The sequence below is a fragment of the Citrobacter sp. Cpo074 genome, assembly GCF_030332745.1.
Classification (GTDB): Bacteria; Pseudomonadota; Gammaproteobacteria; order Enterobacterales; family Enterobacteriaceae; genus Citrobacter; species Citrobacter portucalensis.
On sequence record NZ_JAOWHG010000033.1, the window covers coordinates 513,130 to 569,937 of the forward strand.

Annotated in this window: 57 protein-coding genes, 1 tRNA gene and 2 pseudogenes (2 of these 60 cut by a window edge); 16 read left to right on the top strand and 44 right to left on the bottom strand. The window is 51.9% G+C overall.

The features are described 5' to 3' along the window. Positions 1-902: the 3' portion of a putative basic amino acid antiporter YfcC gene (gene yfcC / locus OGX83_RS16680; RefSeq protein ID WP_071445225.1), read on the top strand. Its footprint begins 619 nt before the window's first position; only the last 902 of its 1,521 coding nucleotides appear in the window; its start codon lies beyond the left edge, outside the window; its stop codon occupies positions 900-902. Between the two features lie 56 nt (positions 903-958). On the opposite strand, the gene yfcD is transcribed toward yfcC, so the two are convergent. Genes yfcD through yfcF form a run of 3 tightly spaced genes read right to left on the bottom strand, consistent with a single transcriptional unit; the run spans position 959 to position 2,821 of the window. Then, on the bottom strand, positions 959-1,513 hold the full coding sequence (yfcD, locus tag OGX83_RS16685; RefSeq protein ID WP_003834775.1) for an NUDIX hydrolase YfcD: 555 nt from the start codon (positions 1,511-1,513) through the stop codon (positions 959-961). 56 nt (positions 1,514-1,569) lie between these two features. After that, complete coding sequence (yfcE, locus tag OGX83_RS16690) at positions 1,570-2,121, bottom strand: phosphodiesterase (protein ID WP_008785353.1); 552 nt, start codon at positions 2,119-2,121, stop codon at positions 1,570-1,572. 55 nt (positions 2,122-2,176) lie between these two features. Further along, positions 2,177-2,821: a glutathione transferase gene (gene yfcF, locus OGX83_RS16695; RefSeq protein ID WP_003834778.1), complete on the bottom strand. Its 645-nt coding sequence runs from the start codon at positions 2,819-2,821 to the stop codon at positions 2,177-2,179. A 134-nt stretch (positions 2,822-2,955) separates the two neighbouring features. Between yfcF and yfcG the strand changes: the two genes are divergently transcribed. The 4 genes from yfcG (at position 2,956) to OGX83_RS16715 (ending at position 5,509) form a co-directional block, all read left to right on the top strand. Beyond that, positions 2,956-3,591: a GSH-dependent disulfide bond oxidoreductase gene (gene yfcG / locus OGX83_RS16700; RefSeq protein ID WP_020996685.1), complete on the top strand. Its 636-nt coding sequence runs from the start codon at positions 2,956-2,958 to the stop codon at positions 3,589-3,591. A gap of 54 nt (positions 3,592-3,645) precedes the next feature. Next, positions 3,646-4,008, top strand: a complete 363-nt coding sequence (folX, locus tag OGX83_RS16705; protein ID WP_003028107.1) for a dihydroneopterin triphosphate 2'-epimerase — start codon at positions 3,646-3,648, stop codon at positions 4,006-4,008. Between the two features lie 20 nt (positions 4,009-4,028). Continuing rightward, positions 4,029-4,922, top strand: a complete 894-nt coding sequence (locus OGX83_RS16710; protein WP_003834782.1) for a TIGR01777 family oxidoreductase — start codon at positions 4,029-4,031, stop codon at positions 4,920-4,922. Between the two features lie 71 nt (positions 4,923-4,993). Continuing rightward, on the top strand, positions 4,994-5,509 hold the full coding sequence (locus OGX83_RS16715) for a GNAT family N-acetyltransferase (protein ID WP_071845290.1): 516 nt from the start codon (positions 4,994-4,996) through the stop codon (positions 5,507-5,509). Between the two features lie 33 nt (positions 5,510-5,542). Here the strand turns inward: OGX83_RS16715 and hisP are convergent, their stop codons facing one another. The 15 genes from hisP to pdxB all read right to left on the bottom strand — a co-directional run bounded on the left by hisP (position 5,543) and on the right by pdxB (position 19,823). Further along, positions 5,543-6,316 (bottom strand): histidine ABC transporter ATP-binding protein HisP, encoded by a 774-nt coding sequence (gene hisP / locus OGX83_RS16720; RefSeq protein ID WP_003028114.1) that lies wholly within the window; start codon positions 6,314-6,316, stop codon positions 5,543-5,545. A 13-nt stretch (positions 6,317-6,329) separates the two neighbouring features. Continuing rightward, entirely contained in the window at positions 6,330-7,037 is a 708-nt protein-coding gene (gene hisM, locus OGX83_RS16725; protein WP_003028116.1) for a histidine ABC transporter permease HisM, read from the bottom strand. Further along, positions 7,034-7,720 carry a histidine ABC transporter permease HisQ gene (locus tag OGX83_RS16730; protein WP_003028118.1) on the bottom strand — a complete coding sequence of 229 codons (687 nt, stop codon included), beginning with the start codon at positions 7,718-7,720 and terminating at the stop codon, positions 7,034-7,036. The genes hisM and OGX83_RS16730 overlap by 4 nt, the downstream gene beginning before the upstream one ends. Positions 7,721-7,906: 186 nt before the next feature. Further along, positions 7,907-8,689 (bottom strand): histidine ABC transporter substrate-binding protein HisJ, encoded by a 783-nt coding sequence (gene hisJ / locus OGX83_RS16735; RefSeq protein ID WP_003028120.1) that lies wholly within the window; start codon positions 8,687-8,689, stop codon positions 7,907-7,909. Positions 8,690-8,936: 247 nt separating this feature from the next. Beyond that, positions 8,937-9,719: a lysine/arginine/ornithine ABC transporter substrate-binding protein ArgT gene (argT, locus tag OGX83_RS16740; RefSeq protein ID WP_006683634.1), complete on the bottom strand. Its 783-nt coding sequence runs from the start codon at positions 9,717-9,719 to the stop codon at positions 8,937-8,939. A gap of 287 nt (positions 9,720-10,006) precedes the next feature. Further along, positions 10,007-10,576: a UbiX family flavin prenyltransferase gene (locus tag OGX83_RS16745; protein WP_048234819.1), complete on the bottom strand. Its 570-nt coding sequence runs from the start codon at positions 10,574-10,576 to the stop codon at positions 10,007-10,009. Between the two features lie 96 nt (positions 10,577-10,672). Continuing rightward, positions 10,673-12,190 (bottom strand): amidophosphoribosyltransferase, encoded by a 1,518-nt coding sequence (gene purF / locus OGX83_RS16750; protein WP_003028127.1) that lies wholly within the window; start codon positions 12,188-12,190, stop codon positions 10,673-10,675. A 33-nt stretch (positions 12,191-12,223) separates the two neighbouring features. Further along, entirely contained in the window at positions 12,224-12,712 is a 489-nt protein-coding gene (cvpA, locus tag OGX83_RS16755) for a colicin V production protein (protein ID WP_003028129.1), read from the bottom strand. 213 nt (positions 12,713-12,925) lie between these two features. Next, positions 12,926-13,594, bottom strand: coding sequence for a cell division protein DedD (gene dedD, locus OGX83_RS16760; protein WP_003834793.1), 669 nt, complete (start codon positions 13,592-13,594; stop codon positions 12,926-12,928). Next, on the bottom strand, positions 13,584-14,852 hold the full coding sequence (folC, locus tag OGX83_RS16765) for a bifunctional tetrahydrofolate synthase/dihydrofolate synthase (protein ID WP_125363384.1): 1,269 nt from the start codon (positions 14,850-14,852) through the stop codon (positions 13,584-13,586). Before folC ends, dedD begins: the two co-directional genes overlap by 11 nt. 192 nt (positions 14,853-15,044) lie before the next feature. Continuing rightward, a complete protein-coding gene (accD, locus tag OGX83_RS16770) occupies positions 15,045-15,959 on the bottom strand; it encodes an acetyl-CoA carboxylase, carboxyltransferase subunit beta (RefSeq protein ID WP_003834797.1) in 915 nt (304 codons plus the stop codon). A gap of 149 nt (positions 15,960-16,108) precedes the next feature. After that, positions 16,109-16,768 (bottom strand): DedA family protein, encoded by a 660-nt coding sequence (locus OGX83_RS16775; protein ID WP_286588610.1) that lies wholly within the window; start codon positions 16,766-16,768, stop codon positions 16,109-16,111. A gap of 24 nt (positions 16,769-16,792) precedes the next feature. Next, complete coding sequence (gene truA, locus OGX83_RS16780) at positions 16,793-17,605, bottom strand: tRNA pseudouridine(38-40) synthase TruA (RefSeq protein ID WP_003028142.1); 813 nt, start codon at positions 17,603-17,605, stop codon at positions 16,793-16,795. Then, positions 17,605-18,618, bottom strand: a complete 1,014-nt coding sequence (locus OGX83_RS16785; protein WP_008785360.1) for an aspartate-semialdehyde dehydrogenase — start codon at positions 18,616-18,618, stop codon at positions 17,605-17,607. Before OGX83_RS16785 ends, truA begins: the two co-directional genes overlap by 1 nt. Positions 18,619-18,686: 68 nt before the next feature. Continuing rightward, complete coding sequence (gene pdxB / locus OGX83_RS16790; RefSeq protein WP_048234815.1) at positions 18,687-19,823, bottom strand: 4-phosphoerythronate dehydrogenase PdxB; 1,137 nt, start codon at positions 19,821-19,823, stop codon at positions 18,687-18,689. A 108-nt stretch (positions 19,824-19,931) separates the two neighbouring features. On the opposite strand from pdxB, the gene flk reads away from it, so the two are divergent. Continuing rightward, entirely contained in the window at positions 19,932-20,933 is a 1,002-nt protein-coding gene (flk, locus tag OGX83_RS16795) for a flagella biosynthesis regulator Flk (RefSeq protein ID WP_286588807.1), read from the top strand. On the opposite strand, the gene OGX83_RS16800 is transcribed toward flk, so the two are convergent. Beyond that, entirely contained in the window at positions 20,930-22,108 is a 1,179-nt protein-coding gene (locus OGX83_RS16800) for an MFS transporter (protein WP_003834805.1), read from the bottom strand. The genes flk and OGX83_RS16800 overlap by 4 nt on opposite strands. A gap of 179 nt (positions 22,109-22,287) precedes the next feature. Continuing rightward, positions 22,288-22,662 (bottom strand): MerR family transcriptional regulator, encoded by a 375-nt coding sequence (locus OGX83_RS16805; RefSeq protein ID WP_286588809.1) that lies wholly within the window; start codon positions 22,660-22,662, stop codon positions 22,288-22,290. 168 nt (positions 22,663-22,830) lie between these two features. Between OGX83_RS16805 and OGX83_RS16810 the strand changes: the two genes are divergently transcribed. From OGX83_RS16810 to OGX83_RS16820, 3 genes and pseudogenes are all read left to right on the top strand, one after another. Then, complete coding sequence (locus OGX83_RS16810; RefSeq protein WP_060683488.1) at positions 22,831-23,088, top strand: helix-turn-helix domain-containing protein; 258 nt, start codon at positions 22,831-22,833, stop codon at positions 23,086-23,088. 150 nt (positions 23,089-23,238) lie between these two features. Then, positions 23,239-23,604 (top strand): annotated as a pseudogene (locus OGX83_RS16815) (CHAP domain-containing protein). Positions 23,605-23,606: 2 nt separating this feature from the next. Beyond that, complete coding sequence (locus OGX83_RS16820; protein ID WP_286588613.1) at positions 23,607-24,125, top strand: YqhG/Tai3 family protein; 519 nt, start codon at positions 23,607-23,609, stop codon at positions 24,123-24,125. 52 nt (positions 24,126-24,177) lie between these two features. Here the strand turns inward: OGX83_RS16820 and fabB are convergent, their stop codons facing one another. Continuing rightward, positions 24,178-25,398, bottom strand: a complete 1,221-nt coding sequence (fabB, locus tag OGX83_RS16825) for a beta-ketoacyl-ACP synthase I (RefSeq protein WP_038642358.1) — start codon at positions 25,396-25,398, stop codon at positions 24,178-24,180. Between the two features lie 159 nt (positions 25,399-25,557). On the opposite strand from fabB, the gene mnmC reads away from it, so the two are divergent. Then, positions 25,558-27,558 (top strand): bifunctional tRNA (5-methylaminomethyl-2-thiouridine)(34)-methyltransferase MnmC2/FAD-dependent 5-carboxymethylaminomethyl-2-thiouridine(34) oxidoreductase MnmC1, encoded by a 2,001-nt coding sequence (mnmC, locus tag OGX83_RS16830; protein WP_286588615.1) that lies wholly within the window; start codon positions 25,558-25,560, stop codon positions 27,556-27,558. Between the two features lie 114 nt (positions 27,559-27,672). Here the strand turns inward: mnmC and OGX83_RS16835 are convergent, their stop codons facing one another. From OGX83_RS16835 to prmB, 6 genes are read right to left on the bottom strand one after another with little or no spacing between them, the layout of a single operon-like run. Then, entirely contained in the window at positions 27,673-27,948 is a 276-nt protein-coding gene (locus OGX83_RS16835; protein ID WP_003028163.1) for a YfcL family protein, read from the bottom strand. 32 nt (positions 27,949-27,980) lie between these two features. Then, entirely contained in the window at positions 27,981-28,529 is a 549-nt protein-coding gene (locus tag OGX83_RS16840; protein WP_079934585.1) for an elongation factor P hydroxylase, read from the bottom strand. Continuing rightward, positions 28,529-29,338 (bottom strand): sulfite exporter TauE/SafE family protein, encoded by an 810-nt coding sequence (locus OGX83_RS16845; RefSeq protein WP_286588630.1) that lies wholly within the window; start codon positions 29,336-29,338, stop codon positions 28,529-28,531. Before OGX83_RS16845 ends, OGX83_RS16840 begins: the two co-directional genes overlap by 1 nt. After that, positions 29,338-30,162: a penicillin-insensitive murein endopeptidase gene (gene mepA / locus OGX83_RS16850; protein ID WP_032944099.1), complete on the bottom strand. Its 825-nt coding sequence runs from the start codon at positions 30,160-30,162 to the stop codon at positions 29,338-29,340. Before mepA ends, OGX83_RS16845 begins: the two co-directional genes overlap by 1 nt. A gap of 3 nt (positions 30,163-30,165) precedes the next feature. After that, on the bottom strand, positions 30,166-31,251 hold the full coding sequence (aroC, locus tag OGX83_RS16855) for a chorismate synthase (protein ID WP_003834825.1): 1,086 nt from the start codon (positions 31,249-31,251) through the stop codon (positions 30,166-30,168). 39 nt (positions 31,252-31,290) lie between these two features. Beyond that, positions 31,291-32,223, bottom strand: coding sequence for a 50S ribosomal protein L3 N(5)-glutamine methyltransferase (gene prmB / locus OGX83_RS16860; RefSeq protein ID WP_003028173.1), 933 nt, complete (start codon positions 32,221-32,223; stop codon positions 31,291-31,293). Positions 32,224-32,389: 166 nt separating this feature from the next. On the opposite strand from prmB, the gene smrB reads away from it, so the two are divergent. Then, positions 32,390-32,941: an endonuclease SmrB gene (gene smrB, locus OGX83_RS16865; protein ID WP_003839296.1), complete on the top strand. Its 552-nt coding sequence runs from the start codon at positions 32,390-32,392 to the stop codon at positions 32,939-32,941. Positions 32,942-33,021: 80 nt separating this feature from the next. Here smrB and sixA read toward each other — a convergent pair whose 3' ends face one another. From sixA to OGX83_RS16885, 4 genes are all read right to left on the bottom strand, one after another. Further along, entirely contained in the window at positions 33,022-33,507 is a 486-nt protein-coding gene (gene sixA / locus OGX83_RS16870) for a phosphohistidine phosphatase SixA (RefSeq protein ID WP_003028179.1), read from the bottom strand. 208 nt (positions 33,508-33,715) lie between these two features. Continuing rightward, positions 33,716-35,863, bottom strand: coding sequence for a fatty acid oxidation complex subunit alpha FadJ (fadJ, locus tag OGX83_RS16875; RefSeq protein ID WP_103285593.1), 2,148 nt, complete (start codon positions 35,861-35,863; stop codon positions 33,716-33,718). Beyond that, positions 35,863-37,173 (bottom strand): acetyl-CoA C-acyltransferase FadI, encoded by a 1,311-nt coding sequence (gene fadI / locus OGX83_RS16880; RefSeq protein WP_060683483.1) that lies wholly within the window; start codon positions 37,171-37,173, stop codon positions 35,863-35,865. The genes fadJ and fadI overlap by 1 nt, the downstream gene beginning before the upstream one ends. A gap of 177 nt (positions 37,174-37,350) precedes the next feature. Then, entirely contained in the window at positions 37,351-37,635 is a 285-nt protein-coding gene (locus OGX83_RS16885; protein WP_003834838.1) for a YfcZ/YiiS family protein, read from the bottom strand. Positions 37,636-38,006: 371 nt separating this feature from the next. Between OGX83_RS16885 and fadL the strand changes: the two genes are divergently transcribed. Then, entirely contained in the window at positions 38,007-39,338 is a 1,332-nt protein-coding gene (fadL, locus tag OGX83_RS16890) for a long-chain fatty acid transporter FadL (protein WP_020996688.1), read from the top strand. A 59-nt stretch (positions 39,339-39,397) separates the two neighbouring features. Here the strand turns inward: fadL and mlaA are convergent, their stop codons facing one another. After that, positions 39,398-40,153 carry a phospholipid-binding lipoprotein MlaA gene (mlaA, locus tag OGX83_RS16895; protein ID WP_003028190.1) on the bottom strand — a complete coding sequence of 252 codons (756 nt, stop codon included), beginning with the start codon at positions 40,151-40,153 and terminating at the stop codon, positions 39,398-39,400. A 288-nt stretch (positions 40,154-40,441) separates the two neighbouring features. On the opposite strand from mlaA, the gene OGX83_RS16900 reads away from it, so the two are divergent. From OGX83_RS16900 to OGX83_RS16910, 3 genes are all read left to right on the top strand, one after another. Further along, on the top strand, positions 40,442-41,383 hold the full coding sequence (locus tag OGX83_RS16900; protein ID WP_191215521.1) for a formate/nitrite transporter family protein: 942 nt from the start codon (positions 40,442-40,444) through the stop codon (positions 41,381-41,383). A gap of 75 nt (positions 41,384-41,458) precedes the next feature. Then, positions 41,459-41,533: transfer RNA gene (locus OGX83_RS16905), tRNA-Arg, on the top strand. A 160-nt stretch (positions 41,534-41,693) separates the two neighbouring features. Continuing rightward, positions 41,694-42,851, top strand: coding sequence for a tyrosine-type recombinase/integrase (locus OGX83_RS16910; RefSeq protein ID WP_286588634.1), 1,158 nt, complete (start codon positions 41,694-41,696; stop codon positions 42,849-42,851). Between the two features lie 112 nt (positions 42,852-42,963). Here OGX83_RS16910 and OGX83_RS16915 read toward each other — a convergent pair whose 3' ends face one another. Next, positions 42,964-44,769 (bottom strand): phage tailspike protein, encoded by a 1,806-nt coding sequence (locus OGX83_RS16915; RefSeq protein ID WP_286588636.1) that lies wholly within the window; start codon positions 44,767-44,769, stop codon positions 42,964-42,966. 148 nt (positions 44,770-44,917) lie between these two features. On the opposite strand from OGX83_RS16915, the gene OGX83_RS16920 reads away from it, so the two are divergent. Beyond that, entirely contained in the window at positions 44,918-45,166 is a 249-nt protein-coding gene (locus OGX83_RS16920) for an Arc family DNA-binding protein (RefSeq protein WP_286588638.1), read from the top strand. Between the two features lie 452 nt (positions 45,167-45,618). Here OGX83_RS16920 and OGX83_RS16925 read toward each other — a convergent pair whose 3' ends face one another. From OGX83_RS16925 to OGX83_RS16975, 11 genes and pseudogenes are all read right to left on the bottom strand, one after another. Continuing rightward, complete coding sequence (locus OGX83_RS16925) at positions 45,619-47,595, bottom strand: P22-gp16 family phage DNA ejection protein (protein ID WP_286588641.1); 1,977 nt, start codon at positions 47,593-47,595, stop codon at positions 45,619-45,621. Then, positions 47,595-48,935 carry a phage DNA ejection protein gene (locus tag OGX83_RS16930; protein WP_286588643.1) on the bottom strand — a complete coding sequence of 447 codons (1,341 nt, stop codon included), beginning with the start codon at positions 48,933-48,935 and terminating at the stop codon, positions 47,595-47,597. Before OGX83_RS16930 ends, OGX83_RS16925 begins: the two co-directional genes overlap by 1 nt. A 9-nt stretch (positions 48,936-48,944) precedes the next feature. Then, positions 48,945-49,634, bottom strand: a complete 690-nt coding sequence (locus OGX83_RS16935) for a P22-gp17 family phage DNA ejection protein (protein WP_286588646.1) — start codon at positions 49,632-49,634, stop codon at positions 48,945-48,947. A 2-nt stretch (positions 49,635-49,636) separates the two neighbouring features. Next, the gene (locus OGX83_RS16940; RefSeq protein ID WP_286588810.1) at positions 49,637-50,098 is read right to left on the bottom strand and encodes a DUF2824 family protein; all 462 of its coding nucleotides are present in this window, start codon (positions 50,096-50,098) and stop codon (positions 49,637-49,639) included. Then, positions 50,098-50,964, bottom strand: coding sequence for a tail needle knob protein (locus OGX83_RS16945; RefSeq protein ID WP_286588648.1), 867 nt, complete (start codon positions 50,962-50,964; stop codon positions 50,098-50,100). Before OGX83_RS16945 ends, OGX83_RS16940 begins: the two co-directional genes overlap by 1 nt. Next, positions 50,964-52,382 (bottom strand): packaged DNA stabilization protein, encoded by a 1,419-nt coding sequence (locus tag OGX83_RS16950; protein ID WP_286588650.1) that lies wholly within the window; start codon positions 52,380-52,382, stop codon positions 50,964-50,966. Before OGX83_RS16950 ends, OGX83_RS16945 begins: the two co-directional genes overlap by 1 nt. Then, the gene (locus OGX83_RS16955; protein ID WP_286588651.1) at positions 52,382-52,882 is read right to left on the bottom strand and encodes a packaged DNA stabilization gp4 family protein; all 501 of its coding nucleotides are present in this window, start codon (positions 52,880-52,882) and stop codon (positions 52,382-52,384) included. The genes OGX83_RS16950 and OGX83_RS16955 overlap by 1 nt, the downstream gene beginning before the upstream one ends. Then, positions 52,866-53,107 (bottom strand): annotated as a pseudogene (locus tag OGX83_RS16960) (hypothetical protein). The gene OGX83_RS16955 and the pseudogene OGX83_RS16960 overlap by 17 nt, the downstream one beginning before the upstream one ends. Before the next feature lie 41 nt (positions 53,108-53,148). Further along, positions 53,149-54,447, bottom strand: a complete 1,299-nt coding sequence (locus tag OGX83_RS16965) for a P22 phage major capsid protein family protein (RefSeq protein ID WP_286588655.1) — start codon at positions 54,445-54,447, stop codon at positions 53,149-53,151. Then, complete coding sequence (locus tag OGX83_RS16970) at positions 54,444-55,358, bottom strand: scaffolding protein (protein ID WP_286588656.1); 915 nt, start codon at positions 55,356-55,358, stop codon at positions 54,444-54,446. Before OGX83_RS16970 ends, OGX83_RS16965 begins: the two co-directional genes overlap by 4 nt. 13 nt (positions 55,359-55,371) lie before the next feature. Further along, positions 55,372-56,808, bottom strand: the 3' portion of a protein-coding gene (locus OGX83_RS16975) for a portal protein (RefSeq protein ID WP_286588658.1). 729 nt of this gene lie beyond the right edge of the window; only the last 1,437 of its 2,166 coding nucleotides appear in the window; the start codon falls outside the window, past its right edge — the gene reads right to left on this strand; the stop codon is at positions 55,372-55,374.

Consider the following 56,808-nt stretch of genomic DNA (forward strand, 5'->3'; position numbering starts at 1 on the left):
CATGGATGAACCCATTTTGCGTGGTGGTCGCGCAAGGTATTGCGGGGGTACCGGTGCTCTCTGGTTCCGGGCTACGCATCGTGGTCTGGGTGATCGCTACACTAATCGGGCTGACCTTCACGCTGGCCTATGCGGCGCGTATCAAAAAGAATCCGCTTTTGTCCCGGGTACATGAATCCGACCGCTTCTTTCGCGAGCAGCAGGACGAAGTCGTGGAACGACGCTTCACGCTGGGCGACTGGTTAGTGCTAGTGGTGCTGACCGCGGTGATGATTTGGGTTGTCTGGGGCGTTATCGCCAACGCGTGGTTTATTCCTGAGATCGCCAGTCAGTTCTTCACGATGGGTCTGGTGATTGGCATTATCGGCGTCGTGTTTCGGCTCAACGGCATGACGGTCAACATCATGGCCTCCTCATTCACTGAGGGCGCACGAATGATGATTGCACCTGCCCTGCTGGTTGGTTTTGCCAAAGGCATTTTACTGCTGGTCGGTAATGGAGAGGCGGGTGAAGCCAGCGTGTTAAACACTCTGCTGCACAGCATTGCCAATGGCATCAGCGGGCTGGATAACGCCATCGCGGCGTGGTTTATGCTGTTGTTCCAGGCAGTTTTTAATTTCTTCGTCACTTCCGGCTCTGGTCAGGCTGCGTTAACCATGCCGCTACTGGCACCGCTGGGCGATCTGGTGGGCGTAAACCGTCAGGTCACAGTCCTGGCCTTCCAGTTTGGCGACGGATTCAGTCATATTATCTATCCGACGTCAGCATCTCTGATGGCTACGTTAGGCGTTTGTCGGGTGGATTTTCGTAACTGGCTGAAGGTAGGTGCTACGCTGTTGGGACTGCTGTTTATTATGTCCAGCGTGGTGGTGATTGGCGCGCAGATGATGGGTTACCATTAAAAAGTGTGCGTCCGGCCTACTCGATTTCTCGACGCAGTAGGCCGGATGAACAGAGTTTACTCAGCTTCTTCCTGCTTTTCGGCTTTCGCCCCTTCATTCTTGGCGTTGCGGGTCATCCACAGCGCCAGGGCTTTCAGGGAGTCCGGCGTAAATTCGTCGCAGCGCGCGGTAATTTCTTCCGGCGTCAACCAGCAAACTTCACTGACCTCATCTTCCTGAAGCGCAAACGGTCCGTGGGAAACGCAGCTAAACAACCCGCCCCATACGCGACAGTTCTGATCTTCAAAGTAAAACTGACCATGCTCGGCAAACGGCACGCCCGCAATCCCCAGTTCCTCTTCTGCTTCACGACGCGCTGATTCCAGCATCTGCTCGTCAGCCTGAACCACACCGCCTGCGGTGGCATCCAGCATGCCGGGCAAAAAATCTTTTGTCTCAGTGCGACGTTGAACCAGAATTTTGCCCATACCATCATGCACAACGATATACGTTGCACGATGGCGTAAGCGTTGCGCCCGCATTTGTTCCCGGCTGGACTGTGCAATGACTTCGTTGTCTTCATTCACAATATCCACCCATTCAGTACTTGCCAAACGACGCTGTTCCACCATCAGGAAACCTTCTTTTTTCTGGCGCTCTTACGGCGCGTTTATGTTTGTGGGGTAAATTACGGATTAATCTCGACCTGTGCAATAACACTTTGATCATTGAGTGCCATTACGCTGAGAACATTATCATCCAGAATCCCGTAACTTGCCGCAAAGCCCCCTTTCGGGATGCTTACCGAGCCGGGATTGAAATGATAGATACCCTCGCGCCGCTCAGCAACCGGCAGATGAGTATGCCCATAAACCAGAACATCGCCCGCATTGAGCACCGGCATATTTTGCGGGCCAAAAAGGTGTCCGTGCGTCAAAAAGAGTCGCTGGTTTTCTGTCAGAATTTGCTGCCACGGCGCAGTCATCGGAAAATGCAGGAGCATCTGATCCACTTCGCTGTCGCAATTACCACGCACCGCAATAATTCGCGATGCCAGCTCATTCAGCCGTTCAGCAACCTGCGCAGGTGCATAGCCTTCTGGAAGCGCATTACGCGGCCCGTGGTTTAAAACATCACCCAATATCACCAGCCATTGCGCGCCGCTTGCAGCAAACCGTTCGAGTACGCGTTCCGTGGCTGGCAACGAACCATGAATGTCCGATGCGAACATCAGTTTCATCACTCACTCCTCGCTGAAAATCACCTTGTAATGATACTGGATTACGGCCCGTTTTTCAGCAGGAACGCTTCGCTGAAAGCGCGATAAAACGCTGTACTGAAGCGCGCTGCCACTGGAAGGTGGCGTATTCCGCAAGCGCTTCTGGAACCTCATCACCATTCAGGACCAGGCGATTAAGCATTAGCGCTAAATCACAGTCAGCGATACACCATTCGCCAAATAAATTCTGCTTACCGTGGCTCAGTAAACTGCTCGCAGTAGCGAACAGTTTTTCCGCACTGGCTTTTCCCGCTTCGCTTAACGGTCCTTTCTTCACGCCAGCAAAAACGACATCTGTTGATCGTTCCTCACGGATAGGCATTAAATCGCTGCGGATCCACGCCTGAACCTGGCGCGCCCGAGCGCGCTTTTGTACATCGTGTGGGTAGATACGCTCCCACTGTGGCGGTGCAAAGCTCTCTTCCAGGAATTCCGTAATCGCTGATGATTCGCTCAGTTCAAAACCATCGATCTCAAGAACCGGTACGCGGCGCGTCAAGGCGTAACCTTGCCATGAAGGATGCAAGTGTTCACCACTATTGAGATCAACGGTTTTCAGCGTGAAAGGTAGCCCCTTCTCTTGCAGAGCGACATAAACAGACAGCACGTAGGGGGAGAAAAAATTGGCATCTGACCACAGCGTAATTGCAGATTTGCTCATAATGTCCTCTGAAGTGTATTGGCTTGCCTTCAAAATATAGAGTCTTTCTCTCGCTGTCACTTGATGAAAACTCACGCACGCCAACAGGCTCTATACTTGTAATGACCCGGTTCATGACAAAACGGATGCTGAAAATGATCGATCTCTATTACACGCCATCGCCAAACGGTCACAAAATCACGCTGTTTCTTGAAGAGGCACAGCTGCAATACCGTCTGATTCATGTCGATATCAGCAAAGGCAGCCAGTTTCGCCCCGATTTTCTGCTGATCTCGCCGAACAATAAAATCCCGGCCATTATCGATCATGCGCCGGAAGATGGCGGAAGGCCCATCAGCTTGTTTGAGTCCGGAGAAATTTTACTCTATCTGGCGGAGAAGAGCGGTAAGCTGCTCAGCGGTGAATTACGCGAACGCCACACCACACTGCAGTGGCTGTTCTGGCAGGTCAGCGGTCTGGGTCCCATGCTGGGGCAGAATCATCATTTCAGTCATTACGCTCCGCAAACGATCCCTTACGCTATTGAAAGATACCAGGTTGAAACCCAGCGCCTGTACAACGTGATGAATAAACGTCTGGAAACGTCACCCTGGCTGGGAGGCGATCACTACAGCATTGCTGACATTGCCTGCTGGCCGTGGATCCACGCCCATCAGCGTCAGCGCATCGACCTCGACAATTACCCGGCGGTCAATAACTGGCACGAACGCATCCGTACGCGTCCTGCCACGGAACGCGCCATGCAGCAAGCACTGAGTGAGAAGCGGTGACGCAATTCGGTTCTCGTGTATCATGCAGAGGTTCATACATGGAGGAAACCTGCAATGTCACAACCTGACGCCATTATTCGTATAAAAAACCTTCGTCTGCGCACCTTTATCGGCATCAAAGAAGAGGAGATCCTTAATCGCCAGGATATCGTCATCAACATTGCCATCCACTATCCGGCAGACAAAGCCCGTACCAGCGAAGATATCAACGACGCGCTGAATTATCGCACTATCACCAAGAGCATCATTGCCCACGTGGAGGGTAACCGCTTCTCATTGTTAGAAAAATTAACTCAAGATGTGCTCGATATCGCACGCGAACATCACTGGGTCACTTATGCTGAAGTCGAGATAGATAAACTTCACGCATTGCGTTACGCCGACTCAGTATCAATGACGCTGAGCTGGCAGCGCTAAAACGTAACCCGGGAGGCGACATGCAGATTCTGATTACCGGCGGTACTGGCCTGATTGGACGTCATCTGATCCCCTGCCTGCTGGAACTGGGGCATCAGATAATCGTAGTGACACGTACCCCTGATAAGGCTCGTCAGATTCTCGACTCTCGGGTCACGTTATGGAAAGGACTGGAAGAGCGGCAACATCTCAATAATATTGATGCCGTGATTAACCTTGCCGGAGAGCCTATTGCAGATAAGCGCTGGAGCGCACAGCAAAAGGAACGCTTGTGCCAGAGCCGTTGGGGCATTACGCAGAAACTGGTCGATTTAATCAATGCGAGCGAGACGCCGCCCTCAGTGTTAATCTCCGGTTCCGCTACCGGTTACTACGGCGATTTGGGCGAAGTTGTGGTTACGGAAGAAGAGCCACCGCATAACGAATTTACCCACAAGCTGTGCGCCCGCTGGGAGCAAATTGCCAGCACTGCGCAAAGCGACAAAACCCGCGTATGTATGCTGCGTACCGGCGTGGTACTGGCCTCAGCAGGCGGCATTCTGGCAAAAATGGTCCCGCCGTTTCGTCTTGGCTTAGGCGGCCCGATCGGTAACGGACGCCAGTATATGGCCTGGATCCATGTTGATGATATGGTCAACGGAATTATCTGGCTGCTGAATAACGATCTACGTGGTCCCTTCAATATGGTTTCGCCATACCCGGTGCACAATGAGCAGTTTGCCCACGCGCTGGGTCACGCTCTGAACCGCCCTGCCATTCTGCGCGTTCCCGCCACCGCTATGCGACTGCTGATGGGGGAATCGTCAGTACTGGTCCTTGGTGGACAACGCGCATTGCCCAAACGCCTGGAAGCTTCCGGTTTCACGTTTCGCTGGTACGATTTAGAAGAAGCGCTGGCGGATGTCATCCGATAACCCCTAAGCGCTATTCACAGTCGCCGTTGTGGTGGTAAGGTTATAGACCAGATTTCCGCAATGGCGACGTTATGGCGATAATATCGACTCCCCGACTTACCCTCTCTTTGTTTCAATTTTCTGACTGGTCATTTTTCCAGAAACTCCGTGAATGTCCTGAAGTCATGCGCTATATGGGCAACATCGCCCCGGCGAAAGATACGCGGCTGTTATTCGCCAGACGTCTGGCCGCACAGCACACTTTCGTCATCCGCGAACATAACAGCCCGACGCCACTTGGCGATATTGGTCTGCAAATCAGCCATCTTTACCCGCAGGAAGCCGACCTCGGCTACGCCATCATGCCACAGGCTCAGGGGAAAGGTATTGCCAGCGAAGCCGTGCGCGCGGTGTGCCAGTATGCCTTCGAGCATGCAGGTGTGACGGCGATAAACGCATACGCGCTGGCGGATAACAAGGGTTCAATCCGTATTCTGGAAAAGACAGGCTTTGTACGTACGCAGGTACTGGAAAAGGCGTATGAGATTGACGGCATCGCCTACGACGACTGGGTGTTTCGGCTGGAGCGCGACGCGCTAAAATTGTAAGCCCGGAAAGCGTAGCGCCTCCGGGCTGTTGACTTACTTCAGCGATCCTTTAAGGAACTGCTGCAAACGCGGGCTTTGCGGATTACCGAATACCTGCTCCGGGTCGCCCTCTTCCTCAATTTTCCCCTGATGCAGGAAAATCACGTGCGTGGAAACATGACGAGCAAACCCCATTTCGTGGGTCACCACCACCATGGTTTTCCCCTCTTCAGCCAGCTGTTGCATAATGCGCAGCACTTCACCCACCAGCTCAGGATCAAGCGCCGACGTAGGTTCATCAAACAGCAACACTTCCGGTTCCATCGCCAGCGCACGGGCAATGGAAACACGCTGCTGCTGACCACCGGACAGGTGCACCGGATATTTGCCCTGTGCGCGCTCATCAATGCCCACTTTAGCCAGATACTTCACCGCACGGTCGCGAGCTTCCTGCTTGCTCAGCCCCAACACCTGAATCGGCGCTTCCATGACGTTTTCCAGCACTGTCATGTGACTCCACAGATTAAAGTGCTGAAAGACCATCGTCAGACGCGTACGCAGCAGGCGTAGCTGATTTTTGTCCGCAACCTTCAACTGGCCGTCTTTGTCGCGCACCAGACCAATGTTCTGACCGCTGACGACAATCGACCCGGCACTCGGTTTCTCGAGAAAGTTAATGCAGCGCAGGAAGGTACTTTTACCGGAACCTGACGAGCCAATAATGCTGATAACATCACCCGCGTTGGCCTGCAGCGATACCCCTTTCAGCACTTCATGTTCGCCGTAGTGCTTATGTAAATCGATAACGTTTAATTTATTTTCAGACATCGTGTTACTCGAATCATTTAGAGGATACATGCTGCAACCAGCGTTTTTCCGCTTTACGGAACAGACTGATCAGGACATACGAAATAATCAAATACAGCACAGCGGCAATACCGAAGGCGGTAAACGGCTGATATGTTGCCGAGTTGATATCGCGAGCGATTTTCAACAAATCAGGTACCGTTGCAGTAAATGCCAGCGCCGTGGAGTGCAGCATTAAAATGACTTCATTGCTGTATGCCGGCAGCGCAATACGCAGCGCGGAAGGTAAAATAATGCATCGATACAGTTTGAATGACGAGAAACCGTATGCGCGCGCAGCCTCAATCTCACCGTGAGGCACGGAACGAATAGCCCCGGCGAAAATCTCCGTGGTATAGGCGCAGGTATTCAGCGTCAGCGCCAGCACGGTGCAATTCAGCCCGCTGCGGAAAAACGCGTTGAGGAAGTCCGTGCCTTTAACTATTTCCAGCGTATACATCCCGGAATAAAACACCAGTAGCTGAACGTACAGCGGCGTCCCACGAAAAATATAGGTGAACAGCCAGATGGGAAACTGGATAAATTTATTACTGGAAACGCGACCAATCGCCAAAAAGAGTGCCAGTATTCCGCCCATCACTACTGACGAAATCAAAAGCCACAGGGTGATAGCGACGCCAGTATAGCGATATCCGTCGGTCCACAGCAGGGACTTCCAGTATTCCTGAATAATCTCGATCACAGGTCAGCCCTCTTCACACCCACGGAATAGCGGCGCTCAAGGTACAGCAGCACACCATTAGAAACAGTGGTAAACACCAGATAGATGACCCCGCACACGACGGCAAAATAGAACGGCTCCCAGGTACTCTTCCCGGCAAGCTGAGTCGCTTTCACCACGTCTTCAAGTCCAAGCAACGATACCAGCGCCGTAGCCTTAAGAATAACCTGCCAGTTATTGCCGATTCCCGGTAAGGCATAACGCATCATCGCCGGGAACATAATGCGACGAAATATTTGTGAGCTGGTAAAGCCAAACGCCGTCGCGGCTTCAATATGGCCTTTTGGTACAGCCATAAACGCACCGCGAAAAGTTTCGGTAAAATAGGCGCCGTAGATGAATCCAAGGGTGATAATGCCCGCAACCATCGGATCAATATCAATCTGGCCGATACCGATGGCATCGGTAATGGTGTTCAGCGCGATTTGTAATCCGTAGAAGATGAGCAGCATTAAGACCAGATCGGGTACGCCGCGGATTAGCGTTGTGTACCCTTCGAAAATAAGTCCCATTGCCCGGCTTTGCGACAGCTTTGCTGCTGCGCCGACAAGACCTATCAGAACCGCCAGTACCACCGAGCTGAGTGCCAGCTCCAGCGTAACAATTGCGCCCTGTAAAATAACACCTGAAAAGCCATACAACATGCTGCCTGTCCTGTCGTGTGTGGTGGAGTAGTAAGCCTCTTTTGATTTCAGACTAACCGTTAAATGCCGGATGGCGGCCTTGCCTTATCCGGCCTACAAAATCACCGTAGGCCGGATAAGCGCGGTGCCATCGGGCATAAATTCAACGCGTCAAAAATCTACGGGCTTTATCAGCACCTGCGGTAATTAACCGCCGTAAACATCAAAATCGAAGTACTTTTTCGCCAGCTTCTCGTAAGTACCGTCAGCTCGCATTTCGGCAAAGGCTTTATTCAGCGCTTCGCGCAGTTCATTATCGTCTTTGCGCAGCCCCATACCGGTACCCACGCCGAACAACTTCTCGTCTTTCACAGACGGGCCGCCGAATTTGTAATCTTTACCGACTGGCTGTTTCAGGAAGCCTTCGCTGGCCGCAACTTCATCCTGGAACGCGGCGTCAATACGCCCGGCAGTCAGGTCAGAATAGATATTGTCCTGCCCCTGATAAGAGACAATCTCAATACCTTTTGGCGCCCAGTGTTCGTTGCCGAACGTTTCCTGGGTAGTGCCCTGCAGCACACCAACACGTTTGCCTTTCAGCGACTCAATGGTCGGCTGAATAGCAGAATCTTTAGCGACAACCAGACGCGAATCGGCTGCATAAAGCTTGTCGGTAAATGCGATTTCCTGCTGACGTTTTTCAGTAATGGAAAGCGAGGACATGATGGCATCGATTTTCTTCGCTTTTAGCGAAGGGATCAGCGCGTCCAGCGGGTTTTCCACGAAGGTACATTGCGTATTGATACGTTTGCACAGCTCTTTAGCCAGATCGATATCAAAACCGACTAATTCACCCTGCGCATTCTTCGATTCGAACGGCGCATAAGTGGGATCGGTACCGATACGAATTTTTTGCGGAATGGCTGCAAATGCTGCGGTAGCACTGGAGAAAGCCAGAACCAGAGAAAGAGACAACACCAGTTTTTTCATAACTATCCTCAACAGACTGTCTTTTATAGGGGATCTTTACAGGACCAGGTGCAGTTATCGTGCCATTAATCAGGCCGACAAGGCAAAGCATTCTACCCTGTCGGCGGTATTTATTTGCATGAAAAGCGCTTAAGTATGCACTCATGCTTATTAAGTCAGCGATAAAAGCACCAAAACAGTGCACTGAAATTATTATGCACCGAAATGGTTACCCGCAATGGTGCAGTCAATTCCCCACGCCGCTGTATTAATCGCCGTAGACATTAAAATTAAAATATTTGCTCGCCATTTTGTCGTAGGTGCCGTCTTTACGCAGTTCGCCCAGCGCTTTGTCGAAAGCGGCTTTCAGCTCTGCATCATCTTTGCGCAAGCCAATCCCGGTTCCGTCACCAAAGTATTTTTTATCTTTCACCGACGGACCGGCAAAAGCGTAATCCTTACCAGCAGGCTGCTTCAGGAAGCCTTCGCTGGCCGCGACTTCATCTTGCAATGCCGCGTCCAGACGGCCTGCCGTCAGGTCAGAATAGATGAGGTCCTGGTTCGCATAGGCCACCACGTCCACGCCTTTGCTGCGCCAGTTGTCATTGGCATAGGCTTCCTGAGTAGAGCCTTGCAGGACGCCAACGTGTTTACCCTTGAGGGAATCCAGAGTCGGCTGAATTGGGGAACCTTTCGCGGCGATCAGACGTGAGTCTGCAGCGTAAAGTTTGTCTGAGAACGCAATCTCTTGCTGACGCTTTTCGGTGATAGAAAGCGAGGAGATGATGGCATCAATTTTTTTCGCTTTCAGCGATGGGATCAGCGCATCAAAGTCACTGGCAACCCAGGTGCATTTGATCTGCATGCGCTTACACATCTCATTTCCCAGATCGATATCGAAGCCGACAAAGTCGCCTTTGGCATCTTTAGAGGAAAAAGGAGCGTACGTTGTATCTGTACCAATACGAACCGTCTGCGGAAGTGCTGCGTAGCTGGCCGCGGTGGCGGAGAGTCCTACCAGCAAAGACAAAGCAAGAACCGTCTTCTTCATACATAACCCTCAAGTGGCGTAATTTTATTATGTTTTACGTTGTGTTGTGTGTTTGCAGACTTTTTCATGCATGTCTTATGCCATTTTCACGTCGATGAGGATATTCGACGTTAAATATGTTAATAAAACGTTGCAATAATGTCCTGATTTTGAAGATAGCAGGTCTGGCGGTTGAACCGCAGCGTTTCGTTGAGTTTTAACGAATTAAATGTTGAGGATATGATCGCGGTTACAAAATTGCCCTGAAACAGGGCAACGGATGATTCTTTGCACGCTGATGGAACGGCTTACGCCCCTTGCCAGCGGGTGAACAGGTCCTGCGGGAGGGTAATATCAAACTGGTCAAGCACGCGATTAACCGTTTGATTAATCACATCATCGAGCGTTTGCGGACGATGATAAAACGCCGGGACAGGTGGCATAATTACCGCCCCAATTTCTGCCGCCTGCGTCATCAATCGCAAATGCCCCAGATGCAGCGGCGTTTCGCGTACACACAGCAGCAGCGGACGACGTTCTTTCAACACCACATCTGCCGCACGGGTAAGCAACCCATCGGTGTAACTGTGGACGATGCCAGAAAGCGTTTTGATTGAACAAGGCAGAATAACCATTCCGGCAGTCTGAAAAGAGCCGGAGGAGATACTGGCGGCGATATCACGGGTATCATGATTCACATTTGCCAGCGCCTGCACGTCGCGCACAGAGAGGTCCGTTTCCAGCGCCAGCGTCTGTCGGGCAGCGGCACTCATCACCAGGTGGGTTTCCACATCAGTGACGTCACGCAATACCTGCAACAGGCGCACGCCGTAAATTGCCCCGCTTGCACCAGAAATACCAATGATGAGTCGTTTCATGTGTAATCGCCCTTACTTGCTCAGGGCCGACTTTGCAGGAAATTACGGTGAGTTGCAAGCAAGGGCGCAGGTTGCGCCCTTGCTTGCGAGCAAACATTAACCTTCGTTGTGCATCTCAAGGTTTTCCGCTTCGTTCTGACGCAACACCGCTTTGGCATCGTCATTACGCAGGGAGTCGAGGAAATCGAGATATTGCTGGTCGACGTCTTTGGTAACGTACACACCGTTAAACACTGAACATTCAAACTGCTGAATATCCGGGTTCTCAGCACGGACAGCTTCAATCAGATCGTTCAGATCCTGGAAGATCAGACCATCTGCGCCGATTATCTGGCGAATCTCGTCCACTTCACGACCATGCGCAATCAGCTCCGTCGCCGTAGGCATATCGATGCCATAAACGTTCGGGAAGCGAATTTCCGGGGCGGCAGAGGCCAGATACACCTTTTTCGCGCCAGCTTCACGCGCCATCTCGATAATCTGTTCTGAGGTGGTGCCACGCACGATGGAGTCATCCACCAGCAGCACGTTTTTATCACGGAATTCCGCACGGTTAGCGTTCAGCTTACGGCGCACAGATTTACGACGCAACTGCTGGCCCGGCATGATAAAGGTACGGCCCACATAGCGGTTTTTCACAAACCCCTGGCGGTACGGCTTACCGAGAATACGGGCAATTTCCAGCGCGATATCACAGGAGGTTTCCGGGATTGGGATTACTACGTCGATGTCCAGATCTTCCCACTCACGGGCAATTTTTTCGCCAAGCTTAGTTCCCATATTCACACGGGCGCTGTAGACGGAAATCTTGTCGATAAAGGAGTCAGGACGTGCGAAGTAAACGTATTCAAACAGACATGGATTGCTCACCGGGTTATCGGCACACTGACGGGTAAACAGCTGGCCTTTTTCGGTGATGTACACCGCTTCGCCAGGTGCTACGTCGCGCAGGAATTCAAAGCCCAGCGTATCCAGCGCTACGCTCTCAGACGCCACCATGTACTCGGTACGGCCATCGCCAATATCGCGTTTGCCCATCACCAGCGGACGGATACCGTTAGGGTCGCGGAAGGCAACCATACCGTGACCGATAATCATCGCCACGCAGGCATAGGCGCCGCGAATCTGGCGGTTGGTTGCCGCAATGGCCGCAAAAATATTGTCGGCTTCCAGCGGGTAATGGCGGAAGTTATCCAGCTCGCTGGCGAAAATATTCAGCAGAATTTCAGAATCTGAAGTGGTATTGATGTGGCGGCGCTTTTCTTCAAACAGCTTTTTACGCAACTCATGCGCATTGGTCAGGTTGCCATTGTGGGCAAGCGTAATGCCATACGGTGAGTTGACGTAAAAAGGTTGAGCTTCGGAGGCGCTGGAGCTGCCAGCCGTTGGGTAACGCACATGACCGATGCCCATATTGCCCTGCAAACGCTGCATATGGCGCGCTTCAAAAATATCGCTCACCATTCCGTTTGCTTTACGCAAGCGGAAGCAGTTGTTGGCATCAATGGTGATGATGCCCGCAGCATCCTGACCACGATGCTGGAGCACCGTTAACGCGTCATAAATCGACTGGTTTACCGGCATAACACCGGCGATACCGACAATACCGCACATACGTCTTTTCCTCGTTCAGCAACGACCCAAAGTTTATACTTTGGGCAAGAAACTTGACGAGCTTTGCAGATAGTCAAAGAACCATCTGATGATGAAACTGAACTGCGGGATCAGCTGTGACTTACCCCAGTCTTCACTTTTCGACAGACCGGTAAAGGTATCGAGAAAGAACAGTATGGCGGCGACGATCAACGCTCCACGCAAAGCACCGAAGCAAATCCCCAACACTCTGTCGGTACCCGACAGTCCTGTTTTCTCTACCAGTTGGCCTATCACAAAGTTAACGATAGCGCCGACGATAAGTGTCGCGATGAACAGTATCGCGATAGCAATCCCATTTCGAACCAGTTCGTCTTCAAAGCCCGTAAACCAGACAGACAGGTAAGTGTAGTAATGGCTAGCGACAAAGAAAGCACAACCCCAAGTCACCAACGATAATGCTTCACGAACAAAGCCACGGATCAGGCTAACCAGACAGGAAAAACCAATCACCGCGATAATGGCGTAATCAATCCAGACCATATGTGTCCCACGATTTTACGCCCTGTCGTCCTGTTCGGGGCGCATTCTAACAGAAAAAGAAAACGTTTGCGTAGGGATTTCCTTTCCACGCGTAAATAAAAATGGCGCTGAAAAAATCTTCAACGCCATACGATTTTATGCCTCTTCGGGCACCGCCGGATGGCGGTGTAAACACCTTGTCCGGCCTACATCAGAGCAACGTAACGCAATCCCTTAGTTAGGGGTATACCCCATCACCACCCCGCTCAAACCAGAGATCTTCTGCAGCTCGCCCAGCGAGTTCTTCAGCTTATCTTTGGAGGCGTCAGGCCCTACGAGAATGCGGGTTATTTTACCCTGCACCGGCGTTGACGGGGAAGTATATACCCGGAAGCCCGCGCCACGAAGTTTACCCACGATCTCATTGACCTTATCCGCGTTTTTCAATGCACCGAGCTGTACAACATACGCTTTGCCGGTTGGCGCTGGCGCTTCCTCAGCGGCCGGTTTCGGCGCTGGAGTCGGTGCCGGCGTTGGCGTCGGGGCGACAGCAACAGGCTGCGGCTTCGGTTTAGGTTTCGGTGGTTCCACAGGCGCAGGGACAGGATCTAACTCCGCGCTGTTTGCCGTCGTCAAACGTGATGGATCCAACGATGGCGCGGCAGCATCACCCGCACGCACCTCTTCTGCCGCCCCTTCCGGCGGCTGAGTCGGCAGCGCCTGCGTTGCTGCAGGCATCATGTCTGGTTCATCGCGATCGCCGGGTTTAGGCACCAGTGGGATCGCTGCAAATTCATCCTGATAATGCTTTTTCTGGCCGTCAAGCAGCCCGGGAAGCACAATTACCCCGAGCGCGACCAGCACAATTGTGCCGACTAATCGGTTCTGAAACTTACTCGCCACCGCTTCTCCCCACGTCTATTACTTCCATGACATGTGCGACAGTGTGAAACGATCCACACACCAACACGGTATCTTCTGGCTTCGCCTCAGCAAGTGCCGCAGCCCATGCCTGCGCCACGCTGTCATAAGCGTTGCCTTTGCCCAGGTGCTCCAGCAGCTGTTCTGCCGTTGCACCACGCGGCCCTTCCAGGGGCGCACAGTACCAGTCGTCAACCACACTTTTCAGCCAGGCCAACGTACCTGCAATATCTTTATCATGTAGCATACCGATAACCGCAAGTACACGCCCGCTTTTCACTAACTTTTTCAGACGTCCGGTCAGATACTCCGCCGCATGCGGGTTATGGGCAACATCAAAAATTACCCGCGGCGACTCGCTCACAACCTGGAAGCGTCCCGGTAAAATCGCTTGTTCGATACCGTCACGAATGGCCTGCTCGCTGACGTTAAGGCCGCTTGCGCGCAGTGCGGCCAGTGCGGTTGCAGCGTTAGGTTGTGGCACCTGCGGCAACGGCAGGTGCGCCAGCGTTCCATGAGCATCAGTAAACGACCAGTCGTTCTCTGTGACCGCATAGCGCCAGTCCACACCGCAACGTTGCAAAATCGCCCCGCACTCCTGAGCGACATCTGCGATGGTGTAAGGCATTTCCGGTTCGCCGACGATGGCCGGTTTCTCTGCGCGGAAAATCCCCGCCTTCTCACGACCAATACTTTCGCGATCCGGGCCCAGCCAGTCAGTATGGTCAAGCGCAATACTGGTGACTACTGCGACATCGGCATCGACGATATTGGTGGCGTCAAGGCGGCCGCCTAACCCCACTTCCAGAATAACAACATCCAGTTGGGCCTGTTTAAACAGCCAGAGTGCCGATAACGTACCGTATTCAAAGTAAGTCAGGGAAATGTCACCACGTGCGTCTTCAATCTCAGCAAACGAGGCGGTATGAGCTGATTCCGGCAGTTCACGCCCCTGCACGCGTACGCGTTCCGTGTAGCGCACCAGATGAGGCGAACTGTACACCCCAACTTTATAGCCTGCCGCAGTCAGCACAGATTCCAGCGTACGACAGGTTGTGCCTTTCCCATTGGTTCCTGCCACCGTAAAAACAAATGGCGCAGGTTTCAACACCCCCAGTTTACGCGCCACCTGGCTGACGCGTTCAAGGCCCAGATCGATGGTTTTACTGTGCAGGTTTTCAAGATAAGAAAGCCACGACGCCAGGGGCGACGCGGCTTGAGGGATACGTTTATTGTCCATGATGCCTGTAGATTCTTTACGTTGAGAAAAGCAAAAGGGCAGCGCCAACCGGCCTGCCCTTTTTTACACGTCGTTTTCCACGTTGCAGATGTGTTGGCTGTACTCGCACTCCCGAATCACTTAACGGTGTAAGTTCATCGGGATTAACACTCTTGTCGCCTGCCTGCAACCCGAAACCCATAGCGTAAACTATCAGGCCTCTGGTTCCTGATCGGGAACCGGAGGTACCACTTCGCCTTCACGCGGCTCATCCGGATTCGGCGCAGGAAGATTCATCAGCTTCGCCAGGATGCTTGCCAGTTTCAGGCGCATTTCCGGACGGCGAACGATCATATCGATAGCGCCTTTTTCAATCAGGAACTCGCTGCGCTGGAATCCCGGCGGCAGTTTCTCACGTACGGTTTGCTCGATAACACGCGGACCAGCGAAGCCGATCAGTGCTTTCGGTTCTGCAATGTTGAGATCGCCCAGCATCGCGAAGCTTGCGGAAACACCACCCATTGTTGGGTCGGTCAGTACAGAAATATACGGTAAACCGCGTTCCTGCATTTTCGCCAGCGCAGCAGAGGTTTTCGCCATCTGCATCAAAGACATCAGCGCTTCCTGCATACGCGCCCCGCCAGAAGCAGAGAAGCAGATCAGTGGACAGTTGTCTTCCAGCGCCTGCTCAACGGCACGGACAAAACGCGCGCCGACCACAGAGCCCATGGAGCCGCCCATAAACGCGAACTCGAATGCAGCAGCAACGACCGGCATACCGTGGAGCGTGCCTTTCATCACCACCAGCGCATCTTTCTCGCCGGTTTCTTTCTGCGCAGAAGCCAGTCTGTCTTTGTATTTTTTGGAGTCACGAAACTTCAGCACGTCTTTCGGCTCAAGCTCGCTACCCAGTTCCACAAGAGAACCTTCATCTAACAGGCTATGCAGGCGATTGCGCGCCGACATGCGCATATGATGGTCACACTTCGGACAGACCTCAAGATTACGTTCCAGCTCAGCACGGTATAAAACCTGACCGCAGCTATCACACTTGGTCCACACCCCTTCAGGAATGCTTGCCTTGCGGGTGGGAGTAATGTTGCTTTTAATTCGTTCAATCCAGCTCATTGGTGACCTTTCTGCCTGAACCCTAGTCAGCTTTGTTATAAGGGGCGCATAATGCCATTTTTGCCCCTAACAGACCATGAATGTTGCACATTAAAACATAACAGCCCGAAACTTTGGATAAAAAAGTGGTCGAACCGCTGAGTTACTTTCTATTTTGCAGCCCGTGACGCAGCACGCTTATGGCGAATTACTTCAATCACCCCCGGCAATACGGAAAGGACGATAATCGCCACAATCAATAATTTCAGGTTTTCCTGGACGATCGGCAGATCGCCGAACAGGTAGCCTGCGTAGGTGAACAACAATACCCACAGCAATGCGCCTACGACGTTATACATCGCAAAGTGACGGTAGGACATATGTCCCATACCGGCAACAAACGGCGCAAATGTACGCACGATTGGCACGAAACGCGCCAGGATAATCGTCTTACCGCCATGACGCTCGTAGAACGCATGGGTTTTATCCAGGTATCTGCGGCGGAAAATTTTGGAGTTCGGGTTACTGAAAAGTTTTTCCCCGAACAATCGGCCAATCGTGTAGTTCACTGCATCGCCCACAATCGCCGCCACAATCATCAGTGCCACCATCAGATGAACATTAAGATCGTTGGTTGGCAGCGCAGAAAGCGCACCCGCAACAAACAACAGCGAATCCCCTGGCAGGAATGGTGTCACCACCAGCCCGGTTTCACAGAACAGGATCAGAAACAGAATGGCGTATACCCAGATACCGTATTCCGCAACCAGCTCCGCCAGGTGCACATCAATGTGCAGGATAAAATCGATAAGAAAGTAAATCAGGTCCATAGTTTTGCCTTTATACGACTCAAATTAGTCCGCCAGAAATAGCGGGCCCATAGGCGGTTTTGGCAGGTCGAACCGGTCCGGGTAATCTACCGCAACCAGATACAGTCCTTCCGCTTTCGCCGTTGCCGCTGCCAGCGTTCTGTCCTTTGCCGCTAACAGTTCTGCTATCCAGCTCTCCGGCTGGTTGTTGGCGCCAACTTCCATCAGGCTGCCGACAATATTCCTGACCATATGATGTACAAAGGCATTCGCTTTAATATCCACCACCACATATGCACCGAAACGTTCGACGTTAATGTGCATCACGTTTCGCCACGGAGTGCGCGACTGACACTGCACCGCTCGAAACGAGGTAAAATCATTTTCGCCAATCAGACACTGGGCCGCACGATGCATACGCTCAGCGTCCAGCGGTTCATAGTAATGGGTTACCCCTTTACCCAAAACAGCAGGGCGCAACCGATGATTGTAGATGATGTAGCGATAACGGCGAGCCGTGGCGCTAAATCGGGCATGAAAATCATCGGGTACAGCTTTAACCCAGCGCACGGCGATGTCACCAGGTAAATTCGCATTTACCCCCAGTGTCCAGGCCGCATCTTTACGCTGGGCAGTGGTTTCAAAATGCACGACCTGCCCAGTGCCATGAACGCCCGCATCCGTGCGTCCTGCACAAAAAACATTGATGCGTTCATTCGCCACCTGAGAGAGCGCTTTTTCCAGTTTTTCCTGAACGCTACGCACTTCGTTCTGGCGCTGCCAGCCATAATATTTGCTGCCGTCATACTCAATGCCCAGCGCAATTTTATGGGTTGACGGCTGTTGCTGGTCAGACATTAGTACAGGTACTCCTGCACCAGTTTTTCCGCAATTTTCACCGCCATTAACGCGCCGCCAAAGCGTACGTTGTCCGCCACAGACCAGAACTGAACCTGCTCTGGCATACCGTAATCATTATGCACGCAGCCAATAGAAAGGTGCGGCGTGCCCGATGCATCGCCAACCTGGGTCGGGAAATCGGTCTCTTCCGACAACACCACGTCTTCACCGCGTGAGAACGCATCGCGCGCTTCTTCCGCCGCCAACGGGCGCAGGGCCTCAAAATTAACCATCTGCGCGTGGCCATAAAATACCGGGGACTGCACGATGCTGGCAGAGATGAGCAGACCATCATCCTGCATAATTTTGCGCACTTCATCAACGATACGACGTTCTTCACGCACGCTACCTTCACGATCGGGCAGCAGCGGCAGCATGTTGAATGCCAACTGACGGCCAAAGAAATCATCTTCGTCAATCGGGATGCCGTTAAGCAGTTTTGCACTCTGTCCGGCCAGCGCATCCACCGCTTTTTTGCCATGAGCGGAAGCTGAGATAATATTGGTCACCGTAATACGCGAAAGCCCACCGTCATCAATCAACGGTTTCAGTGCAGACAGCAGTTGGCTGGTCAGACTGTTAGGCACCGCAATCACATTGCGGTTACGGTAATCCGCCAGCACGAACGGGTTAACGTCCGGAACCACCAGCGGAACGTCTGGCTCAAGCGCGAACAGACCGCTGCTGTCAATCACCAGGCAACCTGCATTAGTGGCTTCTTCTACCCAGGCGGCGGTGGCTTCAGCGCCCGCAACAAAAAATGCCAACTGTGCCTGCGTCCAGTCAAAGTCTGCAACGTCCTGTACTATGACCGATTTACCGTTAAAACGCAGATGTTCACCGGCGCTTTCATTACGCGCCAGCGCATAAATTTCACCGACCGGGAACTGGCGTTCAGCCAGCGTATCGAGCAGGGCTTCGCCTACGGCGCCCGTTGCGCCCAGAATGGCAATATTCCAGCCTTCAGACATGGTGATTTACTCCAAGAAATACGTAAGCGTCCCTGTCGCATTATTCGACAGGGAGCATTAAGAAGACATTAATGTGCCGGATGATGAACAGCGTTAAAACCCAGCTTACACAATAAGGCAGCAGCCGTTGCGTCGTCACACATCACATATAAAGACGACCATTCACGACGCTCAAGGTAATTTTTACGCAGTTTATCAAACTCACCCGGAATTCCAGCGACTTTACGCAGCGGCGCATCATCGCGGCGCACATCATACACTAAATGCACCAGCCTTTTCAGCGTTGGCTGATCTAACGGGCCATGCAGGGTGATACGACCAAATTCCGGCGCGGGTAACAGGGTACTGAGCGCAACGTGCTGCTCGTGACCAATAAACTTACTATAGGCCTCAAAGACCTGCGTGGTACCACGGGCTTTTCCTTCGAGGGTATACCCGGCAATGTGCGCCGTGCCGATATCGACTTTCTCCAGCAACGCCACATTGAGATCCGGCTCTCCTTCCCAGACATCCAGCACAACGCTCAGCGACTGACCGGCATTCAATCGGTTCAGCAATGCCGTATTGTCGATGACCGCCCCACGGCAGGCGTTGATCAGAATAGTGCCCGGCTTCAACCGGCTAATTAGCGCGTCATCCGCCATGTGCAGTGTTTTGTACGGCCCGTCTTTAAACAGCGGGGTATGGAAAGTCAGCACATCGGCTTGCTCAACCAGTTCATCCAGCGAGCAGAAATTGCCTTCGTCACCGCGATCGGCTCGCGGTGGATCGCACAACAGCGTGCGGATCCCCAGCGCTTCCAGACGCGCCTGCAAACGCCCGCCCACATTGCCCACACCCACAATGCCTACGGTGCGATCGCGTAACGCAAACCCGTCGCGTTCCGCCAGCATCAGTAACGCTGAAAAAACATATTCTACAACCGCTATTGCGTTACAACCGGGCGCGGCGGAAAAACCGATCCCCGCCTGCGCAAGCCAGGCGTCATCCACATGGTCTGTGCCAGCGGTTGCCGTACCGACAAATTTAACCGGTTTTCCGCCAAGCAGTGATTCATTTACTTTCGTCACCGAGCGCACCATTAAAGCATCCGCATCATCCAGTTCAGCAACGGGAATCGGACGACCGGGAACCGCTTTGACCTCCCCCAAACGACTGAACAGTTCGCGGGCATAGGGCATATTTTCATCAACGAGGATTTTCACGTCTTTCGCACCTGTTTGAGAACGAGAGTTAACCGGGCAAGTGTGCCATAATCTCGCCGCCAGGCATACTGCGAGACCTGGTCAGCACAGATTTAAGGAACAGAGATGATGCAGCCCATTTCAGGTACGCCCGCACGCCCTCCCGGCGAAGGCCAAAATGCCCCTTCCGCTGCGGGTGAACAACCGTTATCCACGCAACAACGTACTGTGCTGGAACGGCTAATTACCCGTTTGATTTCACTCACCCAGCAGCAAAGTGCTGAAGTGTGGGCCGGAATGAAGCACGATCTGGGCGTCAAAAGTGATACGCCGCTGCAGTCACGTCACTTTCCTGCCGCTGAGCAAAACCTTAACCAACGACTGGGGGTTGCTCAGCAAAATCATGTTAATCGTCAGGTGCTTTCGCAGCTCACTGAATTACTGAGCCAGGGAAATAATCGCCAGGCGGTGAGTGATTTTATCCGTCAGCAGTATGGGCAAACGGCGCTCAGCCAGCTCACGCCTGAGCAGTTGAAGAACGTGCTCACGCTGCTGCAACAAGGACAGCTGTCGATACCGCAGCCGCAGCAGCGCCCGGCTACCGATCGCCCTTTGCTCCCCGCAGAGCACAATACGCTGAACCAGTTGGTTACCAAACTGGCGGCGGCCACAGGAGAATCCGGGAAGATGATCTGGCAGTCAATGCTGGAGTTGTCTGGCGTAAAAAGCGGTGAGCTGATCCCTGCCAAACAGTTTACGCACCTGGTCACCTGGCTGCAGGCGCGCCAGACGCTCAGCCTGCAAAGCGCACCGACGCTACAAACGCTCCAGGCGGCGCTGAAGCTGCCATTAGAGCCGAATGAGCTGACAGCGATAAAAGAATACGCACAGCAGACGTATCAGATCCAACCACAATCGGTTCTGACCACGGTGCAGGTGCAGGACTTGCTCAATCAAATTTTCCTGCGTCGCGTGGAACGAGAACGTGAGCTCAGCGATCCGCGTCATCTGCAGCCCATTTACAGCCCGTTCGCGCCGATGATTGAAACGGTTAAATCTCTGTCGGCACGACCGGGACTGCTGTTTGTTGCGTTGATGATTGCGTTAGCCATTTTCTGGCTGGTCGCTTAACCTTTACGCAGCGTAAGCAACGTTACAATAATCCCCACCACGGCGGATATCGCCCCGGCAAGGAACACTGAGGGATAACCGTACGCGGTGGCCAGCACCCCGGCGACCGGACCGCTTATACCGTAGGAGATATCCTGAAACGCGGCGTAACCGCCCAGCGCCGTACCGCGAACCTGCGCGGGCACTCGCTTCACCACTTCGACGCCCAATGCCGGGAAGATAAGCGAACACCCGGCCCCGGTTAATGCCGCCCCGAGCAGCGCAATCCAGGCCGATGGGGCCTGCCACAGCAAAATCAGCCCCGCAGTTTCCACCAGCAAAGAGACAACGGCAACCTTCACGCCGCCGAAACGGTCCGGCATCCAGCCAAACAGAATGCGCATCAGCACAAACGCCCCACCAAACGCAGTCAGGGTGAACCCCGCCATCGTCCAGCCGTTGCTGACAAAATAGAGTGAAATAAAGGTACCGATCACCGCAAAGCCAACGCCCTGCAGCGCCAGGCCCAGGCCCGGTTTCCATATAAGCCCGACTACGCTCCATAAAGAAGGACGTTCTCCTGCATGCGCAGGCACTTTACGCACGGTGCCGTTGAATGCCCATGCCAGCAGCGGTAATACCATCGTCGTTCCCGCCAGCGCCGCGAAGCCAAAGTGGCTGTGGATCAACAGGCCCAGCGGTGCACCAGCGGCCAGCGCACCGTAAATCGCCATTCCGTTCCACGACATCACCTTACCGGAGCGTGTTGGGCCGACCAGCCCCAACCCCCAGGTCAGCGTACCGGTGAGCAGTTGGCTTTCGCCAAAACCGAGGATCAAACGCCCGACGATTAACAACGCAAATTTTACAGGGACAGAAACAGGCAATAGCGCGGCTAAAAGCCACGCCGCGCCCGCCAGCCCACAGGCAAACATCCCCTGTAGTGCCGAGCGTTTAGCACCATATTGATCGGCTAAGCGCCCGGCGTAGCCGCGCGTTAATACCGTTGCCAGAAACTGTACACCTACGGCGATACCGACCATGGTGTTGCCATAGCCCAGTTCCTGATGCACAAACAGAGGAATCACGGGCAAAGGGAGACCGACCGTCATATAGGTCAGGAAAACTGCAAAAGCGATACGAAACAGCGAAAAGTTCGCCGAAGGTGTTTTTTCTTGTTGGGTTACAGCTGTCATGCGTTACTCCAAAATGCAGAGTAAGGCGAGGAATGTCCACGCCCCCTCTACCTGACTATCAGGATTAAGGTGCGTTGGATAACGTTAAACGCTTACGCATTATCAAGAGGATAATGTTGAAGCTGGAGTCTGCCTGCGAGTGACCCTGGCTGTCAACTGTGAAAGCATAGCTGTGTGTTTCAAAGCGGTGACTTCTCAACGAACAAAAAGGGAAATGCCGCATCAATGCCTTTCGCTCTAAACCTCCCGGTTACCTGTTCACGCTGCTGCGGCGTCAGGAGCCGGAACATCATATCCCAAATATCTTTGGGCTCGGCTTCCTGCACAATGTTGCGATCAGGCGCCTCTGTTTTCTCATTTTCATTCAGATACGAGCGTACATACAGTGGGAACACAGAAATATGAAATTCCTCGGCCTTAGATTTCGCGCGCTTGCGCTTAACGCCCTCCTTCCCTTCACTGTAGGTATTTAAGCGCAGACGTACAGCTGGTGCGCTTCCAGGAAACCCCGGTAATTCAAGACACTCCTTTACCGTGAACCACTCTTTTACCATCAGTTTCTTTCCTTTCTGCTGATGAAATAAAAATATTTTTTCTTTTTCGCGAAATTTCAAATTAATTCAGGCAATATTCCTACGACAAAAAGAAAGTAACGTTCTTTTTTTCTAATTTATACCCTGAAAAATATCGGCACCGATAACACATCTTCTTAGGATTACAGAATGGAACACAAAAGCCAAGACTGGCATCGTGCAGATATTAAAAGTGCACTGGAAAAAAGAGGCATTACGCTCAGAGAATTGTCACGTTCTGCGGGCTTGTCTCCTGATTCGCTACGAAATGTATTTACCCGCAACTGGCCCAGAGCAGAACAGATCATCGCACAGGCGCTGGAAACCACGCCGGACATGATTTGGCCATCGCGCTACCTCTCGAAATCAGAAAAAATAACCGTCACAAAAAATAACCATAAACTATAAATGCGTTACCCATAATTTGCATGGCAGATTAATTTATATCTCAACCAAATATATTCCCGATATTAATAGCACTATCGGTCATGCCCATCAGATTAAATCCTGTTAAAGCAATACACGAACTTATTACATATTCTTTTAACAGGAGTCATGATGAGCTGGAATAAAACAGCAGCAACAAATTATGCGAAATCACATGCAGGCGCGTATTCTTAGAAGCGCTGTGCAGAATTTACCCGCAAAGCCATTCAGGCAGGAGGTATCTCTCTTGGGAATACCTACCATGCTAAAGATTATGGACCGCTGTTAAAAAACGCAGGATTCCGTCCTATCGGCACATTTGAACAACCCAGAGCAGGAGATGTCGTCGTCATTCAACCTTATGAGGGAGGAAACCCAAGCGGGCATATGGCGATATTTGACGGTCAGGAGTGGTACTCCGATTTTAGACAACGTGATATGTGGGCGGGGCCAGGCTATCGGGCGGCAAAGCCTTCATACACTATTTACAGGAAGTAGTAATGAAAGCGTTCCCATTGATTGCTCTAGTTTTGTTACTTTGTAGCTGTTATTCATCACGCAGTGACAGCACTCAGGATGTTAAACAATTCTATCTCGCGTGGATGTCCGCCTACACACAAGATCGAGATACGTCCGCGCTCATGCAACGTTATGTGGCGAAAGACGTTATCGACCGTCTGGCGCTGATTGGCAGCCTTTACGAGCAGGAAATAATAAATTCTGACTACTTTATGTACGTGCAGGATTATGACCCTGAATGGATCCCGCGGCTACGGGTTGGAGCAGTTCAGCCCTTTCTCGGTGGCGAAAAGGTGGAAGTACAATTAGGTGGACCGGCAGGCGAAGCGCCCATGCAACTGGAAGTGTATACGCGTTGGGAAGAGGGTCGCTGGAAAATTTATCGCGTGCGGGATCTGGGCAATCAATTTGAACAGCCAATCTACAGCGCCGGTGATATCGCACACGCCAAGGCATGGTCTGCGGAGATCGCACCGGAGTACGAAAAGATGAATAGATAAAAAAGGGGAGCCATCAGGCTCCCCTTTGCATCTCATTTTTCATTTTGCAGACTTATGCTTTCAGCTTACGCATAACCAGCGTTGCGTTAGTGCCGCCAAAGCCGAAGCTGTTAGACATCACAGTAGTCAGCGCCTGCTCGGTCGGTTTAGTCACGATGTTCAGACCTGCCGCCTGCTCATCCAGCTCTTCAATGTTGATGCTCGGCGCGATAAAGCCGTGTTCCAGCATCAGCAGAGAGTAGATAGCTTCCTGTACGCCAGCTGCGCCCAGGGAGTGGCCGGTCATGGCTTTAGTCGCAGAAATTGCCGGGCTGTTGTCGCCAAACACTTCACGAATTGCACCCAGCTCTTTCACGTCGCCTACCGGGGTAGAGGTACCGTGAGAGTTCAGGTAGTCGATCGGGGTGTCTACACCGTGCATCGCCATTTGCATGCAACGTACTGCGCCTTCACCAGACGGAGCAACCATGTCTGCGCCATCGGACGTTGCGCCGTAACCGACGATTTCCGCGTAGATATGCGCGCCACGTGCCAGCGCGTGTTCCAGCTCTTCAACCACGACCATACCGCCGCCGCCTGCAATAACGAAACCATCGCGGTTTGCGTCATAGGTACGGGAAGCTTTGGACGGATCGTCGTTGTATTTAGTAGACAGCGCGCCCATGGCGTCGAATTCACACGCCATTTCCCAGCACAGCTCTTCGCCGCCGCCAGCAAAAACGATGTCCTGTTTGCCCAGCTGAATTTGTTCTACCGCGTTACCGATACAGTGCGCAGATGTCGCACAGGCAGAGCTGATAGAGTAGTTTACGCCGTGGATTTTGAACGGCGTTGCGAGGCAGGCAGAAACGCCGGACGCCATCGCTTTGGTGACCACATACGGGCCAACCGCTTTCAGACCACGCGGGCTACGCATTGCGTCAGCACCGAACACCTGAAAACGCGGGGAACCGCCGCCGGAACCTGCAATCAGGCCAACGCGCGGGTTGTTCTGGTAATCTTCTGCTGCAAGGCCGGCATCAGCCACTGCCTGCTCCATAGAAAGGAATGCATAGATGGATGCGTCGCTCATAAAGCGCACTACTTTGCGGTCAATGAGGCCAGTGGTATCCAGTTTTACGTTGCCCCAAACGTGGCTACGCATGCCGGAGTCCTTCAGCTCCTGAGAGAAAGTGATCCCTGAACGTCCTTCACGCAGAGATGCCAGGACTTCCTGCTGGTTATTACCGATGCTGGAAACGATGCCCAAGCCAGTAATCACTGCACGTTTCATTCAATACCTCTGTAAGTCGCACTATTTTAAAGTTTCGAGTGGCACAATAGCGTACACTTGTACGCCGAACAAGTCCGATCAGCCATTTAATGTGGAAATTTGCGCAGCCAGGCACTCATCGCTAAGATCGGGGCACAGCCTGCCAGACGAGTAACTTACGTGAAACAATACGCTATACAACCTGCAAACCTTGAATTCAACGCTGAGGGTACACCTGTTTCCCGAGATTTTGACGATGTCTATTTTTCTAATGATAACGGGCTGGAAGAGACACGTTACGTCTTTCTCGGCGGGAATCATCTCGCCCAGCGATTCCCTGCGCATTCACGTCCCCTCTTCGTGGTGGCAGAAAGCGGGTTTGGCACCGGACTTAACTTCCTGACGCTCTGGCAGGCATTTACCGATTTTCGCGATACCCATCCTGAAGCTACCCTGGAAAGATTACATTTCATCAGTTTTGAAAAATATCCGCTAACGCGTGAAGATCTCACCTTAGCTCATCAGCACTGGCCAGAACTTGCCCCATGGGCCACGGCGCTGCAAGAGCAATGGCCGCTGCCGCTGGCGGGATGCCATCGCCTGCTCCTTGATGAAGGACGCGTCACGCTGGATCTGTGGTTTGGCGATATTAACGAACTGACCAGTAAGCTCGATGACTCCCTGAATCAAAAAGTGGACGCATGGTTTCTGGACGGTTTCGCGCCGGCAAAAAATCCGGATATGTGGACGCCAACGCTGTTTAACGCGATGGCCCGTCTGGCTCGTCCCGGCGGTACGCTGGCGACCTTCACCTCAGCGGGCTTTGTGCGTCGGGGGTTGCAGGAAGCCGGGTTTACGATGCAAAAATGCAAAGGCTTTGGTCGCAAACGCGAAATGCTCTGTGGCGTAATGGAACAGACGCTGGCGCGCCCCTCCTCGGCTCCCTGGTTTGCACGTTCCGGAACAGATAAACGTGAGGCCGCCATTATTGGTGGGGGGATTGCCAGCGCATTGCTGTCGTTGGCGTTACTGCGTCGCGGCTGGCAGGTCACACTCTATTGCACCGACGATAATCCAGCCGGGGGGGCATCCGGCAATCGCCAGGGCGCGCTTTATCCGCTACTCAGCAAGCATGACGCGGCCATTAATCTCTTTTTCCCCACCGCGTTTACCTTCGCTCGTCGACTGTATGACGCCCTCCCCGTTGAGTTCGCGCATGACTGGTGCGGTGTGACACAACTGGCGTGGGATGAAAAAAGCCAGCAAAAAATCGACCAAATGCTGTCCCTTGAATTGCCTGATGCGCTCGCCGTCAGCGTTAACGCTGAGCAGGTTTTACAAACGACCGGCGTAGAAACCGGATGCGGCGGGATTCAGTACCCTGCCGGAGGATGGCTGTGTCCGGCACAATTAACCGCCGCCGTATTCGACTACGCCGCAACGCTGGGATTACGCACCCGGTATCAACATACGCTGGCCTCGCTGTCTCGGCAGACAGAACACTGGCAATTGACGTTTGCCAGTGGCGAAACCGCCACTCACGCTGCGGTGGTTCTGGCTAACGGGCATCGCATTAATGGCGTTGAGCAAACGCAGTCGCTACCGGTGTACTCCGTAGGCGGTCAGGTGAGTCACATTCCTACCACGCCTTCGCTTTCAGCGCTGCGTCAGGTGCTGTGCTATGACGGCTACCTCACGCCGCATAACCCGCAAAACCAGCAGCACTGCATTGGCGCCAGCTATCATCGCGGAAGTGAAGAAACGCTGTATCGCGCGGACGATCAGCAGCAAAACCGTCAGCGCTTAATAGATTGTTTCCCGAATGCCTCGTGGGCAAAAGAAGTAGACGTTAGTGGCAATGCCGCCCGTTGTGGAGTGCGCTGCGCCACGCGCGATCACATGCCGATGGTCGGCAACGTCGCTGATTATGACGCCACGCTCAGCCAGTATGCCACTCTTGCCGAAGACAAAGAGCACGCCGTAAACGCCCCGGTGTATTCCGATTTATTTATGTTAGGTGCACTGGGCTCGCGTGGGCTGTGTACTGCCCCGCTGTGTGCAGAAATTCTGGCATCGCAAATGAGCAATGAACCCATACCAATGGATGCCAACACGCTGGCAGCGCTGAATCCGAATCGTCTATGGGTGAGGAAGTTATTGAAGGGTAAAGCGGTGAAATAAGATACCATCTCGCCATTGCCTGATGGCGCTACGCATATCAGGCCTACAACCCCCGTCCGCGTAGGCCGGATAAGACGCCTTCGCGTCGCCATCCGGCACAATCCACTGCAATTATTATTGCGTTGCCTTCTGGAACAGTGTGTCCCACATCTCTTTCACTAACGCCTGGTCACGCGGCGAGAGTTCGCCTGCGCTGATGGCTTTTTCCAGGCTGCTGGTCACATTGGCGTACAATGCCTCAGCGGAATGGTCCTCGCCAGCATCCAGCTCAGCCACAGCCAGCGTCAGGTGCCCACGCAAATAGCCACTGGCAAACAACTCATCATCGCTGGCGTGCTCTACCATATCGTCGATTAATGCCAGAATGCGTGATTCAAACTCCGCGATCATCTTATTTCCTCATTGTAAACGTGGCAGCGGCTTCAGTTGAGCGCTTCGGGCCACGGGAATTGTTCCGCCGTAAGTTCAGGCGTGTGATAATAATTCTGTAACGCGTTAATGAAACGCGCCGGACGTTCAGGGATCCCCTTTTCCAGGTACTCCATCACCTGAGTATGAACACGGCGCTGGAATACCACGCGATCCGGTTCAAAGTCCCCTTCCAGGTTGTCGCAACTGACGTTAAACGGGTAGCCCGCCGCCATGCAAAACAACCAGTCAAACGCCTGCGGCTTCACTTCCACATCTTCAAACTGGCATTGTGTCTTCGCGTCGCGTCCGTCCGGGCAGTACCAGTAACCGAAATCGACCAGTTCACGACGGGCTTTACCGGCGATACACCAGTGTGAAATTTCGTGTAACGCACTGGCGTAATAACCATGCGCAAAAACGATACGGTGATACGGTAATTCCGCATCCGCTGGAAGATAGATCGGTTCGTCGTCGCCTTTAATCAGACGGGTATTAAATTCATCGGCAAAGCAGCCGTTAAAAATCTCAATTAACTGTTCGTAGTGATGCGTATTATTCATTAGTTCATCCCCAGCCAGTGGAGAATCTCCTGTCCATGATTATCATAAAGTAGCTTTGCGCTCATCACGGCGGAGACAATAACGATCATTGGCCGAATGAGTTTTTGTCCTTTGCTGAGTACCAGTCGAGAGCCCATCCGTGCGCCAATAAACTGGCCAATGAGCATCACAAAACCTGTCGCCCAAATCACTTTGCCGCCGAGAGCAAACAGCAACAACCCACCGATATTCGATGTGGCATTTAATACTTTGGCGTGGGCCGTCGATTTCGCCAGGTTGTATCCGCACAGCATGACAAAGGCCAGCGCGTAGAATGACCCTGCCGCCGGACCAAAAAAGCCATCGTAAAAGCCGACGCAGCCCCCGGCCACCAGCGCGAAAGGCAAACCGTGCAGTCGGCGCTGTCGGTCCTCTTTCCCGATTTTCGGCATCAACAGAAAGTAAAGGCCAATACAGATAACCAATACTGGCAGGATCTGGCGCAGAACATCTGACTGCACGTGCTGAACCAACAGCGCGCCACTCATTGAGCCGATAAAGGTCATGAAGATATTGAGTTTCTGATCCGCCAGATTAACCACACCCCGACGAATAAAATAGAGGGAGGAAGAGATAGATCCCCCGCAGGCTTGCAGCTTATTGGTTGCCAGCGCTTGCGCAGGTGGCATCCCGGCCGCCATCAATGCCGGGATGGTGAGTAGACCACCACCTCCGGCCAGAGAATCAATAAAACCTGCCAGCATCGCCACAAAAAAAAGCACACCTAACAGCAGTGGCGACACCATAAACAGAGAGGCAAAATGATCCATTAGAGTACATGCTCGTCCAGTAGCGCCTGGCAGGAAGGCGGCAACGGCGGCGGTGTCTTCTTCTCAGGCTTGGTGGTTCCAGGTTTTGGAGGTTCGAACCAGCTTTGCAGCTCTGCGCCACAGCCGTCACCCGGTGGCGGTAACGGTTGATCTTCGCACTCAAGGCTGTCGGCAGGACAACGTAACCGCACGTGCATATGCGCACGATGCTGGAACCACGGCCGCACTTTACGCAACCAGTCCCTGTCGGTCCCTGCATCCAGACAAAGTTGTTGCTTAATCGCCGGATTCACGAAAATACGCGTTACTTCATTATCTTTTGCAGCCAGCCTGATCAGGCTGAAAATCTCCGGTTTCCACAGTGACGGCACAACACGTTTACCATCCTGTGAGACCAGATCTAACGCCTGCGGCCGCAGCAGTTGCGACTGGGTCCAGCGCGTTTTCGGCAGTTGCAGGAAAATATCCACATCCAGTCCCGTCTGGTGGCTGGCGTGACCGCCATTGAATCGCCCACCGGCCGGCATACCCATATCGCCGATTAATACCGTGCCCAGTCCCTGACTATTGGCCTGATAACTCAGACGCTGGATAAACCTCACCAGATCCGGATGGCCAAAGTAACGACGCTGATCGGTGCGCATCACCTGATAGTGTTCTGACTGGACAGGCAGCGTATCTGCGCCAACAATACAGCCATTGGAAAACGCGCCAATAGACTGCGCGCTGCCCGCAACCGGATGGGTAATTTTCTGCCAGGGCGTCGCCGCCAGACAGGCGGTACTGGCAAACAGAGCCAGCGCCGCAAGTGCCGTTTTTTTCATCTCTTACCAGCGTGGAATATCGGTCTTCACGTCCGCATTTTGCGCCCGCTGACGCAGCAGGTGATCCATCAATACGATCGCCAGCATCGCCTCGGCGATCGGTACGGCGCGGATCCCTACGCACGGATCGTGGCGACCTTTAGTGATCATTTCGACTTCTTCTCCAAAGCGGTTAATAGTGCGCCCAGGAACGGTAATACTGGACGTCGGTTTCAGCGCCATATGAGCAATGATTTGTTGCCCGCTGCTGATCCCGCCCAGAATGCCGCCCGCATGGTTACTCTGGAAACCTTCTTTGGTGATTTCGTCACGGTTCTGGCTGCCGCGCAGCGCAACAACGTCAAATCCATCGCCAATCTCAACGCCCTTAACGGCGTTAATGCTCATCAGCGCATGGGCAATGTCGGCATCCAGGCGATCGAATACAGGTTCGCCGAGACCCGCAGGTACACCGCGTGCAACAACGGTCACCTTCGCTCCGATGGAGTCACCTTCTTTCTTCAGCCCGCGCATCAGTTCGTCCAGCGCTTCGAGTTTATCCGGGTCCGGGCAAAAGAACGGGTTAAGTTCCACCTGGGACCAGTCTTTGATCTCCAGCGGAATATCACCCATCTGCGTCAGGCAGCCGCGGATCTCAACACCGAATTTTTCCGCCAGATATTTTTTGGCAATCGCTCCGGCCGCCACGCGCATCGCCGTTTCACGTGCGGATGAACGTCCGCCGCCACGGTAGTCGCGCAGGCCATATTTTTGCTCATAGGTATAGTCGGCGTGTCCCGGACGAAAAACGTCCTTAATCGCGCCGTAATCCTGTGAACGCTGATCGGTATTTTCGATCAGCAGGCCAATGCTGGTGCCAGTGGTAACGCCCTCGAACACCCCGGAGAGGATTTTCACCTGATCCGGCTCACGACGCTGCGTAGTGTAGCGCGATGTGCCCGGACGGCGTCTGTCGAGATCGTGCTGCAGGTCAGCTTCTGTCAGAGAAATGCCCGGCGGAACACCATCGACAATACAACCGAGCGCCAGCCCGTGTGATTCGCCGAAAGTGGTTACGCGAAAGAGTTGCCCAATTGTGTTTCCTGCCATCACGGCTCCGTTATGCGTGTTGTGTATGTGCGCGTGTAATTAGTCTTTATAAATGCTGAAGTGCTCGCGAGCAGCAACTAACTGCTCTTTGGTCAGCATGAATACGCCGTCACCGCCGTTGTCGAACTCCAGCCAGGTGAACGGTACATCCGGATATTGCTCTATCAGATGTACCATGCTGTTTCCGACTTCACAAATCAGAATACCGTTATCTGACAGGTAGTCCGGGGCGTTCCCCAGAATGCGGCGGGTAAGTTTCAGCCCATCGCTGCCGGACGCCAGACCCAGCTCAGGTTCGTGACGATATTCGTTTGGCAGATCGGACATATCTTCCGCATCGACATACGGCGGGTTGGTCACAATCAGGTCATACTGGACTTTCAGCAGATCGCGGAACAGATCGGAACGGATCGGCGTGACGTGATGGATCAGACCGTGTTCTTCAATATTGTGTTCGGTCACCGCCAGCGCGTCAGTGGAAATATCCACCGCATCGACTTCGGCTTCCGGGAAGGCATACGCGCAGGCAATGGCAATACAGCCGCTGCCAGTACACATATCGAGGATATGCTGCGGTTGCTCATTAATAAGGCCCGCAAAGCGGTTATTGATAAGCTCGCCAATCGGTGAACGTGGAACCAGCACGCGTTCATCAACATAAAATTCATGCCCGCAGAACCAGGCTTTGTTGGTCAGATAAGCAACCGGAATGCGCTCGTTGACGCGGCGAATCACGCGTTCAACAATACGATGACGCTCGCTGGAGGTCAGACGCGCGGTACGCATATCTTCTGGAATATCCAACGGCAAATAAAGTGACGGCAGCACCAGTTGTACGGCCTCGTCCCATGGGTTATCCGTGCCATGGCCATACCAGATGTTCGCCGCGCTAAAACGGCTGACCGCCCAACGCAACATGTCCTGAATGGTATGCAGTTCACTCACTGCTTCATCGACGAAAATTTTATCCACGTATTCCTCCAGGGCATGCTCGTATTAATTTCGGCGGCTAGTTTGCCACGAAGACGGCGATAAATCAGCATTCACACGGGGCCTGAACGCGAAAATTGCGTTTTAAGCGATCGGATGCCCGCCGAGTCGGGTTAAACTAACGGAAAATAAAAGTTGAGACTCTCGAATGAAAAAGAAAACATCGCTCAGCGAGGAGGATCAGACGCTGTTTCGCCAGCTGATGACCGGCACGCGTAAAATTAAACAGGACACCATCGTTCACCGACCTCCACGTAAAAAAATTGCCGAGGTTCCGGTTAAAAGACTGCTACAGGAGCAGGCTGATGCCAGCCACTATTTCTCGGATGAGTTTCAGCCGCTGCTGAATACGGACGGTCCGGTAAGATACCTGCGTGCCGACGTCAGCCATTTCGAACTGAAGAAAATGCGCCGTGGCGATTACTCTCCGGAGCTGTTTCTCGATCTGCATGGGCTGACCCAGCAACAGGCCAAACAAGAGTTAGGCGCGCTGATTGCCGCCTGTCGCCGTGAGCATGTGTTTTGCGCCTGCGTGATGCATGGCCACGGAAAGCATATTCTTAAGCAGCAAACGCCGCTCTGGCTGGCGCAGCATCCGCACGTAATGGCCTTTCATCAGGCACCGAAAGAGTACGGTGGCGACGCCGCGCTGCTGGTGCTGATTGAAGTGGAAGAGTGGCTACCGCCTGAACTTCCGTGATGCAGAAAAACAGAAAGAGCCGCATTTGCGGCTCTTTGATTTTTCGGATGACGGCTGCACCTTATCCGATTCCAGACTTTTTAAATCGCTTTTGCCATTTTCAGGTTACACGGGCTCATCTGCCAGTTAAAAGTACCCTTCCCGCTCTCATCAAGCGTAACGCTGGCAATCGCTGATGTGGTAAACATCGGCGGTGTTTCACCTGGGCAAAGCTCAGACACCAGATATCCCACTAAAGGCAAGTGAGAGATAACCAGTGCCGTGGCGATACCTTCATTGGCCAGAGCCTGTAAATAGGCGCTGACCAGACCGACATCGCCGCAGGGAGTCAGCTCCGGCAAAACATCAACACCGGTTGGCAGGTTCATACACTCCCCCACCACATCCAGCGTTTGTTCGGCTCGTAGGAACGGGCTCACCAGAACACGTTCGATATCCACTTTTTGACCTTTCAGCCAGTTCGCCATCAGGCGAGATTCGTCACAACCACAGGAGGTTAAGGGACGAACCGAATCACTGGCGGCATCGAGGGCCGCGTCGCCGTGACGCATGATAAAAACTTGCATATTGCACCGCTTTTGTTAACCAGAATCACCACTACCTTTATTCACAGCCCCTATTGGCTGTGGTAACGATATGGTGGCCGGCATTGTGCCTTATCCATTCACCGAATGAAACGCTGTTTTTTACCTCAACGGCGTAAGTATAGTCAATCTCTGTTTACATTTTGAGCGCGACCCATACATTCAGTGCGGATTCATCCTACCTTTGACCTCATGAATTCAGGTCAGTTTCCCCAATATTCCAGAATCTTTCACTGCGTTCCGCCATCTGCAATAACTGCTCACACGGTGTAAACCGCGAGCCGTACTGCGTGGTCAGCCGTTGCAGAACCGCAACCACTTCACCCGCGCCGAGAGAATCCATATACCTGAACGGGCCGCCGAGGAATGGCGGAAAACCAATACCAAATACAGCGCCGATGTCGCCATCACGTGCGCTGCGGACTATCTTCTCGTCGAAACAACGGGCTGCTTCATTGAGCATTAACATAACGCACCGCTCTGCTATCTGCGCAGCGGTAAGTCGGCCCTGACCCTGGACGCCAATAAGCGTATAAATTGCAGGGTCGACCTGTTTTTTGCTTTTACGCCCTTTCGCACCATAAAGATAGAAACCCCGACCATTTTTTCTACCTTTGCGATCGTCATTCAAAATTGAAGCAACAACATTTGCAGGCGCGCTAAAACGTTCTCCATATGCAGCCTCAAGCACTGGTATAATTTTAGTGCCCGTATCAATTCCGACCTCATCCAAAAGTTGGATTGGCCCAACTGGAAAACCAAACTTAACCAGCGCGGCGTCTATGGTTTCGACCCGCTCGCCTTCGGTCAACATGCGAATCGCTTCGTTAATATAAGGCGCTAAAATGCGGTTAACGTAAAAGCCGGCCTTATCTCTGACCACTATCGGCGTTTTGCCCTGTTTTTTCGCTAACTTAACGGTAGTTGCAATCGTCTGCTCAGAGGTCGTGGCATGCGGGATCACTTCGACCAACGGCATTTTTTCCACCGGACTAAAAAAGTGTAAACCAATCACTTGTTCGGGCCTTGCAGCGTTCGCAGCAATATCGCCAATGGGCAAAGATGAGGTGTTAGAAGCAAAAATGGTATGAGGTGCGCAATTTTGCTCAACTTCTGTCACCATCCGTTGTTTTAGCGACAGATCTTCAAACACGGCTTCAATAATTAGATCGCGATGCGCAAAGCCACGGTAGTCGATTGATCCCGAAATCAGCGCCAGTTGTTTATCGCGTTCGCTGGCTTTGATATGACGGCGGCGAACCTTCGTTTCAAGCTGATCCCAGCTGTACTTCAGCGCGTGGTTGATTCCCTTAGCGTTTATATCTTTGATGCGCACAGGCAAGCCGCCTTTACAGGCCGTCACGTAGGCAATACCACCGCCCATCAGACCGCCCCCCAAAATACCTACGCTGTTTAGCGGGCCAGGTTTCGCATCACTTCCGGGATCTTTTTTCACATCGGTGTTGGCAAAAAAGATGTGCCGTAGCGCCTGAGACTGGGATGTCATCGCCAGTTCACCAAACGCACGTGCCTCAGCGTCGTAACCGCTACTGCTGCCTTGCGCTAGCCCGGTTTCTATAACCTCAAGGATACGTTCTGTTGCAGGGTAGTTACCTTGCGTTTTTTGCGCCGTCTTTTTACTGGCCATGCGGAACAACAGCGCCCGCCCCAGCGGCCCCGCCAGCACTCGCTCTCTCACGGGCAGTGTTCGATGCGCAGAACTGTCCTTTTTAGCCAGTTCAACGGCTGCTTCCAGCAAAATGGAATGCGGTACAACTTCATCCACTAAACCAACTTTCAGCGCCTGTTTTGCGCGTAATTGTTTTCCGGTGAGGATCATATCCAGTGCGGTACTTACGCCAATCAAGCGCGGCAGCCGCTGCGTACCACCGGAGCCGGGCAACAAGCCAAGTTGTACTTCCGGTAAACCCAGTACGGTTTTAACATCATCGGTACAAATACGGTTGTGGCACGCCAGCGCCATCTCCAGGCCACCGCCGAGGCATGCGCCATGAATCGCGGCGATAACCGGGATCGGCAAGGCATTAATTTCCGCCATCATCTGCTGCCCCTGACGGGCCAGCGTTTCGGCTTCCTGCGCGCTGCGACAGCTACCAATCATGTTGATATCTGCCCCGGCAATGAAGTTATCGGGTTTAGCCGAAATAAACACCACACCACGCAATGCTTTGTTATCGCGGATTTGTTTCAGAATGGCCCGTACCTGAGAAGCAAACTCCGCTTTCAGGGTGTTCATTTTCTCTCCGGGCACATCAATGGTGACAACAGCAACGTTATCCAGACGTACGTTTAGTGTAAAAGCCGATGCCATTTCCATTATTCCGCCTCCAGAACCATGGCTGCACCCAAACCACCAGCTGCACAGGCGGTCACTAAACCAAAACCACCGCCACGACGTCGTAACTCATGGAGGGTTTGGGTAATCATGCGCGCACCAGTGGCGGCGAAGGGGTGTCCATAGGCAATCGATCCACCCAGCACGTTAAATTTACTGTCATCAACTTCGCCAGTGGCATGTGCTCTGCCCAGCACGTCGCGGGCAAAACGTTCGCTACCCAGCAACTGAATATTCGCCAGCGTTTGAGCGGCAAAGGCTTCATGCATATCGATTAGGGTTAAATCTGCCATGGTCAGACCCGCTCTCTCCAGGGCTAGCGGCGTTGACCACGCTGGTCCCAGCAGCATGTCCTGCCAGACATCGATGGCGGTAAAAGCAAAACTACGCAGGTACCCCAGCGGCACCAGCCCCAACTCTTTCGCACGCGACTCCGTCATCATGATCACGGCGGCTGCGCCGTCCGTTAGCGGGGTACTGTTTGCTGCGGTGACAGTGCCGTGCTTGCGGTCAAACGCCGGACGTAGTTTGGCGTAATCGGCCAGCGTAGAGTTACCGCGAATATTGTTATCTTCTGAAAAAGGATCTTTAAACGGTGGCGCGTAGGTAGTCATTACCTCATCTGCCAGCTTTCCTTCAGCCCACGCCTGAGCGGCACGCTGATGAGAGCGGTGCGCCAGAGCGTCCTGCTGTTCTCGGGTAATACCATAGGTTTTGGCCATTTGCTCAGCCGTATCCCCCATACGCAAACCGGTGGAATACTCAGCGACGGCTGGCGGCACAGGCATCAGGTCACGTAAACGCAGTCGGGAAAAGAGTTTAAGGCGTTGACCGGTAGTCCGGGCCTTATTGACATCCACCAGCACCCGCGCCAGCTTTTTACTAACGCCAATAGGCAAGACTGACGAGGAGTCCGCACCACCCGCAATTCCCGCACGAATAGACCCAGCCATCAGGCTTTCCGCGACATTCGCCACTGCCTGAAAACTGGTCGCGCAGGCTCGGCTTACGCTATAGGCATCCGTATGCACATTCATGCTGGTTCCCAGCACGATTTCACGAGCAATATTTGGCGCTTCAGGCATTTGCACCACCTGACCAAAAACCAGTTGCTCAATCACATCAGCAGGTATTTCGCTGCGCGCCAGCAGCTCACCGACGACCATTTTTCCTAAATCAACGGCGGGAATGCCATGAAACGCGGTAGCCTGACGAGCAAATGGCGTACGCAACCCACTTACAATGGCAATACGGTCGCCCTGGCGGGTAACCAGCGGTAAAGCCTGACTCATAACACTCCCCTGTAAAAAAATAAAATAAGTGGTCTGACCTGATCATAGTCTTAACCAATTTTTTACATTTAGCCAAGCGGAGAGAAAAGAAAGTGGGAGCTAAGACACAGTGAATAATCACTGACAGTTACGAAAAAGCCCTTGCTATCTGATAGCAAGGGCTTTTGCAGAGGGGGATTAACGCAGGCCCAGCTGGAAGATCAGCGTTTCAGCTTCACAGGCAAAAACAAAGTCGATATCCAGACGCACACCTTCTGACTCTTCAGTAAAGGTCGAAGTGATTTGGCAAGGCTCAGATTCCACGCCACGCGCCTTTTCGGTCAGAGCAGCCAGCGTTTCTTCTGCCTCTGCGCGGTTCGCGAACACACGGCTGTAGGACGCGGTGCAATCGGAGTTGTCCATGATGGTGCCAACATCCATACAGCAGCAAACCGGGGTTTCATCAGCACTGCATTTACTCATTGTAGATTTCCTCTGTATTCGCACCTGAGGTGCCAGATAAACGATAGGGATATTTTACGCTCCCATTATTCGCCTCTCCAGTCGTTAATTGTATGAAATGCGATAAGTGACCGAAATCACACTTAAAAATGATCTAAAACAAAAATCGCCCAAACAGGTGAGTGCGCACCCCCGCAATTTTGCCAGCTGGATCGCGTTTCTCTGATCAAATTTGAAAATATTTATAAACATACTTGCAACATTCCAGCTGGTCCGACCTATACTCACGCCACTGGTCTGATTTCTAAGTCGTACCTCAGACCCTACACTTCGCGCTCCTGTTACGGCATGTAACATTGTTTGTATAAAAATAAATCTATGAGGTTATGGTCATGAGCCAGAAAACCCTGTTTACAAAGTCTGCTCTCGCAGTCGCAGTGGCAATTATCTCCACACAGGCCTGGTCTGCAGGCTTTCAGTTAAACGAATTTTCTTCCTCTGGCCTTGGCCGGGCATATTCGGGTGAAGGCGCAATTGCAGATGATGCAGGTAACGCCAGTCGTAACCCGGCATTGATTATGATGTTCGATCGCCCTACTTTCTCAGCAGGTGCAATTTTCGTTGACCCGGATGTAGATATTTCCGGTCGCTCGCGTATTGGCAATGACGCCAGCCAGGATAATATCGCCCCAACAGCCTGGATACCGAACGTGCATTTTGTTGCTCCAATTAACGATCAGTTTGGTTGGGGGGCCTCAGTCACCTCTAACTACGGCCTGGCTACGGAGTTTAACAATAATTACACAGCAGGCTCGATGGGCGGGAAAACCGATCTGGAAACGCTCAATCTAAACCTGAGCGGTGCTTATCGCCTGAACAATCATTTTAGCTTCGGTCTCGGTTTAAACGCCGTCTATGCAAAAGCGAAGCTTGAACGCTATGCTGGCGATTTACCACAGCAGATCGTTGCAGGCTCCGGGGGCAGAATTCCTCCATCACTGGCCGCGCAATATCCGGCAGATACACAGATTGCGCGCCTGAAAGGTGACGAGTGGGGCTTCGGTTGGAATGCTGGCCTTCTTTATGAAGTAGATAAAGATAACCGCTACGGTTTCACCTACCGTTCTGAAGTAAAAATTGACTTCAACGGTGATTACCGCAGCAATCTGCCATCAATGGACCGTATTCCTGCGCAGTTGCGTCCGGTGTTCGCCAGCCTGCCAGCAGGAACCAACGGCAGTACGATCGATGGTTCACTTGATCTGAACCTGCCAGAAATGTGGGAGTTTTCAGGCTATAACCGCGTTGCACCACAGTGGGCGGTTCACTACAGTATGGCTTATACCAGCTGGAGTCAGTTCCAGGAGCTGAAAGCAAAAGGCAACAACGGCCAAACCTTGTTCTATAAAGAAGAAGGCTTCAAAGACTCTTATCGCATCGCGCTCGGTACTACCTATTACTATGATGATACCTGGACGTTCCGTACCGGTATCGCCTTTGATGATAGCCCGGTTCCGGCAAACCGTCGTTCCATCTCTATTCCGGATCAGGACCGCTTCTGGCTGAGTGCGGGTACAACCTACGCCTTTAATAAGGATGCATCGTTGGATGTTGGCATCTCTTATATGCACGGTCAGAAAGTGAAATTCGAAGAAGGTCCATACTCCTTTGAATCTGAAGGGAAAGCCTGGTTGTACGGTATGAACTTGAACTACGCATTCTGATTTTCTTCAGACGTAAAAAAGGTGAGCTTTTTAGCTCACCTTTTTATTTGCCCAATTCCTTACTCAGAATCGATCTCTTTTAAATCATCCTGAATATCTTTCGCGTTCGGGTTTTCTTCTGGTTTGAGTTTCCCGCCGTTCGCAATAAAGTCATGACGCTGGAAGTAAGCTTCACGCACCATGATGTAAGGATCGGAAGACTGACGCAGCAGACCGTCAGAGTCGAGCAATTGCGCGCGAGTTTCAATCCCTTCAACCGTCCATTTGCCTATCGACAACGGCCAGGTCAGCCAGGACAGTACCGGATACAGTGTATCGACCATATCACCACCGTCATCACGCAGCGTGAAACTACCGTAGAACGGAAGCTGCATATACGGCCCGTAACCAACATCATAGTGGCCTAACGTGCTGCCAAAGCGGTGTGGTTCAACGCGCTGCAACTTCGGATTAGCCATACCTGCCACATCGATAAAGCCGCCCATACCTAACAGGGTATTCAGGAAGAAACGGGTAAAGTGCACCATCCCCTGATAAGGATCGCCTTGCAGGAAATAGTTGACCATGACGGCCGGCTCTTCAAGGTTCCCCGTAAAGTTGCTTAAACCATTACGCGCCGGCTGCGGAACATAGTCACGCCAGGCAACAGCTACGGGTCTTACAACATATGGATCTAAAACATTAAAGTTGAAGTTGTACATGGTGCGGTTGAACCCTTCAAATGGGTCCGAACGCCCCTGCTGTTCAGTACCGGAGCTCGCACACCCCACCAAAAGTGTGGTTCCCAGCGCAAGCGCCGACAGGCGAAGCTTCATAAGTGTCTCCCTGTGTTTTATGGCTATCGCTGATTGCCATCCATGACGGAACGATGACGTATCCGCCTGTTTAGATGTGAGCGATTGTAACAGCACGTCAAATGATGTCTATATACCCTGTCTTACTGATTTGATCATAGCCTGGTAATGCGCACTCCGCGGCGGTTCTATTCTAACTAACCCGATAAAAACAAACGTTACTATTTTTGCTATCTCAGACTTTCTCCCGCTGATTTTCAGACAAAAGCCGCTACGCTTTAGCAATACGTGCTTATTCAGGATTCGGCCATGAATGACATCAAGAAAGATAAGATTGATCGACACAGCGACGAACTCGAGGTGGAAAGCGATGAAAAGCTAACAGGAAAAAAGATAGAGCTTGATGAGGACAGACTCCCCTCCCGCGCCATGGCAATCCATGAACATATTCGCCAGGATGGGGAGAAAGAAATGGAGCGTGACGCGATGGCGCTACTGTGGTCAGCCATCGCAGCAGGACTGTCGATGGGAGCCTCGCTACTGGCAAAAGGGATTTTTCACGTACAGCTGGAAGGCGTGCCAGGGGGATTTTTACTCGAGAACCTCGGTTATACCTTCGGCTTTATTATTGTCATTATGGCCCGCCAGCAACTATTTACCGAAAATACCGTCACCGCTGTACTGCCGGTGATGCAAAACCCTACCCTTGGCAATTTTGGCCTGTTGATGCGCCTGTGGAGCGTGGTTCTGCTGGGTAATATTATTGGCACCGGGGTTGCCGCATGGGCGTTTGAACATATGCCGATTTTTGATGAAGAGACCCGCGATGCTTTTGTCAAAATCGGCATGGATGTGATGAAAAACACTCCTGTGGAGATGTTTTCCAACGCCATCATTTCCGGCTGGTTAATTGCCACCATGGTGTGGATGTTTCCCGCCGCCGGAGCGGCAAAAATTGTGGTCATTATTCTGATGACCTGGCTGATTGCGTTAGGTGATACCACGCATATCGTCGTCGGCTCGGTGGAAATTCTCTATTTGGTCTTTAATGGCACGCTGCACTGGAGTGATTTTTTCTGGCCCTTTGCGCTACCAACGCTCGCCGGGAATATCTGTGGCGGAACGTTTATTTTCGCGCTAATGAGCCATGCGCAGATCCGCAATGACATGAGCAACAAACGCAAGGAAGAAGCCAGGTTGCAAGCAAAGCATGATGAGCAAAAGCAGAAAAACCAGAAAAAACAGGCCTGAATGGTGACTGTTTGAGCAGTCGGGCGGCCTGAGACTTACCGTTGTGAGTAAAAAACGCTATACTCGTGCCGCTTCGTCCCCTTAGTTAAATGGATATAACGAGCCCCTCCTAAGGGCTAGTTGCAGGTTCGATTCCTGCAGGGGACGCCATTTCACAGTTCGCCACTCTCCGCAGTAGTTCGCAAAATCCCTTACACAGCAAGCTCTCAATAAAATATTAGTTCGCCATAGTTCGCAATAGAACGTTGACAGCCGCATACTCCGGCGGGTAAAAAACGAGTAAATAATTTTACCCACCGGAATTTTACCCATGCTCACCATCAAGCAGATCGACGCGGCCAAGCCGAAAGATAAACCGTACCGGCTGCTCGACAGCAACGGACTGTACCTTTATGTTCCGGTTACCGGGAAGAAAGTCTGGCAGCTGCGTTACAAGCTCGATGGTAAAGAGAAGGTGCTGACGGTAGGCAAATACCCGCTCATGTCATTGCAGGAAGCCAGAGACAAATCTTGGCTTGCCAAAAAGGATGTGTCTGTCGGTGTCGATCCGGTAAAGGCCAAAAAGCTGTCAGTCAAAGACAACTCGTTCGGCTCTATATACCAGGAATGGTACGAGCACAAAAAGCAGGTATGGTCAGAGGTATACAGCACCGAACTGTCACGCATGTTCCAGGATGACATTCTGCCGTTGATTGGCGGGATGGAGATTAACGAGATAGAACCAATGCAGATACTGGAAGTGATCCGCAGGTTCGAAGACCGTGGGGCAATGGAGCGGGCCAATAAGGCACGGCGGCGGTGCGGGGAAGTATTCAGATACGCAATTGTTACCGGGCGCGCGAAGTATAACCCGGCTCCTGACCTTGCTGATGCCATGAAGGGATACCGGAAGAAGAACTACCCATTCCTTCCTGCAGATCAGATACCGGCATTCAATAAGGCGCTTGCTGGTTTCTCTGGCAGCATCGTATCGAAGATTGCGACTCAGGTTCTGCAATACACGGCACTAAGAACAAAAGAACTCCGGTCCATGCAATGGTCGAACGTCGACTTTGAAACCAGGACGATTACGATTGCCGAAGAGGTGATGAAGGGGCGTCGACCTCACCTTGTACCAATGTCAGATCAGGTTGTCTCTCTGCTTGAAATGCTGAGGCCGGTAACTCAGCCGATATCAAGCTTCGTGTTCGCCGGCCGCAATGATAAAACAAAGCCGATCAGTGAGAACGCCGTACTGCTGGTTATTCGACAGATAGGATATGAAGGTTTAGCAAGTGGACACGGCTTCCGGCACCAGTTCAGCACAATAATGAACGAGCATGAATGGCCCGCAGATGCCATAGAGAAGCAACTGGCGCACGCTAACAGCGGATCCATTCGTGGGATATACAACCACGCTCAGTACATGGATAAGCGCCGGGAAATGATGCAGTGGTGGGCTGATTGGGTTGATGAGAAGGTATCATAGAAGAGCAGCACAAAGCCTTGCAAACCGGTGCAAAGCTTTGTGTGTCCCATTTTTGTCTCAAATCACTTGCCGTTGTTTTCTTCGAAAAGTTGATAGTAGCAACGATGGATACCTAGAGAATCATCAGATCCTCAACCCATGTTCCTGGGCTACCTCCAATCTGACATACCCAACCCTTTAGCAGACAATCAGCCAGCTTTCCAAGCGCGGTGATATTTCTTGAAACTACGGATGGAGAAATATTTGCAACGTATGACCCAGTTGCCCACTCAATATTCCCATATGAAGCAGGACTAGTTTGTGGATTATCACTCCCTACGCCAACATCTCTCGCACTTGCTATGATTGTGCGTTGTATTTGTCCAGCAAGTCTGTTGTATCTGATGTATTTTGGATTATTTCCGGTGAATACAAAGTTTTTACCAATACCACATGTTCCGCTTAAATCCATCAATGACCCACCGCCTGGATGAACTAAATACAGGTTCCCATCAGTGAAGTTTGCAGACACATTGCAGGACCCATTTGAAGTAAGACCTGGAAGCGCTATTGCGTAGTATGTTGAAGATGTTCTCTGGTCAGGCGTCATGTATACTGTGTTCCCTGACACTGTAATAGACGATGACAAGTCACCTGATTCCCCTATATCAATATATCTGCCGGTCATCATCTCCATTGTATTGTCAGATATAACAAGACCAACCGCGCCACCAACGATGACAACGCCATCGTGAGACCCCTCAATACAGCATTCAGTAACAGATGAGTAAGTTACGCACTGACCAGTGCCGCTGGCGCGGGCGAAATCCCACCCGCGTTCAAAAATAACTTTTGATAATCTAACATCGAACCATTGAGTAGCATCAAGTGCAAATCCATTGGGGGACCTAATGATTTTTGTTCCAGTAAGATATACTGTTTGCAACCAGGTGTTAGATTTTGCAACCATCAATCCATTTACAGTTCCACCATTGAACAGCACGCGAATAAGCTTCTGTCCGTTAAAAATATATGTAGTTTTTGATGAGTCCTTTTGTGAAAAGTTAGTTCCGAAGAATTCAACATTCCCTGAAACATTATCGGCTTCAGTTGATGAGAATATATATTGCTGACCGTTTGCGACTATCTCGCCACCGATAAATGACACAAATCTTTCAGGGACAGTAGTATCAAGGTTGTTTACATTTACTGTTCCATCAATGCGGATAGGGCCATTGATGTAAACTGGTGGTCGTATTTTACCTGACACCAGCCCATCAACGCATCTTTGCATAGCTTCCGTGTTATCGAAGTCCCCGTATCTGCCACCTGACACATAAGCAAAATCGTTATGTGGATTTATCCTCTTCCACCTTTTTCCATCGGTGGTTACAACCACTAAAGCCCCATCATCTACAGATGTAGTATCGGTAGAGTCATAATAAAAATAACCAGCTCCAGATTTATCAGTATCGTTATCATTATAGCGATTAACCATTATCTGCTGATTTGGTGTTGATGGCTCAATTGACCTAAGCCCTTCTACGCTTGAGTATCCTATATACTTGAATCCATCCTCATCACCAAGCATCTGTGAAAACTGATCTGGGTCGTACTTCAGAATGTTTGGGAAGTAGAACTGCTGTGCACCATACGCGTCATAAACAGCCATTGAATGGCCCTGTACGGTAACGAACTTAGCGATCTGTCCGTTATATACAGGGTAGCCGCCAGCGTTAATGATAATCGGCTGTGATACCGGTACGTGGCTACCATCTTCATTCTCAAGATAAACCTGAATCTGGTTTGCAGGGTTAACCGGATCGGTATCAATCTGGCCGATGTAAATTTTACCGTTCGCCACGGCCTTGAATGATCGCGGCATCGTGAATAACTGTGAAGGCATGCTTACTACGACATTAGCAGTGATGTCTGACATTTAACTTTGCTCCAGGCGCAAGTAATCCCCACAGGCGAGCTGCGGTAAATTGTGATTAATCATTAACATAGGACCACGGTGGTCTTATTGTGGATACAACCAGTAGATCATATGATGCCGATCCACTTACAAAAGTGAGGCATCAAAAATGGGAAGAGATGACCCGCAATTTAACCTCAGGCTACCCTACGAGCTGAAAGAAAAGGTTAAGCAGAGGGCAAAGGCAAACGGAAGGTCACTAAATGCAGAGATAGTGCAGATAGTGGCTGATTCACTTGAAAAGCCTACGCCAGTAATCGGATATCGTGATGATGCAGAACGCGAGGCTGATTCAGTATCAAGAGAGATACAGAAATTGGTTTTCGAGCGACTTAGCGAACACTATCGAAAAAAATAGCCCGGCTAACCGGGCTTTGCTCATTTCTTGCAAGCAATATACATGCTTCTTGATATGGTGTTTGTTGCAAACGCGTTGCCAGTGCTTCCGTCAATGTTCGCAATAGCACCCTGATCACTACCTGTGCTAATCAGGTCATATCCTTTTGAACCACAAAGATCTCCGGCCTTGGCCTGGCACATAGCCCACGATCCACCAACTCCAGAGCACTCTATGGTATATGCCTCCCTTCCATCTGGAGCATACGTTTTTGTTGCTGTAGCGCACCCAGCGAGAAATACACAAAAACAGCCAACCATCACACCTTTTTTCATTATCATCACCCAATTAAGTAAGGGATTCAGATAATATATAGATCAAAGAATGATCTCTATTGGTTCCTGCGAGGATTTATGAACAGAGACTTATTGAACTTTGCATTCCTTATATTCGGCATCGTAGTTGGTAGACTGCTATTCGCTTAAGGCTTCAGACTTTGCCCCCTGAGCAACAGAGTTAACAGCCCGTTCAACTTCAGATAATGCTTTCTCGAATGCGGTAGAACCACGTGGCGTGTTAGCCAGGCGAAGCATTGCATTTCTCGCCGGCTCACTCTCATACATCCTTGCAAGAAGTCCATAACCACCGCCGACGCCAACAAGCGCCGGGTTGGTTGCAGATCCGATACCCAAGATGAATGGGATTGTCTGCTGACCGTTTGGAGCATTAACTCCAGCCTGACCTGCTCGTTTAGTTGACTCAAGGTAGTTCTTCAGTCCTTTAAGATACGCCGCATCCCGGCCTTTAAATGCGATCCCTGTCTGGTTAGACATCAGATTAACCTGGCGCAGGAATTGGTCAGGAGATCCGCCTGATTTTTCCATAGCCTTTCCGATAATGCCGTTACGCATTTGGGCGCGCCCCACCTGACCTACTGACCGGTACAGATTTTGAACCTCTGATTTGTTCTTACTGAAAAGCATGTTGTTGACCACTTCAGGAGTTAGGTCTCCTTTCTGAAGAACTGTCTTAAGCCTGGTGTTTTTAAGCTTGTCAGCTTCATTAGCCCAAATTGCGTCAGCTTGTTTTAGCTTGTTTACTGTCTCATTACCAAGTGACTGTCCTACAGCCTGATGCATATCCTGAGTTAGAGCATTGTAGACACGGTTAACTGCAGCCTCTGACTTGTTCATGAACTTAACACGCTCACCCTTAACATCCTGCCTGAACTGAGTTCTGAGGTCTCTAAGCAGCCTGAAATCAACATTTCCGCTATCGAGCTCATTGCGATACGCCTGCAATTTAGAAATAGTTTCAGCGTCGGATACGGTTCCAAGGCGCAGCATATTTGCTAACTCGTCATCAATCTGCTGAATTGCCCTGGATGGCTGCACATTAAGATTGCCTATTTGGCTTTCGACATTTTGAATGCGGCTACCTGCCGCCTGTCTGATTCCGGATGCTTTGGATTTCAGGCTGCCAACTACAATCGACGGGTCATATTCACCAAAGCGCGATGCAAACTCATCCACCAACTGACTGCGAGCTTCTTGCTGATTAGCTCGCATAGTGCTTGTTCCAGCAAATGGGATGTTTTCAGCCGTTGTTTGCGCCATGCGACCGACGCGGGAATTTGGTTGCAGAACGTCAGTGGTATGCAGAGGAACATCAGCGGCATTAGCGAACTGAATAGCCTGCTGAGCTTCTGGTGCGATCGTCCCGCGAATACCACGATAAGCAGCCCCGGCAGCACGACCTAACTGGTTAATCGCCCCTCCCAATACAACACTAGTTCCTAAGTCTGTTGCCAGAGCTTCTGGATTATCACGCTCACTATTTGCAGCCAGAGAACCAACAGCGTTTTCTGCCAGCAAGCGAGATGCACCCTGAGCAACACGTCCTGCAATAGATGGAGCTTGCGCTGCAATTCTCTCAGCTCCAACAGGAGTCAAATATGGCAGCGCTTCAGAGAAGATTTTACCTTCTGTCGTCTGAGGGGTAAGAGCACCTTGTTGCAATCCAAAATCCTGCTCAAGTCCTTGTGTCGTGATCCGGGGTGCTGGCTGATAAGTTCCGTCACCAATGCCAAGCTTCTGACCTGTCCATGCCCCGGCACTAGCGACCGCATCAGCCATTGATGCCGGGATGTTTGCCAGATTAACGCCAGCCTGAAACAATCCACGTCCAGTCTCTGCAGCAGCATTTCCAAGATCGGACATGAATCCACCTTGTTTCTGTGGTTGTGCGGATTCCTGTTGCTGTTGTGCTGGTTGTTGAGTTGTTGGAGGTGGATAAGCAGCATAGAAAGCCTGTTTAGCCTGTTCTGCGTCGCTTCCAGCTTGCGGAGCTACTACTTCATTGAAGTATTGCTCCTGCGCCTGCACTTTCTGCTCTGGTGCTAATGCCTGGTACTGTTGAGAGGCAATAACGTCTTTCCATGCCTTAGCCATTAATCACCCCATAGAGACTGGTAGCCAGATGTTTTCGGTTGTGTTGTTTGTTGCGCGGCTGGCTGCGCTGACTGCTGCCGACTTCCACCATTACCAACATCAACCTGATACTGCTGGTTGTAATTGTCGGTATATTGCTGGATGTCTCGCATTGATTGCTGCATTGCTTCAGGGCTCGAATAGTCAACCTGTGGCATGCCCTGAAAGTACATCTTTGCCTCTGCAACGGTGTTGATGCCAGATGCACCCATATCGCGAGCTGCTGCAATTCCTTGATTCTGCATCTTTCCTTGGACGCGTTGAGCGGCGTTATAGAGCTTTCTCTGGTCTCCACCAGATGCTCGGCTACGAATGTCAGCACCAAGCGCAGGTGATCCTGATGAACCTGTCACTCCAGTCATGAATCCAAGGTCGTCAGCGGATGCGCCAGAAATTGCATCCAGATCTTTCTTCATTGCGTAATTCTGTGCGCTGGCTGCCGATGTAGCCGGAGCGGCAATTGAGCCTGCAGGAACTCGAACGGTATTTCCTTCATTGTCTATGCCTTCATAAAATGCGTTTTGACCTGCTCCGTGAAGCTTGCCAACGATGCTAACCGTGCGCCCATCAGCCAGTTGCACTGTTCGTCCATCACCACCGGAATTTCCTGAGGCGTTAGCGCGTCGGTTTGCCATATCCTGACCACGTCTAGCTGTAGTGGCTGAAATATCTTGCCCTCTTTTTTGAATTGACTCTCCAGCCTTATTGCTTCTTATAGTTTCATCTAATCTTCCGCGATCAATCTCTCTGCCCGCTAATTTGTCTTGAATATCGAAATACTTATCAGGACCAACAGCATGCATTCCAAGTAAGTCAGTTAGTTGGCTAAATCCTTTTGGGTTTTGTTGATACATCTGCCATGCTCCGTCAGATGACACCCCTAATTGCTGCAACGTACTCTGGTGCGTGGAAAGCTCTCTCTTTACTGCATCAGCTCCTTGGGACGCAGCAATATTCAGTCTTGCAGACATATCTCCCATTGCCTGATTCCGATCAGCATCAACAAACCCCATTCCCTGACGGATTGTTTCAATCTGGTCTGGATTCGTGGCCGCGAGTTGTCGCAAGGCATCACGATCACCTGCGGCATAAGCCTGACCGAACGCCTGCTGAAACTCAGATAAGCGCTTAGCCGCCTCACCCTGACCGATGGCCTGACCTACCGCACCAATCCCCTGAGCGAGTTGAACGCCTACATTTGGACGCTGGCTGAAGTCGTAGCTTGATAGTGATGGCTGCCCGGGTGCGTTTTGGTTTGCCACCTGCATTGATGGCAGTCCGGCGAGTTGAAATGTAGCCACGATAACTCCTTAGAAGAGTGAGCCAAGCAATCCGATACCAGCACCGATACCAGCGCCCCATGGCGTTGAAGTACCTAACAGGCTTGCAATACCAGCACCGGCAAGAGCACCACTCGTACCGCCGCTAATGGCGCTTCCCAGTGTGGATTGTCCAGAACCCTGAGAGCGGATAGCAGCCATCTGCTGAGCAAGGTTTCCGGCGTTGTTGGCATAGTTCTGACCGGCTGATGCCTGACCCGCTGCCGCAGACTGACCAACGTTTAACAGGTTGCCGTAATTCTGCATCTGCCCGGAAAGCCAGTTCTGCCCAAGCGTGGGAGCGATGGCTGCCAGTTGGTTTGACGTTGCGGTAGAGCCAAGGCCGCCGGTTGCTTCCGCTGCATTCAGTGACTGATAGCGAGCCTGATTAGCTAACTGGTTATATTGGTCTGAGTTGTAATACTGGTTTAGCGCATTACCCTGACCTTCCAGTGTGGATAATTGCTGGATTTGTTGTAGGGCTGGCAAACCGGCAGCAGCATATGGTGCGAGTTGCTCCATTACACGGTTGAATTGATCATTCTGAAGGTCAGCTGCGTATCTTGTTGCATCTGCCGCCGCCTTCTGTCCGCTACTGGATGAACCACCCTTACCACCTTTTTCAGGCCAAAGAGGTTCCTCACCGCGCAGTTTCCTGCCCAGTGCAAAAATATTGCTCATGGTTAGCTCCTGGAGTGTTTCTGGAGGAAGTCGATTAGTTCTTCGCGTGTGGCGCTGTAAAAGGTCACGTCATCCACGCCTTTGAAATACTTCTTGATGGTTCCCACGCGAGTCATGCCGATCATCGCGCAGTAAATCTGTCCATGACGGAACTTACGCGCCGCATAGGAGATGACGCAGGCGAAATTTGTCGTGGCAATGATGTGTCGCCAGAATGCCAGGCCAATGTCTTTGCTGAATCCTCTGGCGCATGGGAGATACATCGCGTGGCAGTCGAATGTTAGCGGCTGCGTTTCGTGGTAATAGACTATTCCGCCGAACTCACCATGCACGTGGACTTCGAAGTATTTCGTGTCAGGCTTATAGTCGTAACCGTCACCGTTATTGCTACCGGCGATGATGTCTGGATGATTACCGACAGCCTCAACCAAATCGGCATCTCGCGTTGGTTTGAATTTAATCATCATTGCTCCGCGATAATTTTGATGGTTGTGGCAGTGAATGCCGCACCGTTTGCCTGAATGGTTATGGTGCTGCCATTTGTGGCAAGGAAACCGCCATGATCGACGCTGAAGAACGTTGCAAGGAGAATGTTGTCCGTAGCTGTGGCAGCGTTACGGCTGGCTACCAGCGTGTCTGGAACTGCTCCGGAGAAAGTTAGCTGCATTGACCGGTTTGTCGTGCCGCCCGGGTAACTGCCGATCATCGACAACTTGAAATTCAGCGTCTTGTTCTCGTTGAAAACAGTTAGCTTATCCGTTGTTGTGTTGAAGAACGGGAGTAATGTTCCTGATGATGGAGTTAAAGCTTTGAGCATCGTTATCAGGTTTGTTGCCGTTGTCGGGATGACCTGGGATATCCCTGTGTAGAGAACCTCTGATTTCTTCCGTGTGGTGGCATATTCCAGAGCATCAATGCGCGTTTCGTGGTCTGCTAACTCTGCCTCGTTAGCAGTGATTCGAGTCTCATGGTTAGCAAGAGTAGTCTCAATGTCTGCCACTTCATCAATCAGGAAGTCTACATCGTTGCGCAGTACATCAATCTTACCTTCAGCCGTCGTCAGTCGTACATCGAGTAACTGAATAGCCAGGGTGTTGGCGGTAATTCTTCCCTCGTGATCGGCAAGAGTTACATCCTGTTCATCGTTCTTAACCTGCGCGTCGTAGGCACCTTTCCCTGCTTCGTTAGCTTTCCCTGCTATGTTGGTGAAGTCTATTGCCTGAGACAAGATGTATTGCGTGTATGCTGGACTCCATCCGACTGGAATTGATGAAGCATTCAGGCTAACTGCGCGGACGATGACTGGTTGGTTTAAAGACGGATCAGCCATCACTCAATCCTTATCTGTGCGCCTGATAGTGTGACAGGTGACTTGGTGATAACCCTGATTTTGAAACCAACGTTTTTACGAATGCGCCCTACACGCTTCCAGATGACTCGTTTGTCGTAAACGAATGGCGCGTTCTGCTCAATCATCTGCTCGCGGCCATAGTTGATGCCGTCAGTGGTGGCTGAAAGGAATAACCGGTCAGCGTATTGGGCAACGCCGGTGGATGATTCAACCTCAAAGTCGAATACACGGGCGTTATCGGCTTTGAAAAGCGGCGTGAATAACAGGTGCTCCTGCTGCTTTTCGTACTGTGAAGATATGTCGAACTGAAGAGCGCCTTTCACCGCTTCCAGTTTGTCTCCGCAGGTGATCGCGTTACCTTCATACATGAAGTCGATAGCGCGATACACGTCGTCATACAAACCGGTTTTCAAAATGCACCACTGTGGCCCGTTCTGTGACGCCGTTCCGTCATATACCAGCACATGGCGCGGTAAGTGAATCATCAGCAACTCGTGAGAATCGAAGCGCAGAGATTCCATTACGGCCGTCGAAAGCTCGTCAGCAGTGTACTCGCGAATAATCTTCTCGATGCTTGCTGTGGCGATCGGGGTTGCGCGGCCAGAGTCGATGATATATACCGAAGGCGCACCGGTTGCCGGGTTGCTGACGATGGCGTAAGCGTCCATGAATACGCATTTGCAGAACGTACCGGCGATACCTTTTGGCACCATGTAAGCCGGGTTAGCAACGTACAGCGCCGCGCCGACTGTCGATGTTCCTGTCAGCGTGAAATACTCAATGGTTGATGACCCAAAGCAGACGATAAAGTCTCGCCATGTGCCGATGCCGATGATGCCATCAGGCTGTGATTCAGCGCGATACTCAGCACTGTACCTGTCAGGATGTGATTCATCTTCAAGGTCAGTAATAAACCATGAATCTGAGTTATCCTTCGCCCATGCATAGCGACCACGCAGCCTGGTAACATCACGCGCAGAACCGAGTTCATATTGCGTATAGCCACTACTTACAGGCCAGTTGGCAATCGTCTTGGTTGTTCCATCGTACCGGTACTCGACAACATTGCCATTAACACAAACAGCCTGAGACGTGCGTCCGTGAGCCAGTGATACGCGAGACGAACCTGCAACATCACCCACCGCCGAATCAGAACGATACAGCTTGCCGCCCATAACGCGATATACGGCATTCTGAGAGGTGTTGTACTCAGACCCCCGAGATGTGCCAGCAACGTCTGATAGCTTCGTTACGCCGGGGAAGGATCGCAAATAACCCGATGAGTTGAGCACCTCTTTAGGAGTCGCCAGCATGTTGACCGGGAGATAGTCGATGTAGTCGGCGTTGCGGAAGTTTTTGCCAACGCCTTTTATCAATGGAAGCTGCTGAATCGGCATTAGTCGCTCCCGTTATCACATGGGCCTTTGCGGTGGAAATAGTTCCATCCATTGTATGTAGCCAGTCGATTTCCGCTGCCAATCGGCGTGCGGTTTGGATACCCGGCCTTACATTTAGCGTCACGAGCGCGAGACATGGCAGAGAGCTTGACGAGTTGCTCTTTACCGTAACGCGCGGTCGTAATGAGTTTGCCGGGTGCTTCCATCCCGTAATCTGGCGCAATTCTGCATGCTAGATTGGTGATCACGGCATTGAGCGCGTTGTTTGCCAGCCCGTGGTCATCGTCAGTTACGGGAGGTGTATCAGGATCAGAAAAGACATACCCAACGCTGATACCTGGTGAATCATCACCGCCAAGCCACTCAGACATCATCATCTCGAGGTCGTTAACACCATCCTCCATCGACTGAGGTTCGACATCGGTTAACGTGGCGTTAGATGCGACACCGAGTTTGCGCAGCGCGGCGAGAACGAGATCACCTTTAGTTGTGAGGTTCATCTGCTACCCCTTTGGTTTTGGCCCCGGCTTCTTGCGTTCTTTTACTTCTGGCTCTGGCTCTGGCTCTGGCTCTGGCTCTGCAACATCTTTCAGCAGGTCATCAGGATGCGCAAACCATCCAGCATCGATATATTCCTGCAGGTCATCTTCGCTGATGATTTCGAAGTCATAGCCGACGCCTTTCCATTTCTTCGCGCTGCCGTGACGAAATACCATCTGTGACATAACTATCTCCAAATGAAGGCGGGGCCGAAGCCCCACCATATTTACGGTGCGGTCTGGTTTGGCAGACCCACAACGATTGCCTCTGGGCGAACCGCACAAGCCGAATACCAAACGGCGATACGGCACAGACCGGTCAGAGTGTTGATGTCACCCTGGGTTGCGAAGATACCGTTAATGCCAACGCCTGGAATGCTGAACGTCTGGGTTTTCATGCCGGCAAACAGTTCATGCGTGGCCGGAATCGGTTGGGATAGCAGGCGAATGGAGTCGTCAGCCCAGCCGATGTTGGCGGTGGTAGAAGCGATGTTCAGCAGGGTTACCGGTGCAGATGCGGCCAGTGACGTATTAACGTTCGCATACGCTTTCTCTTCTGCAGTCAGCGTGGTGTCATCTAGCGCAACCGGCTTCGGAGTGATTTCGATGTGAGTACCGTCGATAACGCGAGTGATGGAGAATGTCGCGTCATCAGTCAGTACGTTCTTCGCCATCTGAGACAGATACTTCACGCCGGCAAAGCTGATTTTGTCACCACGCTTGAGCCCAGCGGTAGCAGAAACAACAACTGTGGCCACTCGGTTATCAACGTTCTCGTTGTTGCCATCGGTATCAGTGGTGAAAGCCTGAGGCTTAAACTTCTGAGCGCCGGTAACGGTAACACCGGTAACGGTAGAGCCAACAACGGTAGGCAGTTTCGGTGAGCGCAGGACGTCATCAAAGCCAGCAACCTGACGCTGAATGGTACCGTTGTGGTATGCATCTTCAGGAACGCGACCGAAAATGTCGCCAGCAGTCAGATCACGACCTGCCTTACGGTAGTCTGATGGGTTCAGAAAGTAGCTGATACCCATGTCGCGGTTGAGTTCGCGAGCAAACATCAGTTCTTCAGCTGACGCCAGGAAGTCCCATCCAGTCAGGCCAGTAGCGGGGCCAATTGAACGAGCATCGTGAACAACCAGCGAGCCCATTTCAGTTGCCTGTTTGGCGATGGCTGTCTCAATGTTGTTTGCCAGCTTCTTGGCAGACGCCTGGATGCGACGACGGTATGAACGCTCATCACGCAGGTCATCGGCACGCAACTGGAAGAAATCGTTATCCGGATCGCCCATGTTGCACTTAACGGACAATTCCAGAACGTTCGTCTGCTTGTTAGTCAGGTCCCAGCCGGTCTGGGTTGGTGCTTCCTGCTCAACTGGCATCCAGACAGTGTTGCTTGAACGCTGCATTGATGCGGCTGGCGGAGTGTACTTTGAGGTTTTAGACGCCATTGGCGTCAGGTTTTGCACAGTCTCGATGATTTCATCGATAGCGTAGGTGACCAGTTGGCCTTCTTTTAAGCTCATTTACGAGATCCTTTATTCAATTGCGCCTTGAGCTTGCGATATGTCTCTGTATCACCTCTTTCAGCTGCGGCATTCATCTGCTTTTCAAGTGCAGAAATGTTGGCTGCAACAGCTTGCCCCTGAATTGGTTCGTCAGGGTTAGGTGCTTCAGAAACTGGCTTGCTACGAGGCTTGAGAGTTAAACGTTCTGATAGTCGAGTGAGTTCAATCAGCGCTTGCTGGCCGTCCATCGCCAATAACTGGCGAGCTTTCTCTGGGTTTGCCCCAAGGTGATACATGAGCGCGGCGGATTTCTCTGGGAAAAGGCGCATGATGTCTGTTGCTACCGGTGCTGGAACAACTTGCATGAATGCGTCTTCTTTCTCCTGGTAATCAGGGATGTTGAGCTTTTCCGCAGCGTCATAGTGCTTACGTGCAGCATCGACGTATTGCGCTGATTGCTGGGTGTACTCCTGAACCTTGCGCCCCTGTTCTGCTACTGCGTTGCTACGCACATCCTGAGCCTTTAACAGCCAGTCGTTTGTAGCTTGCTGGAAAGCAGCCTGTGCACGAGCGTTATCCCATCCGTACTTTTCCAACGCTTCATCAGTGAAGAAGTCGTTGTAATTAGGTTGCGGTGGCAGATCAGGAGTAACCCGAATGCTCTCCGGCAACTCTCCACGCTTAACTGCCTCAGCCTGCTGCTCGAGTTCACGCTGGCGCTTGCGCTCAATGCGACGCTGTGCAAATTTCGCGTTAGTTTCCGGGTCTTGCTTTGGTTTGTTCTCATCGTCTTTCAGGACAATCTCGAAGCCTTCTTCCTGTCCAGTTTCGCCATTGGCATTTAGCGAAGGATCGACTGCGGATGCCGCCGCGTTATCGACGGGCAGGCGTTGTTCTTCAGTTGCCTGAATTTCGGTGGTTTGGTCCATGATTAACTCTCTCTTATTGAGGATTCTCGGCTACGCCGCCGGAGGGTGTTTGAACTTGTCGCAATAGATTCGCGAAATCCATGCGTTGGGAATGTGTTTGGTCTGCGTCTTTTAGCAGCAGGTCAGCGTTAGCGCGAGCATCATCACTACGCTGTTGTTGGAATTGACCCATAAGCTTGAGGAATTCTCTGAACTCAGCTTGCTTATCGATATCCATGTTGTTGAATATTTCTGCAACCTTGGCTGCGTTAAGCTGGTTCTGGCCTTCAGCCTTGGCTGCATCGACCTGAATCTGAGCCTGTTGGTTCTGCGCCTTAATCAACTCAGCCTGACCCATTAGCATCTGGCCTTGTGCAGCGATCTGCTCAGGTGATGGTTCTTTAGGCTGCTGTTGAGCCGCCTGTACCATCTGCATTTCTTCAGGTGTTTCAGGTTTCTTCAGGCCCATCATGACGAGCTGCTTATTGGCGTACTCGCGCATCATCTCGACTCCTTTACCGTCAAGCAGCGTGAAGTACTGCAACAGCAACATCTGCCACTCTGGAGTGCCCTGAGGAACCTTGGTGAGCAACTCCTGAATCTCTGCGCGGTTCTGCTCCTTCATACTCTGGAATGATGGGCCGGTGTCGGTGTAGCACTCGTAACGACCACGAATGTCGTTGAGCGTTACGACGTCACCAGATTGCAGATCAACCATCTGAGTCATCACCTGCACATCTTTCTCAGTACCGTCTTCAAGAGTCACGGTGACATTGCGCGGCACGTCGTAGATGTCGTTGACCATCGACTGGTAAATCTCACCATCGCGGCGAAACGCAGTGGCGAGGTTGTCCTGAAACACGTATGTCTCGAGGTCGGCCCGCATGTTTAGTTGGTTGACGGTATCGAAAGCCACCTGCCCATTCGCCGCCTCAGCATCAACTCCAAGACTTGCCACCTCTTTCACCGCTGCCGTGGCTGCCTCGAGCATGTAAGCGTTAGCCTGAGGAACTTCCGGATTTTCCATGTATGCCATGGGTCCCATCGGCAGATCGTTCCCGTTTTCATCGGTTCGGTTCTGCAGATAGTAAGGATAGTCATCATCCCCACCATACATGTGCTCGTATCCTGAGATCTGCTCAGGGGTAAAGAATGGTTTCTTGCGTGGGTTGCGAGCAACGATGTCGGCGTTGAATGACATAATCATGTTGCGCAGGCGCTGCCCGTCTTTAGTTAGGCGCACGACGCCTTCGTACACTTCCTTATCTCCAGCGAACCCCCACTCGCCATACGCTGGCACGATGGGGATATGCTCACCGGCGATCAGCTCACGGTCTTTAAGAATCTCGGTGCAGGTGATGAGAGACTTGTATACCCGGCGGCGCTTGACCTTCTTCTCTGCGACCTTAACAAAGCCTTTGTCAGCAAGTTCATCGATAACATCTTTGATGTCACGCTGGTAGTAGCTCAC

What these genes read in the sequence shown, in the direction of transcription:
- OGX83_RS16900 (WP_191215521.1), top strand. Translation starts at nt 40,442, where the DNA reads ATGAATGACATCAAGAAAGATAAGATTGATCGACACAGCGACGAACTC.
- OGX83_RS16965 (WP_286588655.1), bottom strand. Translation starts at nt 54,447, where the DNA reads ATGAGCTTAAAAGAAGGCCAACTGGTCACCTACGCTATCGATGAAATC.
- fabB (WP_038642358.1), bottom strand. Translation starts at nt 25,398, where the DNA reads ATGAAACGTGCAGTGATTACTGGCTTGGGCATCGTTTCCAGCATCGGT.
- yfcD (WP_003834775.1), bottom strand. Translation starts at nt 1,513, where the DNA reads ATGGTGGAACAGCGTCGTTTGGCAAGTACTGAATGGGTGGATATTGTG.
- smrB (WP_003839296.1), top strand. Translation starts at nt 32,390, where the DNA reads ATGAAAAAGAAAACATCGCTCAGCGAGGAGGATCAGACGCTGTTTCGC.
- OGX83_RS16945 (WP_286588648.1), bottom strand. Translation starts at nt 50,964, where the DNA reads ATGGCTGATCCGTCTTTAAACCAACCAGTCATCGTCCGCGCAGTTAGC.
- folC (WP_125363384.1), bottom strand. Translation starts at nt 14,852, where the DNA reads ATGGACAATAAACGTATCCCTCAAGCCGCGTCGCCCCTGGCGTCGTGG.
- mepA (WP_032944099.1), bottom strand. Translation starts at nt 30,162, where the DNA reads ATGAAAAAAACGGCACTTGCGGCGCTGGCTCTGTTTGCCAGTACCGCC.
- truA (WP_003028142.1), bottom strand. Translation starts at nt 17,605, where the DNA reads ATGTCTGACCAGCAACAGCCGTCAACCCATAAAATTGCGCTGGGCATT.
- fadJ (WP_103285593.1), bottom strand. Translation starts at nt 35,863, where the DNA reads ATGGAAATGGCATCGGCTTTTACACTAAACGTACGTCTGGATAACGTT.
- aroC (WP_003834825.1), bottom strand. Translation starts at nt 31,251, where the DNA reads ATGGCAGGAAACACAATTGGGCAACTCTTTCGCGTAACCACTTTCGGC.
- OGX83_RS16970 (WP_286588656.1), bottom strand. Translation starts at nt 55,358, where the DNA reads ATGGACCAAACCACCGAAATTCAGGCAACTGAAGAACAACGCCTGCCC.
- OGX83_RS16835 (WP_003028163.1), bottom strand. Translation starts at nt 27,948, where the DNA reads ATGATCGCGGAGTTTGAATCACGCATTCTGGCATTAATCGACGATATG.
- OGX83_RS16785 (WP_008785360.1), bottom strand. Translation starts at nt 18,618, where the DNA reads ATGTCTGAAGGCTGGAATATTGCCATTCTGGGCGCAACGGGCGCCGTA.
- folX (WP_003028107.1), top strand. Translation starts at nt 3,646, where the DNA reads ATGTCACAACCTGACGCCATTATTCGTATAAAAAACCTTCGTCTGCGC.
- hisP (WP_003028114.1), bottom strand. Translation starts at nt 6,316, where the DNA reads ATGTCTGAAAATAAATTAAACGTTATCGATTTACATAAGCACTACGGC.
- OGX83_RS16940 (WP_286588810.1), bottom strand. Translation starts at nt 50,098, where the DNA reads ATGATTAAATTCAAACCAACGCGAGATGCCGATTTGGTTGAGGCTGTC.
- OGX83_RS16805 (WP_286588809.1), bottom strand. Translation starts at nt 22,662, where the DNA reads ATGGTAAAAGAGTGGTTCACGGTAAAGGAGTGTCTTGAATTACCGGGG.
- OGX83_RS16920 (WP_286588638.1), top strand. Translation starts at nt 44,918, where the DNA reads ATGGGAAGAGATGACCCGCAATTTAACCTCAGGCTACCCTACGAGCTG.
- flk (WP_286588807.1), top strand. Translation starts at nt 19,932, where the DNA reads ATGCAGCCCATTTCAGGTACGCCCGCACGCCCTCCCGGCGAAGGCCAA.
- OGX83_RS16925 (WP_286588641.1), bottom strand. Translation starts at nt 47,595, where the DNA reads ATGGCTAAGGCATGGAAAGACGTTATTGCCTCTCAACAGTACCAGGCA.
- OGX83_RS16800 (WP_003834805.1), bottom strand. Translation starts at nt 22,108, where the DNA reads ATGACAGCTGTAACCCAACAAGAAAAAACACCTTCGGCGAACTTTTCG.
- yfcG (WP_020996685.1), top strand. Translation starts at nt 2,956, where the DNA reads ATGATCGATCTCTATTACACGCCATCGCCAAACGGTCACAAAATCACG.
- OGX83_RS16885 (WP_003834838.1), bottom strand. Translation starts at nt 37,635, where the DNA reads ATGAGTAAATGCAGTGCTGATGAAACCCCGGTTTGCTGCTGTATGGAT.
- argT (WP_006683634.1), bottom strand. Translation starts at nt 9,719, where the DNA reads ATGAAGAAGACGGTTCTTGCTTTGTCTTTGCTGGTAGGACTCTCCGCC.
- mlaA (WP_003028190.1), bottom strand. Translation starts at nt 40,153, where the DNA reads ATGAAGCTTCGCCTGTCGGCGCTTGCGCTGGGAACCACACTTTTGGTG.
- OGX83_RS16810 (WP_060683488.1), top strand. Translation starts at nt 22,831, where the DNA reads ATGGAACACAAAAGCCAAGACTGGCATCGTGCAGATATTAAAAGTGCA.
- OGX83_RS16915 (WP_286588636.1), bottom strand. Translation starts at nt 44,769, where the DNA reads ATGTCAGACATCACTGCTAATGTCGTAGTAAGCATGCCTTCACAGTTA.
- cvpA (WP_003028129.1), bottom strand. Translation starts at nt 12,712, where the DNA reads ATGGTCTGGATTGATTACGCCATTATCGCGGTGATTGGTTTTTCCTGT.
- fadL (WP_020996688.1), top strand. Translation starts at nt 38,007, where the DNA reads ATGAGCCAGAAAACCCTGTTTACAAAGTCTGCTCTCGCAGTCGCAGTG.
- OGX83_RS16955 (WP_286588651.1), bottom strand. Translation starts at nt 52,882, where the DNA reads ATGAACCTCACAACTAAAGGTGATCTCGTTCTCGCCGCGCTGCGCAAA.
- OGX83_RS16840 (WP_079934585.1), bottom strand. Translation starts at nt 28,529, where the DNA reads ATGAATAATACGCATCACTACGAACAGTTAATTGAGATTTTTAACGGC.
- purF (WP_003028127.1), bottom strand. Translation starts at nt 12,190, where the DNA reads ATGTGCGGTATTGTCGGTATCGCCGGTGTTATGCCGGTAAACCAGTCG.
- yfcF (WP_003834778.1), bottom strand. Translation starts at nt 2,821, where the DNA reads ATGAGCAAATCTGCAATTACGCTGTGGTCAGATGCCAATTTTTTCTCC.
- OGX83_RS16730 (WP_003028118.1), bottom strand. Translation starts at nt 7,720, where the DNA reads ATGTTGTATGGCTTTTCAGGTGTTATTTTACAGGGCGCAATTGTTACG.
- OGX83_RS16745 (WP_048234819.1), bottom strand. Translation starts at nt 10,576, where the DNA reads ATGAAACGACTCATCATTGGTATTTCTGGTGCAAGCGGGGCAATTTAC.
- OGX83_RS16935 (WP_286588646.1), bottom strand. Translation starts at nt 49,634, where the DNA reads ATGAGCAATATTTTTGCACTGGGCAGGAAACTGCGCGGTGAGGAACCT.
- OGX83_RS16775 (WP_286588610.1), bottom strand. Translation starts at nt 16,768, where the DNA reads ATGGACCTGATTTACTTTCTTATCGATTTTATCCTGCACATTGATGTG.
- OGX83_RS16710 (WP_003834782.1), top strand. Translation starts at nt 4,029, where the DNA reads ATGCAGATTCTGATTACCGGCGGTACTGGCCTGATTGGACGTCATCTG.
- hisJ (WP_003028120.1), bottom strand. Translation starts at nt 8,689, where the DNA reads ATGAAAAAACTGGTGTTGTCTCTTTCTCTGGTTCTGGCTTTCTCCAGT.
- accD (WP_003834797.1), bottom strand. Translation starts at nt 15,959, where the DNA reads ATGAGCTGGATTGAACGAATTAAAAGCAACATTACTCCCACCCGCAAG.
- OGX83_RS16950 (WP_286588650.1), bottom strand. Translation starts at nt 52,382, where the DNA reads ATGCCGATTCAGCAGCTTCCATTGATAAAAGGCGTTGGCAAAAACTTC.
- fadI (WP_060683483.1), bottom strand. Translation starts at nt 37,173, where the DNA reads ATGAGTCAGGCTTTACCGCTGGTTACCCGCCAGGGCGACCGTATTGCC.
- OGX83_RS16910 (WP_286588634.1), top strand. Translation starts at nt 41,694, where the DNA reads ATGCTCACCATCAAGCAGATCGACGCGGCCAAGCCGAAAGATAAACCG.
- OGX83_RS16715 (WP_071845290.1), top strand. Translation starts at nt 4,994, where the DNA reads ATGGCGATAATATCGACTCCCCGACTTACCCTCTCTTTGTTTCAATTT.
- yfcE (WP_008785353.1), bottom strand. Translation starts at nt 2,121, where the DNA reads ATGAAACTGATGTTCGCATCGGACATTCATGGTTCGTTGCCAGCCACG.
- OGX83_RS16845 (WP_286588630.1), bottom strand. Translation starts at nt 29,338, where the DNA reads ATGGATCATTTTGCCTCTCTGTTTATGGTGTCGCCACTGCTGTTAGGT.
- sixA (WP_003028179.1), bottom strand. Translation starts at nt 33,507, where the DNA reads ATGCAAGTTTTTATCATGCGTCACGGCGACGCGGCCCTCGATGCCGCC.
- OGX83_RS16820 (WP_286588613.1), top strand. Translation starts at nt 23,607, where the DNA reads ATGAAAGCGTTCCCATTGATTGCTCTAGTTTTGTTACTTTGTAGCTGT.